Here is a 56,235-nt window from a genome sequence, read left to right as displayed (position 1 = left end):
AAGAAGCGGGCGAGCGTGGCGGCGACCATGCTTTCGGCCGCGCGCGTCGTGCCGTCCTCGCATTTTAGGGCGATGGCGATGCCCTTTTCCGGGATCGCCGCGCAGAAGACGCCCTCCGCGCCCGTCTTGGCGAAGATGCGGCCGGGCGCCATCTTCATCAGCCGCGTGCAGGCGCGTTTTGTTCCGGCGACGAAGAAGGGCTCGGCCATGCAGGCCTCCATCAGCCGGCGGGAGGCCCGGGCGCGCCCGGGCGCAAGGCTTGTACCGGTCGCCATCTTCGCGAAACCGTGCGCAAGGCTCTTCAGCGGCACGGCATAGGTGGGGATGGAGCAGCCGTCGTTGCCGCAGTTGTCGGTGCCGAGCGCCGCGCCCGTCAGGTCCTCCATGACGCCGCGGATTTCCGCCTGCACGGGATGCTCGTAGCGCACATAGCCCTTCAGCGCCGTGCCGCCGTGGCAGGCGGCGCAGACGAAGCCGGCATGCTTTCCCGAGCAATTGTTGTGAAGGGCGCTCGGCCGGTCGAGGCTGCGCACCTGGTCGATCAGCACCGGCTGGTCGAAGGACCAGTGCGCGCCGCATTCCAGAACGCTCTCGTCGAGGCCGGCGGCGGCGAGCATGCCTGCGGCAAGGCGCACATGCTCCGGCTCGCCGCTGTGCGAGGAGCAGGCAAGCGCCAGTTCCTTCGCGCCGAAGCCGTAGGCGTCGGCCGCGCCGCTTTCGATCAGCGGCAGGCCCTGCATGGCCTTGCAGGCCGAGCGCGGGAAGACGGCCGCGTCGATATCGCCTTGCGAGAAGACGACCTTGCCGTCGCCGTCCACCGCCACGACCATGCCGCGATGGCGGCTTTCCACCAGATTGCCGCGCGTGACCTCGACAAGAACCGGGTTGGCCATGCTCATCCTCCTCGAACGTGTGATTGGGCGCGGTCTTAGCCGAAATCCGCGCCCCTGCCCACTCGGTTTCACAGATATTCCACCTCGAAGGCGGCAAGGCGCGCCGGATCGGCGATCGATTCGATGGCGACGATCCGCTCGCCTTCCACCGTGACGCGCACGACGACCCGAAGCGCCCCGCCGAGGACGACGGCAAGGCCGAGGTTGCCATCGACAAGGGCGAGCCGGGCGGCGGTCGCCTTGCCGTCGAAGAACGTCGCCACGGCCGCCGCGCCGCGCAGGTCGGCAAGCGAGGCGAGCCGGGCCGCATCGGCATCCGCATGGAAGACGACATCGGGATCGAGCACGGCGAGAAGGCCGGCGAAATCGCCGTCGCGCGAGGCGGCGAGGAAGGCGGCGACCACGCCCTTGCGCCGCTCGTAATCGGCGGACGGCGCATCCGGCAGGCCCTGCACGCGGCGGCGGGCGCGGCTTGCAAGCTGGCGGGCGGCGACGGGCGAGCGCTCGACGATGCGGCCGATCTCCTCGAAGGGCACGCCGAACATGTCGTGCAGCACGAAGGCGAGGCGCTCGGCCGGCGTCAGCCGCTCCAGCACGACGAGGAGCGCAAGGCCGACGGAATCGGCAAGCGCCGCCTGTTCGTCCGCGCCGGCGGCGGGATCGGCATGCTGAACCTCGCCCGCCTCGCCGTCGATCGGGTCCTCGCGGCGGCGAAGGCGCGCGCGCAGCATGTCGAGGCAGATGCGGCCGACCACCGTGGTGAGCCAGCCGGCGGGATTGTCGATGCCGCCCTCGCCGGCGCGCTCCAGCCGAAGCCAGGCCTCCTGCACCGCATCCTCGGCCTCGGCGTACGAGCCCAGCATGCGATAGGCCACGGCATGAAGCCGCCCGCGCTCCGCCTCGAAACGGCCTGCTCCAAAAAATTTCTCGCCCATCGGTCACACTCCCTCTGCTGGTGGCGTCATAGCCATGACGAACCAAGCCGCGCCGATGTGACGGCTTGCCGGCGTCGAAGCGCAAATCATTGCAAGGAGCCAGAAAATGCAATCCCGCATGACCAATATAGTCACCGTCCTGCCCGCCGTCATGACCGCCATGGGCGCCCTCCAGAAGGCCGCGCAGGAAACCGGCCTGCCGGAAAAGACCGCCCAGCTCGTCCATCTGCGCGCCAGCCAGATCAACGGCTGCAGCTTCTGCGTCGACCTCCACCCGCGCATGATGAAGAAGGCCGGCGAGACGGACCGGCGCATCCTCTCGGTCGCCGCCTGGCGGGAGGCGCCGTTCTATACGGATGCCGAGCGCGCCGCCCTCGCCCTCACCGAGGCGCTGACCCGCATCGCCGACCGGGAGGAGCCGGTGCCGGATACGATCTGGAACGAGGCCGCCCGCCACTACGACGAAACGGCGCTCGCCGCCCTCGTCGTGGAGATCGCCACGATCAACGTGTGGAACCGCTTCAACGTGGCGACCCGGCAGGTCGCGGGCGAGTGGGCGCCGTAAGGCGGCGGCATCCGTGCGGGTGGCATTGCCTGCTGGTGCTACGTGCCGTTGTAGCATGCCGGCGCTCCCCTCTCCACTTCCGTCATCCTCGGGCTTGACCCGAGGATCCAGTCCCACGGACGACCCTCGCTTGTAGCGTGGATGCTCGGGTCAAGCCCGAGCATGACGGAGGAGAGGCAGGAGGAAAGGTATCGACGTGCGTGCCGTTGCCGAGTGCCCCCCGGATACCTTTCCCGCTCGCAAGGATACCCTCCCCTCGTCCCCCACCCAGTGAAAAGTCGCGGCTTGAACTCGTGGTTGCGCCGTGGCACCTCTCCGGAAGCTCTTTTGCAAAAGGCCTTTCCATGTCGGACGATACCGCCCCGAAGGAAGCCGCGCCGCGGCTTTCCAGTCTGTTCTCCCGCGCCTATCTGTTCGGCACGCTGATGCTGGGCGGCGGGATCATGCTGCATGCGGTGGAGACCTATATCACCGCCACGCTGATGCCCTCCATCGTGCGCGATATCGGCGGGCTCTCGCTGTTCGCCTGGGCGACGACGGCCTATGTCGCGGCCTCCGTGCTCGGCTCCACCTTCGTCGCCGTGCGGCCGGAAGGCGTCACGCTCAACCGCTGCTATGTCTTCGGGGCGATCCTCTTCGGCCTCGGCAGCCTCGCCTGCGCGCTTTCGCCGAGCATGGAAACGGTGCTCGTCGGCCGGGCGGTGCAGGGACTGGGCGCGGGCTTCCTCGTCGCGCTCGGCTATGCCTTCGTGCGCTTCGTCTATCCCGAGCCGCTGTGGAGCACGGCGTCCACGCTCTATGCCGCCGCCTGGGGCATCGCCACCTTCCTCGGCCCGACCATCGGCGGCATCTTCGCCGCCGGCAGCGCCTGGCGCGAGGCCTTCGCGCTGCTCGTGCCGCTCTCCGCACTGATGGCCGCCGCCGCGCCGAAACTGCTGCCGAAGGGCGACGGCGAGCGGGTGACGACGAAGACGCCCTTCCCGCAGATCGTCCTTCTCGTTTCCGCCGTCGTCATGCTCTCCTTCGCCAGCTCCGCGGAAGCGCCGGCCCTTCGCGCCCTGCTCTCCGCCGCAGCCGTCGCCGGCGTCCTTGCGGCCATCGCCATCGAGCGGGGCGCGAAGGCGCGGCTGCTGCCGGCCGGCACGATCCGCCTTTCCTCCCCGCTCGCCCGCGTCTACCTCCTCATGCTGATGCTGCTGGTGACGATCTGCTCGGATGTCTACATCCCCTATTTCCTGCAGGTCCTGCATGGCGTGAGCCCGCTCGTCTCGGGCTATCTCGTGGCGCTGCTCGCGCTCGGCTGGACGGCCGCGGCCTTCCTCACCGCCGGCCTCAGGGACGGGCGCGCCAACCGGGTGATCGTCATCGGCGCGGCCATCGAGGCGCTGGCGACCGCTCTCCTCGTCCTCGCGCTCGCGCGGCACAATCCGGCGGGCAGCATCGCCGTGCTGGCGCTCGCCACGCTCCTCATCTTCCTCATGGGCTTCGGCATCGGCATGGGCTGGGCGCATCTCGTCACCCATGTGCTGCATCTCGCCCCCGCCGGGGAGACGGACAAGGCGTCGGCCGCGATCACCACCATGCAGTCGCTGGGCGCTGCCTTCGGGGCGGCGCTCGCCGGCATCATCGTCAACTCGGCGGGGCTGGTGGAGCCCGGCGGCGTCGACGGCGCGCTCGTCGCCGCGCGCTGGCTCTATGCGCTGCTCGCCCTGCCGGCGGCGCTGGCGATCTTCCTTGCCATCGGCCTGCCGCGCGAGCGGGCGGCGGGCTGACGGCTCACTCGAAGGTCAGCACGATCTTGCCGATATGGTCGCCGCGCTCCATCATGCGATGGCCGGCGCCGACCTCGTCGAAGGGAAGGACCGCATCGACCACCGGGGCGATGCGCCCCTCCTCCAGGAGCGGCCAGACCCGCGCCAGAAGCTCGTCGCGGATCTCCTCCTTTTCCGCCGCCGTGCGCGGGCGCATGGTCGAGCCCATGACGTTGAGCCGCCGCAGCATGATCGGCGCGAGGTTCACCCTGTCGGCGACCACGCCGCCGAGGAAGGCGATGATCGCGAGCCGCCCGTCGCGGGCGAGCGACTTCAGGTTGCGCTCGAAATAGGCCGCGCCGATCATGTCCAGCACGACGTCGACGCCGACCTTGCCGGTCTCCTCCGCGATGACGGCGGCGAAATCCTCCTCGCGGTAGTTGATCGCCCGGGCGGCGCCCAACGAAAGGCAGGCCCTGCACTTCTCCGCTGTTCCGGCCGTGGTGAAGACGCGGCAGCCGAAGGCGACGGCAAGCTGGATCGCCGTCGTGCCGATGCCGCTCGTGCCGCCGTGGACGAGCACGCTTTCGCCCGGCCTCAGGCCCGCCATCATGAAGAGGTTCGCCCAGACGGTGAAGAAGGTCTCCGGCAGGGCCGCGGCCTTCACCGCGTCATAGCCTTTTGGAAAAGGCAGCGCCTGGCCGGCCGGCACGGTGCAGTAATGCGCATAGCCGCCCCCGTTCGCCAGCGCTGAGACCCTGTCGCCGACCTTCCAGCCGGTGACGCCCTCGCCGAGCGCAGCGATCTCGCCCGCCACCTCCAGGCCGAGGATGGGGCTTGCATCCGGCGGCGGCGGATAATCGCCCTTGCGCTGGAGGATATCCGGCCGGTTGATGCCCGCCGCCTCGACGCGCACGAGGATCTCGCCGGGGCGGGGCTGCGGGACCGGCCCCTCCATCACCGTCAGGTTTTCCGGCCCGCCGTGCTCGGCAAGCCCGATATAGGACATGGTCGATGGAAGTGACATGGTTCCGCCTCCCCGGCGCTTTCTCGATGGAGGGCAATTCTAGCGGAAAGCGGCGGTCATTTGAAACGGCTTGAAGACCCTCTCTGCCTGCCGGCATCTCCCTCACAAGGGGGGAGAAAGGCTGGCGGCGCTCTTTTCCCTCAATTTTTGGACGCCGGACGTGCCGCAAATTAAGTCCCTCCCCCTTGTGGGGAGGGATTTAGGGAGGGGTCTTCATACCACGGCCGAAGACAGCACCAGCCCGCCGTCGCTTTCCTTCGCCTCGCTCTTCAGGGCAGCGATGCGGGTGCTGATCTGCCCGGCCTCGCCGATCACCTCGCCTTCCGGCACGACCAGCACCACGGCCGAGCAGCGCATCAGGGGAAAGCGGGTCTCCCGGCCGGCGCGGTCGCGTCCGCGAATCTCGCCCGCCAGCCGGTCCTCCGGCGAATAGAGCGCGCGCACCTCGCGGGAAAAATCCGCAAGCAGCCGCTCCAGCACGCCCCGCACCTCGCCGGCCGGGCGGCCGCTGACGCCGGCGAAGAAATCGTCGCCGCCGACATGGCCGACGAACACGTCCTCGCCGACGAAATCGCGCCTGAGCAGCGAGGCGAAGAGCGAGAGCGCAAGGTCGTCCTTGTGGAAGCCATAGCGATCGTTGAACGGCTTGAAATTGTCGAAGTCGAAATAGCAAAGGCACCGCGTCTGGTCGCCGTCGTGCGCCTCGTCCTGCAGGTAGTCGCGGATCGCCCGGTTGCCGGGAAGGCCGGTCAGCGGGTTCTGGTCCTCCGCCGTCTTCAGCCGCTTCTCGTTGATGATCTTGATGAGCGAGGAGGCCGACAGGATGCCGGCATAGCGCAGGTTCTCCGTCAGGATCACGCATTCGTTGCCGCCCATGCCGGTGAAGATGTCGAGAAGCTGTTCGGCGGGCGTGTCGAGGTCGGCGATGGGCGCGGCGGTCACGAAATGCGCCAGGCCCTTCTGGTAGAGCCTGTTCTTGATGAGGTCGCGGCCGAAGGGGTGATAGCTCAGTTCCTTGACGTGGTATTCCTGCAGGATGCCGCGCGGCTCGTCATTGGCGTTGAGCACGGGGAAGAAGGTGCGCTTGGGATCGCGCCGGAAGAACTCGAACACCGTTTCCAGGCTCTCGCTCTCGCGCAGCACCGCGACCTGCTCGATCTCGCGGCGGATGAGGATGCTGTCGAGCGTGCTGGAGGCGCGGCGCGTGCCGCCGGCGCGGGCGACCTGCGCATAGACCGGGCCGAGCGCGGAAAAATCCGTGACGGGGCGCGAGACGAACCAGCCCTGCACGAGGTCGCAGCCCGCCTCGCGGCAGGCGACGAACTCCGCCTCGGTCTCCACGCCCTCGGCGATCACCCGCGTGCCGAGCACATGGGCGGCGTTGACCGTGTTGCGCACGAGGTGGCGCTTGCGGGCATCGGCCTCCATGCCCGAGACGAAGTGGCGGTCGATCTTCAGATAATCCACCGGATGGTCGCAGAGCAGCTTGAGCCCGTTATGGCCGACGCCGAAATCGTCGATGGCGAGCTTGAAGCCGGCAAGGCGGAGCTTGCGCACCAGCGCGGAGAACTCCGGCAGCGTATCGTTGTCGAAGCGCTCGGATATCTCGAAGCAGATGGAGGAAGCCGGAATGCCGGCGCGCGTCAGGTGTCCGACGAGGCGCTCGACGAGATCGGCGCCTTGCGGCACGAGGCGGGAATCGAGGTTGACGAAGAGCGTGCGCGAGCGGAAATCCGGCAGCGCCGCGAAGGCGGCGATGGCGCGGCTGTTGATCATATGCTCCAGCGCGAGGAGCTGGCCGGCCTCGTGCGCCCGGTCGAGGAGATCGAGCGGGGAGCGGAAGCCGAGGCGGTCGAAGCCGCGCATCAGCGACTCGTAGCCGAACACCGCGCCGGTCGCGGCCTCGACGATCGGCTGGAAGGCCGTTTCGATCACGAGCTTTGCGAGCGTGACGATCTCGCCATCGCCGAAGCGGCGAAGGGCGAGCAATTCGGCGGCGGACATGCGGATGCTCCGGAGCGTGAATGGTGAGAGGAAGTCTCCGCACCAGTCCTGAACAAACCGTTTCTTTAGTATGACAATTTAGTGAAAGCGCAACTGCGACAGGCAGTTGGGCAAAAATTCCTTCATACCGGCAGCGCCAGCAGCAGGGCGCCGCCGCCGATCATCACGACCGCCGCCCAATGGGCGGGGGAAAGCTGCTCGCCGAGGAAAAGCGCGGCGAAGAGCGCGACGAGCACCACGCTCAGCTTGTCGACGGGCGCGACCTCGGACGCCTTGCCGAGTTGCAGGGCGCGGAAATAGCACAGCCACGAGGCGCCCGTCGCAAGGCCCGAGAGAACGAGGAAGATCCAGCTTCTCGCCGGCACGGCGCCGGGCGCCTGCCAGCCGCCGGCAAGCGTCAGCATGAGGGCGATGGCGGCGAGGATGACGAGCGTGCGCACGAAGGTCGCGAAATCCGGATTGACCCCGGCGACGCCGACCTTGGCGAAGATCGCCGTCAGCGCGGCGAAGGCGGCCGAGCCGAGCGCCCAGGCCTGCCAGGAGCCCGAAAGCCCGCTCATACCGCGCCGCCGGACAGCACCGTGCGCGTCAGCGCGAGGCCGGCCGCAACGCCCGCCAGCGACAGGAGAAGCGATGCGCCGACATAGAGCGCCGCCAGACCCGTCTCGCCGCGCTCCCACAGCAGCGCCGCGTCGAGCGAGAAGGTGGAGAAGGTGGTGAAGCCGCCGAGAATGCCGGTCGTCAGGAACAGCCGCATTTCCTGCGGCAGGTGCCCGCGGAAGGCGAAGGTGCCGGCGATCAGCCCCATCAGCAGGCAGCCGAGCGCGTTGACGACGAGGGTGCCGGTGGGAAAGCCCGTGCCGACGAGCCGGGCGGAAAGCACGTTCACCCCGTGGCGCGCCGCACCGCCGACGCCGGCACCGAGAAAGACGATCAGATAGTTCATGTCCGTTGCCTCAAAGGTCTGCGATCAAGATATCCGGGCAACGAAAAACCGCCCACGGGCGGTCGCAAGGCACGCTCCCGCCGTCGACGGCCATCGCTGGCCGGCCTGGCAGGCGCTATCAGCCGATGAACGGCAGTTCTCGGGGAGCACCATCCCCATCCCACGAGGAAATATCTAGGCGCAGCCCGGCCGGCTGTCAAACGGGTGGGCTCAGTGCCGCCGTTCGAGGATGGAGACGTAGTTGGCGACGGCGGCGCCGCCCATGTTGAAGAGCGCGCCGAGGGTGGCGCCGGGGACCTGGATGCCGCCCGCCTCGCCGGCAAGCTGCATGGCCGCCAGCACATGCATGGAGACGCCCGTCGCGCCGATCGGGTGGCCCTTGGCCTTGAGGCCGCCGGAGGGATTGACCGGCAGGCGGCCGCCCTTCGCCGTCTCGCCGGAAAGCGCCAGCCGGCCGCCCTCGCCGGGCTTTGCAAGGCCCATCGCCTCGTATTCGATGAGCTCGGCGATGGTGAAGCAGTCGTGCGTCTCGACGAAGGAGAGGTCGTCGAGCGTTGCGCCCGCTTCGGCCAAAGCCTGCCGCCATGCTTCCGTGCAGCCTTCGAAGCGGAGGATGTCGCGCTTCGACATGGGCAGGAAATCCTGCACATGGGCGGCGGCGCGAAAGCCGATGGCGCGCGGGGCGCTTGCGACGGCATCCGCGGAGGCGAGCACGAGGGCGGCGGCGCCGTCGGACACGAGCGAGCAATCCGTGCGCTTCAGGGGGCCGGCGACGAAGGGGTTCTTCTCGCTCTCGGTGCGGCAGAAAGTAAAGCCGAGGTCCTTCTGCATCTGGGCATAGGGGTTGGAGGCGCCGTTATGGTGGTTCTTGGCGGCGATGGCGGCGAGCGCGTCGGACTGGTCGCCGTGGCGCTGGAAATAGGCGGCGGCGATCCGGCCGAAGACGCCGGCAAAACCGGCGGGCGTGTCGCCGTCCTCCGGCAGGTAGGAGGCCTTCAGGAGATTGGCGCCGATCCCGGCCGGCGGCGTTGTCGTCATCTGCTCGACGCCGACGACCAGCACATGGCGGGCCGCCCCGGCGCGGATGGCGCGGATGCCCTGGTGGACGGCGGCGGAACCCGTGGCGCAGGCGTTCTCCACCCGCGTCGCCGGCTTGAAGCGCAGCGCGTCGTCGGCCTGGAGCACGAGGCTCGCCGTGAAATCCTGCGGCGAGAAGCCGGCGTTGAAATGGCCGAGCACGATCTCGTCGATATCGGCGGCGGCAAGGCCCGCATGGGCGATGGCCTCGCGCGCGACGGTGACGATCAGGCTCTCGACCGTCTCGCCCTCCAGCCTGCCGAAGCGCGTATGCGCCCAGCCGATAATGGAAACGTCCATGCGAATTCCTCCTGCCGCCATGATGGGCCGGCGGCGGCGGGAGGTAAAGGGCGGAGCGGCGCGTGGGGTTTGCCCCTCATCCGCCTGCCGGCACCTTCTCCCCGCAAGCGGGGCGAAGGGGGTATGCCGTGGTGTCTTCCCCAACCAAGACCCATTCGCCGGGCACGTCCCCTCTCCCCGCTTGCGGGGAGAGGGTTAGGGTGAGGGGCAGACGGCCCGGGACGCCTACCTCTTCAGCGCAAGGCCGAAGGCGATGAGGGACCAGCCCTGCATGGCGAGGTCGAAGGCGAGGAAGAGGCCGAGCAGCCACAGGCTGTTGACCGGCCAGCCGAGGATGAAGACGACGCCGGCAAGCGCCGTGACGATGCCGCCCGCCATGAGCCATCCCCAGCCGCTCTCCGGCCGCACGCGCCAGGCGGCGAAGATGCGGAACACGCCGGCGACCAGCAGCGCGCAGGCCATCAGCAGCGTCAGCACCGCCGAGGTCAGCACCGGGTTGACGAAGGCGAGCACGCCGGCGGCGAGATAGAGCAGCGCGCTCAGCGCCCAGGCGATCGTCTCCCGCCAGGCCTTGACCTGGAAGGCATGGGCGAGATGGACGGCGCCGCCGACGATCATCAGCATGCCGACATAATAAACCGAGGCGACCGTCGCCAAAAACAGGTTGGCCGCGGCGATGCCGCCGAACAGAAGCAGGACGACGCCGAGGGCGACGAACCAGCCCCATTTGGCGCGGACTTCCGAGAGGGGGTTCATTCCAGGGGAGAGGACCATGATTCACCTCGAAAAGACGAACGGAAACAAGGGCAGGCTAGCACGAAACACGGGCCGGACGCGACAGTCCGTTTCGGCACCCTTCCGCACCGAAGATTTTTATTGATTGATCGCTCAATTAAAAATACGCTTGCCCAAAATCAGGGGAACCACATGCCGAAGGTTGGAATGGAGCCGGTGCGCCGCAAGGCGCTGGTGGACGCGACGCTGAGGGCGGTCGGCGACCACGGCTCGCTGACCGTGACCATGTCGGAGATCGCCCGCCATGCGGGCGTCTCCCCTGCCCTGGCGCACCACTATTTCGGCTCCAAGGAACAGCTCGTCATCGAGACGATCCGCAGCCTCCTGCGCACGCTGCGCGAGGATGCGGTGGCGGCGCTGAACGAAGCTGCAACCCCGCGCGAAAAACTTTCGGCGCTCATCCGCGTCAATTTCCAGGCGCACCAGTTCGCGCCGGAGACGGTGGCGGCGTGGCTCGCCTTCTATACGGAGGCGCAGCGCTCGGAGGCGGTGCGGCGCCTGCTCGTCGTCTATGCGCGGCGGCTCAATTCCAATCTCCTGTCGAACCTCAAGCGGCTCTGCCCGGCGCAAAAGGCTTCCGCCATCGCGGACGGCGCGGCGGCGATGATCGACGGGCTCTACCTGCGGCAGGGCCTGCGCTCGGCGCCCGTCAGCATCGAATCCTCCATCGCGCTGACGGAAAGCTATGTGGACGCGCAGCTTCGGGCCTGCGGGGTGGAGGTGGGATGATCTTTTCCTGCGACGACACCCCCCTCTGCCCTGCCGGGCATCTCCCCCACAAGGGGGGAGATTGGCTAGAGGCAAAGCAGTGCCACGATTCGATCTCCCCCCTTGTGGGGGAGATGGCCGGCAGGCCAGAGGGGGGTAGCGCCCCAAATACCGACACCGCCATTTCGAGGATTTTCCCGTGACCGCCGAAAAGCCGAACATCCTGATCATCATGGTCGACCAGCTCAACGGAACGTTCTTCCCGGACGGGCCGGCGGACTTCCTGCATGCGCCGCACATGAAGGCGCTGGCGGCGCGCTCGGCGCGGTTCCGCAACAACTACACCTCCTCGCCGCTGTGCGCCCCCGCCCGCGCCTCCTTCATGGCCGGGCAGTTGCCGAGCCGCACGCAGGTCTATGACAACGCGGCCGAATACGTCTCCTCCATCCCGACCTTCGCGCATCACCTGCGCCGCGCCGGCTATTACACGGCGCTGTCTGGCAAGATGCATTTCGTCGGGCCGGACCAGCTGCACGGCTTCGAGGAACGGCTGACGACGGACATCTACCCGGCCGATTTCGGCTGGACGCCGGATTACAGGAAGCCCGGCGAGCGCATCGACTGGTGGTATCACAACATGGGCTCGGTGACGGGTGCAGGCGTCGCCGAGATCACCAACCAGATGGAATATGACGACGAGGTCGCCTTCCTCGCGAACCAGAAGCTCTACCAGCTCTCGCGTGAGAACGACGACGCGGCCCGCCGCCCCTGGTGCGTCACCGTCTCCTTCACCCATCCGCACGACCCCTATGTGGCGCGGAAGAAATTCTGGGACCTCTACGAGGACTGCGCGCACCTGATGCCCGAAGTCGGCATGCTGGAGGAGCAGGACCCGCACTCCGCCCGGATCCTGCATTCCTGCGACTATGCCGCCTTCGCCATCACCGAGGAAAACGTGCGCCGCTCGCGCCAGGCCTATTTCGCCAACATCTCCTATCTCGACGAGAAGGTGGGCGAGCTCGTCGACACGCTGACGCGCACGCGCATGCTGGACGACACGCTCATCTTCTTCTGCTCGGACCATGGCGACATGCTCGGCGAGCGGGGCCTGTGGTTCAAGATGAACTTCTTCGAGGGCTCGGCCCGCGTGCCGCTGATGATCGCCGGCCCGGGCGTTGCGCCCGGCCTGCGCCTTGCGCCCACCTCCAACCTCGACGTGACGCCGACGCTCTGCGACCTTGCCGGCATCTCCATGGGCGAGGTGATGCCCTGGACGGACGGCGAAAGCCTCGTGCCGGTCATCAACGGGCAGGAGCGCACGACGCCCGTGCTAATGGAATATGCCGCGGAAGCCTCCTATGCGCCGCTCGTCGGCATCCGCGAGGGCAAGTGGAAATATGTCCATTGCGAGCTCGACCCGGAGCAGCTTTACGACCTCGAAGCCGATCCGCTGGAACTCGTCAACCTTGCGACATCCGAAAGCCCCGTCGTCAAGGCGACGCTCGACGCCTTCCGGCAGATGCGCGAGGCGCGCTGGGACATGGCGGCCTTCGACGCGGCCGTGCGCGAGAGCCAGGCGCGGCGCTGGGTGGTCTACGAGGCGCTGAGGAACGGCGCCTATTATCCCTGGGACCACCAGCCGCTGCAGAAGGCCTCCGAACGCTACATGCGCAACCACATGAACCTCGACAATCTCGAGGAATCCAAACGCTACCCGCGGGGAGAATGAGATGAGAGCCCAACCGAAAGCCTCGCACTTCATCGACGGCGAATACGTCGAGGACACCGCCGGCACGCCATTCGACAGCGTCTATCCCGCCACCGGCGAGGTGATCGCGCGCCTTCATGCCGCAACGCCCGCCATCGTGGAAAAGGCCGTCGCCTCGGCAAAACGCGCGCAGAAGGAATGGGCGGCGATGAGCCCCACCGCACGGGGCCGCGTCCTCAAGCGCGCCGCCGAGATCATGCGCGAGAGGAACCGCGAGCTTTCCGAGCTGGAGACGCTCGACACGGGAAAACCGATCCAGGAAACCATCGTCGCCGACCCGACCTCCGGGGCGGACGCCTTCGAATTCTTCGGCGGTATCGCGGCAGCGGGGCTCAACGGCGACTATATTCCGCTCGGGGCAGACTTCGCCTTTACCAAGCGCGTGCCGCTCGGGGTCTGCGTCGGCATCGGCGCGTGGAACTATCCGCAGCAGATCGCCTGCTGGAAGGGCGCGCCGGCGCTCGTCTGCGGCAATGCCATGGTCTTCAAGCCCTCGGAAAACACCCCGCTCGGCGCATTGAAGATTGCGGAAATCCTCGTGGAGGCCGGACTGCCGAAGGGGCTCTACAACGTCATCCAGGGCGACCGCGCGACCGGGCCGCTGCTCGTCAACCATCCCGACGTCACCAAGGTCTCGCTCACCGGCTCCGTGCCGACCGGCCGGAAGGTGGCGGGGGCCGCCGCGTCCGAGTTGAAGCATGTCACCATGGAACTCGGCGGCAAGTCGCCGCTCATCGTCTTCGACGACGCCGACCTTGAAAGCGCCATCGGCGGGGCGATGCTCGGCAATTTCTATTCGACGGGGCAGGTCTGCTCCAACGGCACGCGCGTCTTCGTGCAGAAGGGCATCAGGGAGAAGTTCCTGTCGCGCCTGAAAGAGCGGACGGAAAAAATCCTGATCGGCGATCCGATGGACGAGGCGACGCAGCTCGGGCCGATGGTCTCGAAAGCCCAGCGCGACAAGGTCCTCGACTATATCGAGAAGGGCAAGGCGGAGGGCGCCACGCTGCTGACGGGCGGCGGCATTCCCAACGCCGTCTCGGGCGAAGGCTATTACATCCAGCCGACCGTCTTTGCCGACGTCACGGACGGCATGACCATCGCGCGGGAAGAGATCTTCGGGCCGGTCATGTGCGTGCTCGACTTCGATGACGAGGAGGAAGTCATCGAACGCGGCAACGCCACGGAATTCGGCCTTTCCGGCGGCGTCTTCACGTCCGACCTCACCCGGGCGCACCGCGTCGTCGACCGGCTGGAGGCCGGCACGCTGTGGATCAACACCTACAATCTCGCCCCCGTGGAAATCCCCTTCGGCGGCTCCAAGCAATCGGGCTTCGGGCGGGAAAATTCGCTCGCCGCGCTGGAGCACTATTCGGAGCTGAAGACGGTCTACGTGTCGATGGGCAAGGTCGAGGCGCCGTATTGAGATGATCGGAGCTGCCCCTCATCCCGCTGCCGCGACCTTCTCCCCGCAAGCGGGGAGAAGGAGGCAGGAGGCGTCGTTTTCGGCCCATGAGGACGGTTCAGGTTGGAATGAATGCTCGCCACGCTCCCTTCTCCCCGCCTGCGGGGAGAAGGTGCCGGCAGGCGGATGAGGGGCAAACCCCACCCAGGGAAAGAAACGGTCATGCAGAACGCAGACTACATCATCGTCGGCTCCGGCTCGGCCGGCTCGGCCATCGCCTACCGGCTTTCGGAAGGCGGCAAGCATACCGTCATGGTGCTGGAATATGGCGGGTCGGATATCGGGCCGTTCATCCAGATGCCGGCGGCGCTCGCCTGGCCGATGAGCATGAAGCGCTACAACTGGGGCTATCTCTCCGAGCCCGAGCCGAACCTCAACAACCGGCGCATCACCGCCCCGCGCGGCAAGGTGATCGGCGGCTCCTCCTCCATCAACGGGCTCGTCTATGTGCGCGGCCACGCGGAGGACTTCAACCGCTGGGAAGAGCTCGGCGCGCAGGGCTGGGCCTATGCGGACGTGCTGCCCTATTACAAGCGCATGGAGACCTCGCATGGCGGGGAAGCCGGCTGGCGCGGCACGGACGGGCCGCTGCACGTCCAGCGCGGCCCCGTGACGAACCCGCTCTTCCACGCCTTCATCCAGGCGGGCAGCCAGGCCGGTTTCGAGCTGACGGACGACTATAACGGCTCCAAGCAGGAGGGCTTCGGCCTGATGGAGCAGACGATCCACGACGGCCGGCGCTGGTCGGCGGCGAACGCGTATCTGCGCCCCGCCATGAAGCGGCCGAACGTCTCCCTCGTCCGCTGCTTCGCGCGGAAAATCGTTATCGAGAACGGCCGGGCGGTCGGCGTGGAGATCGAGCGGAACGGGGTTGTCGAGGTGGTGCGGGCGAACCGCGAGGTGATCGTCTCGGCCTCCTCCTTCAACTCGCCGAAGCTGCTGATGCTCTCCGGCATCGGCCCGGGCCAGCATTTGCAGGATATGGGCATCGAGGTGAAGGTCGACCGGCCGGGCGTCGGCGCGAACCTGCAGGACCATATGGAATTCTACTTCCAGCAGATCTCGACCAAGCCGGTCTCGCTCTATTCCTGGCTGCCGTGGTTCTGGCAGGGGGTCGCGGGCGCGCAGTGGCTGCTCTCCAAGGGCGGGCTCGGCGCCTCCAACCAGTTCGAGGCCTGCGCGTTCCTGCGCTCGGCTGCCGGCTTGAAGCAGCCGGACATCCAGTACCATTTCCTGCCCGTCGCCATCTCCTACGACGGCAAGGCGGCAGCGAAGAGCCACGGCTTCCAGGTGCATGTCGGCTACAACCTGTCGAAGTCGCGCGGCAACGTGACGCTCCGCTCGGCCGATCCGATGGCCGATCCGGTGATCCGCTTCAACTACATGAGCCATGAGGAAGACTGGGTGAAGTTCCGCCATTGCGTGCGCCTCACCCGCGAGATCTTCGGGCAGAAGGCCTTCGACGAATTCCGCGGCCCGGAAATCCAGCCCGGCGAAAAGGTGCAGAGCGACGATGAGATCGACGCCTTCCTGCGCGAGCATCTGGAAAGCGCCTACCACCCCTGCGGCACCTGCCGCATGGGCGCGGCAAGCGACCCGATGGCCGTGGTCGATCCCGAAACCCGCGTGATCGGCGTCGAGGCCCTGCGCGTCGCGGATTCTTCGATCTTCCCCCACGTCACCTACGGCAACCTCAACGCCCCGTCGATCATGACCGGCGAGAAGGCTGCGGACCATATCCTCGGCAGGCAGCCCCTCCCCCGCTCCAACCAGGAGCCATGGGTCAACCCGCGGGCGATGGTGAGCGACCGGTAGGTTGACGTTGGAAATAATGTAACTACATTAAATCATGAAGATCGTCTGGGACGAACCGAAGCGGCAGGCCAACCTGCAAAAGCACCGCCTCGATTTCACGGATATCGGCGAATTCGACTGGGCGAATGCCGTCGTCGAGGATGCCAGGCCGGATGCTTCCGGTCGGCGGCGCCTGAAGGCTCTCGGCTATTTCCGGGACGGCACGGCCGCCGTGATCTTCATGACTCTCGGTCGGGAAGCCGTTTCGATCATCAGCTTCCGCCCGGCGAGCGACAGGGAAAGAAGGAGGCTCCCATGGCCAAGACCACAAAGCTGACGCCATTCCAGCCCGGTGAGGGATATACGCAGGAAGACTGGGGCGCCGTCGATTTTCCCGAGATGAGCGACGCTGAACTGGCGGCCCTGCGCCCGGCGAAAGAGGTCCTTCCCCCGGAATTCTTCAAGGCTATGGAGGATCACCGCAAGTCGCGCGGCCGTCCGTCGCTGGCACATCCGAAAAAGCAGGTCACCCTCCGGCTCGACGAAGACGTCATCGCCCGTTTCCGGGCAAGCGGAAAGGGCTGGCAGAGCCGCATGAACGAGGCGTTGCGCAAGGCCGCCGGCCTGTAGGTACCCTATTTTCTACTATTTTTATAGAGTAATTTCAAAGCCTTCTTTCGCGGCAGGATTTCTGCCGGGGGGCCGAGATGGAGAGATATTTGCTCTCCGGCCCGAGGCTTTGGAAATCCGTTTTGCTGTCTCGCGGGGGCGCGGGCTGCGATAATCCGGGCACTTCTCGCAAAGGCTTGGAAACGGAATGACTGTTCTTACCGGAAACGGGACCGCCGAGGCCCTGAACGACAAACTCGCCGGCCTCGATCTTGCCGGGCGCCTTGCGCTCGTGGCCGGGCTTGGCGGGCGCGCCGTCTTCACCACCAGCCTCGGCATCGAGGACCAGGTCATCACCGCCGCCATCGGCACCGAGCGCCTGCCCGTCGACGTCGTGACGCTGGAGACCGGCCGGCTCTTCAAGGAAACCGTCGACCTCATCGACGAGACGGAAGGCCAGTACGGCATCGCCATTACCCGCTACCACCCCGTTCAGGACGATATCGACGCCTATGCGGAGAAATACGGCCTCAACGGCTTCTACGAGAGCGTCGAGGCGCGCCATGCCTGTTGCAGCGTGCGCAAGCTCAAGCCGCTTGCCCGCGCGCTGGAAGGCGCCTCCTTCTGGATCACCGGCCTTCGCCGCGGCCAGTCCGGCAACCGCGCCGAGACGCCCTTTGCCGAATACGACGCCGAGCGCAACCTCATCAAGGTCAACCCGCTCGCCGATTGGGACATCGAGCGCATCAAGGCTTACGTCGCCGACAATGCCGTTCCCGTGAACCCGATGCATGCGCGCGGCTATCCGTCCATCGGCTGCGAGCCCTGCACGCGCGCCATCAAGCCGGGCGAGCCCGAGCGCGCCGGCCGCTGGTGGTGGGAGAACGACGAGAAGCGCGAATGCGGCCTGCACGTTCCCGAGGCCGCCGCCTCCCCCCTTCCCGCCCCGAGCGCGGCCTGACCGACACCCTGCCCCTCCCAAGGCGCCCCATCCGGAGTAGAAATCCCATGTCCGATATCCGCAACGAGGCGGAAGCCAAGCCCAACGCGACGCAGAAAGCCCCGCTCGATCCGCATCTGAAGGCGCTGGAAAACGAGGCGATCCACATCTTCCGCGAGGTCGCGGCCGAATTCGAGCGGCCCGTGATGCTCTATTCCGTCGGCAAGGACTCCTCGGTCCTGCTGCATCTTGCGCGCAAGGCCTTCTATCCGGGCCGCGTGCCCTTCCCGCTGCTGCACGTCAACACGGGCTGGAAGTTCGCCGAGATGATCGCCTTCCGCGACGCCATCGTGAAGGAATACGATCTCGACCTCATCGAGCACGTCAACCCGCGCGGAGCGGCGGAAAACGTCACCCCCTTCACGCACGGGTCCTCGCGCTACACCGACATCATGAAGACCGAGGCGCTGCGTCAGGCGCTCGACGCCGGCAAATACGACGCGGCCTTCGGCGGCGCGCGCCGCGACGAGGAGGCTTCCCGCGCCAAGGAGCGCATCTACTCCTTCCGCACGCCGGACCACCGCTGGGACCCGCGCAACCAGCGCCCGGAACTGTGGAACCTCTACAACGGCATGATCCGCCAGGGCGAGAGCGTGCGCGCCTTCCCGCTCTCCAACTGGACCGAGGTCGACATCTGGCGCTACATCCAGGCCGAGGATATCCCGATCGTGCCGCTCTATTTCGCCAAGAAGCGCCCCTATGTGGAACGCGACGGCATGATGATCATGGCCGAGGACCCGCGCCTCGAACTGCTGCCCGGCGAGGTGAAGCAGGAAGGCGTCATCCGCTTCCGCACGCTCGGCTGCTTCCCGCTGACCGGCGCCATCCGCTCCAATGCGACGACGCTCGACGACATCATCGCCGAGCTGGAGACGGCGACCGTCTCCGAACGCCAGGGCCGCGCCATCGACCGCGACCAGTCCGGCTCCATGGAAAAGAAGAAACGCGAAGGGTATTTCTGAGATGACCGTTTCCGCAACCGCGACCGCCCTGCCGGTCGAACAGGCCGCCGTCGAACAGGCACGCGCGATCCGCGATTCCCGCCCCCTTCGCCTCATCACCTGCGGCTCGGTGGACGACGGCAAGTCGACGCTGATCGGCCGCCTGCTGTGGGACACCAAGGCCGTCAAGGAAGACCAGGCCGCAACGCTCCACCGCGACAGCGGCAAGCAGAACGACCTCGGCCTGCCGGACTTCGCCCTTCTCCTCGACGGCCTGCAGGCCGAGCGCGAACAGGGCATTACCATCGACGTCGCCTACCGCTATTTCTCGACGGACCGGCGCTCCTTCATCGTCGCCGACACGCCCGGCCACGAGCAGTATACCCGCAACATGGCGACCGGCGCCTCCACGGCGGACCTTGCCGTGCTGCTCGTCGATGCGCGCGCCGGCATCCTGGAGCAGACGCGCCGCCACGCCACCATCGCCACGCTGATGGGCATCCGCCAGTTCGTGCTCGCCGTCAACAAGATCGACCTGACGGGCTACGACCGCGCCCGGTTCGACCAGATCGCCCACGAGTTCCGCGAATTCGCCCTCACCCTCGGCGTCAAGCAGATCACCGCCATCCCGATGTCGGCGCTGAAGGGCGAGAACGTCGTCTACGACGGCAGCAAGGCCATGCCCTGGTACGACGGCCCGACGCTGGTGGAAACCCTGGAGAAGGCGACGACCCGCGCCGGCCAGACGGTCGGCTTCCGCCTGCCGGTGCAGCGCGTCTCGCGCCCCGGCGAAAGCTTCCGCGGCTATCAGGGCACCGTCGCCGGCGGCTCGGTGAAGCCGGGCGATTCCGTCGTGGTGCTGCCGTCGGGCATGGTGGCGAACGTCACCAAGATCGTCACCTTCGACCTCGTGCGCAACGCGGCCGTTTCGGGCGACGCCATCACGCTGGTGCTCGACCGGCAGGTGGACGTCTCGCGCGGCGACATGATCGTCGCCATCGACAGCCAGCCGATGACCGGGCGAGGCTTCGACGCCCAGCTCGTCGCCCTCCAGGCGGACGGAATCGAGCCCGGCAAACGCTACTGGCTGAAGAGCGGCTCGCGCCGCCAGCGCGTGCTGGTGGAACCCGTCAGCCAGCTCGATCTTGCGACCTCCAAGTGGAATGCGGCCGAGCGGCTGGCCATGAACGCCATCGGCAAGGTGCATCTCACCTTCGACGAGCAGGCGATCTTCGATCCCTACGAGCAGAACCGCACGACAGGCGCCTTCATCCTGATCGATCCCGACACCAACAACACGGTGGCCGGCGGCATGATCACCGGACGCCGCTCGGAGATCGGCGGCATCCACAAGGACGACCGGCGCGTGCTCCTGTCGCTTCCCGCCGACCTTGCGGACAAGATCATGGCGAGCGAGGCCTTCGCCAGCCGCCGCCAGGACGTCGACGTGCGCCACACCAGCGCCGGCCGCGCGGCCGAGCTGCTGGCCGATCTCGACGAATAGCCGGGGCGCATCCGGACACGAAAAAGGGGCCGAAAGGCCCCTTTTGCATTTGCCGTTCCTGACGGTCTCAGAAGAAGAAATACCAGATCAGGATCACCAGAAAGAGCGGTACGCCCATCAACCAGAGAATCAAAGCCCGAGCCATGTAAGTTTCCTTTCCTCATTGGTCGGGCGGAAAATGCGCGGGCAGGAAAATTGTTCCATCGGGCGCCGGAAACGGCATTGCCGCACCAAGGACCTGCCGCGCCGTTTCACCCCGCCGGACGCGCCCGGCCACGGCATTTCCGGCCTTGCGGAAAAAATCCCGCGGCATCCGGCGCTTTCCCCAACATTGCGAATTTTTTTGATATTTTGCGCTTGTCGAAACCGAAAGCCTGTTCTATACGAACCCCCGCTGGTCACGGAGTGTAGCGCAGTCTGGTAGCGCACCACGTTCGGGACGTGGGGGTCGAGTGTTCGAATCACTCCACTCCGACCAGCGAAAATCCTCTTAAGGATTTATAGCCATCCCGAAGGCTCACGAAAACCTCCCGATACGAAAACTGACAGCCCCCTCGCCAGCCCGTTGCGGTTGTTTACCCCGCAAGTTCATGTGGCAGCCGGGGTGATCCGGGGCGACGGCGAGGGCCTCAGGTGCCAGCGCTGCGCCGGCGGCACCATCCAAGCCTCCGGCCTCGACGACATCATCCCGCGCCCCGCCTGGCTGACCGGCGAGACGAGGTGGGCTATGAGACCACCGGCCGCGACGAGCCCTTCATTGTCGGTTCCGCCGCGTCGATGAGGAAGGAGGGCGAGGCGAAGCGCTCCAACGTCGCGCGGTCGCAAAGCTCGATGCGATTGCCGTCCGACACCACCCCATAGTCGGCGAGCACCGCAAAGCCGCGCGACAGGTTCTCCGGCGTCATGCCGAGATAGGAGGCGAGCACCCTCTTTTCGAAAAGAAGCCTAATCGCGCCGGAACCGCCCTGGTTGTCGTCCTCGCGCAAAAGCCAGTTGGCGAGCCTCTGCGTGCCGTGCCTGAGCTTCTGCCTCTTCAGTTCCTTGACCGTGCGACGATATGCGCGGGCCAGCTCGAATACGACGGAACGCATGAAATCGGAATCCTCGACCATGAGATCTCGGATCAGCGAGGCCGGGATCATCAGGATCCTCGCAGGCGTCAGCGTCCTGGCGGATTGAAGACTGACGTCGTTGTTGAGGACGGCCGCCAGGATGAACAGGCTTGTCGGACCGAGAATTTCAATCACCGTCTCGTTTTTCATGGAGGAAGCAGACATCTCCACCAATCCTTCAAGGGTTATGTAAAGGAAATCCGCCGGACTGTTTTCTTCGAGCAACACGGTCCCTGCCGGAAAAGACTGCAGGAAGCTCGGAACGATAATCTTCTCGAAGGTGCTTTGCTTGACGCCCTCGAGGATATTCAGATGCTTGAGTTTTTCGACATCATCGGATCGCATCGGTGCAGCCTTGCCTCATAGTTGATAGCATCAGTCAACAAAACAAAAAATATCAATTGAAGAGCATAAATAAGAAGACTTCAGTATATATAAAAATCATCTAAGCGCCAAAAAGAGTTGTCCTTGTCTTAAAATGTATACCTCTGAAGAGGATTGACCCAGATCAACAACAAACCCCGGCACATATCTCCTAATCGCCAGGAGAATTCGGTCAAATTCGAACCGGGGTAGAACTATGACTAGCGCGACAACCGCCAGTCCCCAAGGTCAGAAGACAGCCTTGGCGATGAGTACCATCGCCTTCACTGCCTGTTTCGCCGTGTGGACGATCTTTGCAATCATCGGCATCCAGATCCGCCAGGATCTGGGTCTTTCCGAAACACAGTTCGGCCTTCTGGTCGGCACGCCCATCCTGACCGGTTCGCTGATCCGCGTGGTGCTGGGCATCTGGGCAGACCGCTACGGCGGCCGTGTGGTCTTCGTCTGCACGATGCTCGCCGCCGCCGTGGCGACGTTCCTGCTCACTTACGCCACGACCTATCCGCAGATGCTGCTCGCCGCGCTCGGCGTCGGCATCTCGGGCGGCTCCTTCGCCGTCGGCGTCGCCTATGTGTCGCGCTGGTATCCGGCCGAAAAGCAGGGCACCGCGCTCGGCATCTTCGGCGCGGGCAATGTCGGCGCGGCGGTTACGAAGTTCTTCGCCCCCCTCGTGCTCGTCGCCTCCGGCTGGCACACCGTCGCCGAAATCTGGGCCGCCACCCTCGTCGTCATGGCGGTCGTCTTCTGGTTCACCACCAGGGACGATCCGGTTCTCACCGAGCGCCGCCGCTCCGGCGAGCAGCCCAAAAGCACCTGGATGGAACTGGAGCCCCTGAAGAACATCCAGGTCTGGCGCTTCTCGCTCTACTATTTCTTCGTCTTCGGCGCCTTCGTCGCCCTGGCGCTGTGGCTGCCGCAATATCTCATCAAGGTCTACGGCGTCGACATCCGCCTCGCCGGCATTATCGCCGCCTGCTTCTCGGTTCCCGCGAGCCTCTTCCGCGCCTATGGCGGCCACCTCTCGGACGTCTACGGCGCCCGGCGCGTCATGTACTGGACCTTCCTCGTGTCGGTCGCCGCAACCTTCGTCCTTTCCTATCCGCCGACCGACTATGTCGTGCGCGGCGTCAATGGCCCGATCGCCTTCCATGCCGAGCTCGGCGTCGTCGGCTTCACCGTCACCATCTTCATCCTCGGCTTCTTCATGGCGCTCGGCAAGGCCGCCGTCTTCAAGCACATCCCGGTCTACTATCCGAAGAACGTCGGCTCCGTCGGCGGCCTCGTCGGCATGATCGGCGGCCTCGGCGGCTTCATCCTGCCGATCGTCTTCGGCCTGCTTCTCGATCTGACCGGCCTATGGACGAGCTGCTTCATGCTGCTTTTCCTGATTGCCGCCGGCTCGCTCGCCTGGATGCACCTCGCCGTCCGCCAGATGGAGCGGGAGGCCTCGCAGGAGAGCATCAAGGCGCTGCCGCCCTTCCCGGAAATGCAGGGGATGGCGACGCCCGTTCGCAAGCCTGTCAAGGAAAGCGCGGCCGTACTCACCGACTGGCGCCCGGAAGACAGGACCTTCTGGCAGGAGAAAGGCCGCAAGATCGCCAGCCGCAATCTCTGGCTGTCGATCCCGGCCCTGCTTCTGTCCTTCGCGATCTGGCAGGTCTGGTCGGTCGTCGTCGCCAAGCTGCCGCTCGTCGGCTTCACCTTCACCACCGACCAGCTCTTCTGGCTGGCGGCGCTGCCGGGCCTGTCGGGCGCGACGCTGCGCATCTTCTATTCCTTCATGGTTCCGATCCTCGGCGGACGGCTGTGGACGACGCTGACCACCTGGTCGCTGATCATCCCGGCGCTCGGCATCGGCTATGCGGTGCAGAACCCCGACACGCCCTATATCGTCCTCCTGATCCTCGCACTGCTGTGCGGCTTCGGCGGCGGCAACTTCGCCTCCTCGATGGCCAACATCTCCTTCTTCTACCCGAAGTCGGAAAAGGGCAACGCGCTCGCTCTCAATGCCGGCCTCGGCAATCTCGGCGTCTCCGTCGTGCAGTTCGTCGTGCCGCTCGTCATCACCACCGGCATCTTCGGCGGCCTCGGCGGCGATCCGGCGATGGTCCCCGCGACCGCAGCCACCGGCGAGACGCCGTTGTGGCTGCAGAATGCCGGCTTCTTCTTCATTCCCTTCATTGTTATCGCCGCCTTCGCCAACTGGTTCGGCATGAACGACATCGCCTCTGCCAAGGCCTCCTTCACCGAGCAGGCGGTCATCTTCCAGCGCAAGCACAACTGGATCATGTGCTGGCTCTACACCGGCACCTTCGGTTCCTTCATCGGCTACTCCGCAGGCTTCCCGCTTCTGTCGAAGACGCTGTTTCCCGACGTCAACGCCTTGCAGTTCGCCTTCCTCGGCCCGCTGGTCGGCGCGCTGTCGCGCTCGGCCACCGGCTGGCTCGCCGACAAGTACGGCGGCGCCCGCGTCACGTTCTGGGTCTTCGTGCTGATGATGGCGGGGGTTTGCGGCGTGCTCTACTTCATCGGCATCAAGGACCAGCCGCATGCCTTCTGGGGCTTCTTCGCTTCGTTCCTGGTGCTGTTCTTCGCAGCCGGCGTCGGCAATGCCTCCACCTTCCAGATGATCCCGGCGATCATGGGCAAGGAAATGGGCCGGCTGATGCCGCAGGCGACGCCGGAAGCCCGCCGGTTGCAGGCCGAGAAGGAATCGGCCGCCATCACCGGTTTCACCTCGGCGATCGCCGCCTTCGGCGCCTTCTTCATCCCGAAGGGCTACGGCTCCTCGATCACGCTGACCGGCGGGCCGGAGGCGGCTCTCTGGGCCTTCCTGATCTTCTACGTCACCTGCGTGCTGATCACCTGGGCCGTCTACGCCCGCAAGGGCGGACTGCTCCACGACATCGAGCGCGGCCGGGCTCGCCCGGCCTCCGCGAACGCCTGAACCTGGAGGATAGACCATGAGCCACCTACTCGATCGCCTGAACTTCCTCGCGCGCAAGAACGCCGGCACGTTCTCCGACGGTCACGGCGTCACGACCACGGAAAGCCGCGACTGGGAGGACGCCTACCGCAAGCGCTGGCAGCACGACAAGATCGTGCGCTCCACCCACGGCGCCAACTGCACGGGCTCCTGCTCGTGGAAGATCTACGTCAAGGGCGGGATCGTCACCTGGGAGACCCAGCAGACCGACTATCCGCGCACGCGGCCGGACCTGCCCAATCACGAGCCGCGCGGCTGTTCGCGCGGCGCGAGCTATAGCTGGTACATGTATTCGGCCAACCGCGTGAAATATCCGCTGGTCCGCTCGCGCCTCCTCAAGCTGTGGCGCAGGGAGCGGACCGTCAAGACGCCGATCGGCGCCTGGGCGGCAATCCAGGAGAGCCCCGAGAAGCGGGCGGAATATGTCAGGATGCGCGGTCTCGGCGGCTTCGTGCGCGCCACCTGGGACGAGGTCAACGAGATCATCGCGGCGGCCAACGCCTATACGGTGAAGACCTGGGGGCCGGACCGCGTCATCGGTTTCTCGCCGATCCCGGCCATGTCGATGGTTTCCTACGCCGCGGGCTCGCGCTACCTGTCGCTGCTCGGCGGCGTCTGCATGTCGTTCTACGACTGGTACTGCGACCTGCCGCCCGCCTCGCCGATGACCTGGGGCGAGCAGACCGACGTGCCGGAATCGGCCGACTGGTACAATTCCGGCTTCCTCATCCTCTGGGGCTCGAACGTGCCGCAGACTCGCACCCCCGACGCGCATTTCTACACCGAAGTGCGCTACAAAGGGGCCAAGTCCGTCGTCGTCTCGCCGGACTATTCGGAAGCCGCCAAATTCTCCGACCTCTGGCTGCATCCCAAGCAAGGAACGGATGCGGCTCTCGCCATGGCGCTCGGCCACGTCATCCTGCGCGAGTTCCACATCGACCGCCAGGCCGAGTATTTCGAGGACTACTGTCGCCGCTACACCGACATGCCGATGCTGGTGAAGCTTGCCCGAAAGGACGGCTATCTCGTCCCCGATCGCTTCGTGCGCGCCTCCGACTTCGTCGGCGGCCTCGACGAGGCGAACAACCCGGAATGGAAGACCGTGGCGGTCGACGCCGAGACCGGCCAGTTCGTCTCGCCGAACGGCTCCATCGGCTATCGCTGGGGCGAACAGGGCAAGTGGAACCTCGAGGCCAAGGACGGCAAGGGCAACGAGGTCGAGCTTGCCATGAGCTTCATCCTCGAGGGCGAGCACGACACGATCGCCGATGTCGGCTTTCCGTATTTCGGCAACCGCGAGCACGACTACTTCGAGGGCACCGAGCATGACAGCGTGCTGGTGCGCAAGGTGCCGGCCCGCAAGATCAGGCTTGCCGACGGCGAGACCCTGGTGGCGACCGTCTTCGATCTCTTCGTCGCCAACTACGGCGTCGACCGCGGCCTCGGCGATCCGAACTCGGCGAAATCCTACGAGGAGAACCTTCCCTATACGCCCGCCTGGGCCGAGCGCATCACCGGCGTCCCGCGCGACCAGATCGTCGCGGTCGCCCGTGAATTCGCCAGCAATGCCGAAAAGACCGGAGGCCGCTCGATGGTCATCCTCGGCGCCGGCCTGAACCACTGGTACCACATGGACATGAACTACCGCGGCATCATCAACATGCTGGTGATGTGCGGCTGCATCGGCCAGTCGGGCGGCGGCTGGAGCCATTATGTCGGCCAGGAAAAGCTCCGGCCGCAGACCGGCTGGACGGCGCTTGCCTTCGCGCTCGACTGGAGCCGCCCTCCCCGCCACATGAACTCGACCTCGTTCTTCTACGCCCATACCGACCAGTGGCGCTACGAGACGCTGAAGGTCGAGGAGATCCTGTCGCCGACGGCGCCGGACGGCCCGTGGGACGCGGCGCTGATCGACTACAACATCCGCGCCGAGCGCATGGGCTGGCTGCCCTCCGCCCCGCAGCTCAAGGCCAATCCGCTCTCGGTCTCGAAGGACGCCGCCGCCTCCGGCAAGGCGGCGAAGGACTACGTCGCCGAGCAGCTGAAGGCCGGCACGCTGTCGATGTCCTGCGAGGATCCCGACGATCCGTCGAACTGGCCGCGCAACCTCTTCGTCTGGCGTTCGAACCTGCTCGGCTCGTCGGGCAAGGGCCATGAATATTTCCTGAAGCACCTGCTCGGCACCAAGCACGGCGTGCTCGGCAAGGACCTCGGCGAGGAGGGCCGGCACGCGGCGAAGGAAGCGGTCTGGCACGACGAGGCGCCGGAGGGAAAGCTCGACCTCCTCGTCACCCTCGACTTCCGCATGTCGACGACCTGCGTCTATTCCGACATCGTGCTGCCGACGGCGACCTGGTACGAGAAGAACGACCTCAACACCTCCGACATGCATCCCTTCATCCATCCGTTGTCGAGCGCCGCCGACCCGGCCTGGGACGCACGGAGCGACTGGGAGATCTTCAAGGGCATCGCCCGCAAGTTCTCCGAGATAGCCCCGGAGGTTCTCGGCGTCGAGAAGGACGTCGTGCTCGTGCCGACGCTGCACGACACGGCCGGCGAGCTTGCCCAGCCGTTCGACGTCAAGGACTGGAAGAAGGGCGAGATCGACCCGATCCCCGGCAAAACCATGCCGACGGTCGCCGTCGTCGAGCGCGACTATCCGAACCTTTACAAGAAGTTCACCTCCGTCGGCACCCTGCTCGACACGCTCGGCAACGGCGGCAAGGGCATTTCCTGGAATACCGGGCACGAGGTCGACCTGCTCGCCCGGCTGAACGGCGTGGTGGAGGAGGAAGGCGTCGCCAAGGGCCGTCCGAAGATCGAAAGCGACATCGACGCGACCGAGGTCATCCTGTCGCTCGCGCCGGAGACCAACGGCGAGGTCGCGGTGAAGGCCTGGGAGGCGCTGTCGAAATATACCGGCCGCGACCACACCCATCTCGCCATCCCCAAGGAGGACGAGAAGATCCGCTTCCGCGACGTGGTCGCCCAGCCGCGCAAGATCATCTCCTCGCCGACCTGGTCGGGCCTGGAATCGGAGAAGGTCTGCTACAATGCCGGCTATACCAACGTCCACGAGCTGATCCCGTGGCGCACCCTCACCGGCCGCCAGCAGCTCTACCAGGATCACCTGTGGATGCGCGCCTTCGGCGAGGGCTTCTGCGTCTACCGGCCGCCGATCGACACCAAGACCGTCAACCCGGCGATCAGGGCGAGGAGCGACGGCAAGCCGCATCTGGTGCTGAACTTCATCACGCCGCACCAGAAATGGGGCATCCATTCGACCTACAGCGACAACCTGATGATGCTGACGCTCAACCGCGGCGGCCCGGTCGTGTGGATTTCCGAGCCGGACGCCAAGCGCGCGGGCATTGCCGACAACGACTGGGTCGAGGTCTACAACGCCAATGGCGCCATCGTCGCCCGCGCCGTCGTCTCGCAGCGCATGAAGGACGGCACGATCTACATGTACCACGCCCAGGAGAAGATCGTGAACACGCCCGGCTCGCCGACCACCGGCCAGCGCGGCGGCATCCACAATTCCGTGACCCGCATCATCACGAAGCCGACGCACATGATCGGCGGCTACGCCCAGCAGGCCTACGGCTTCAACTACTACGGCACGGTCGGCTCCAACCGCGACGAGTTCGTCGTGGTGCGCAAGCTCGATACGGTGGACTGGCTGGAGGGCCCGCCCGCCGAAGGCGTCACTCACAACAAGGAGGCGGCAGAATGAAAATCCGCGCGCAAATCGGCATGGTCCTCAATCTCGACAAGTGCATCGGGTGCCATACCTGCTCCGTCACCTGCAAGAACGTCTGGACCAACCGCGAAGGCGTCGAATACGCCTGGTTCAACAATGTCGAGACCAAGCCCGGCGTCGGCTTTCCCAAGGATTGGGAAAACCAGAAGAAATGGAACGGCGGCTGGGTCCGCAAGCCGAACGGCAAGATCGAGCCGAAGATGGGTGCGAAATGGCGCATCCTCGCCAAGATCTTCGCCAATCCGGACCTGCCGGAGATCGACGACTACTACGAGCCCTTCGATTTCGACTACGGCCACCTGCAGACGGCCGGCGAAAGCCGCGCTACGCCGACCGCCCGTCCACGCTCGATGATCACCGGCGAGCGGATGGAGAAGATCGAATGGGGGCCGAACTGGGAGGAGATTCTCGGCGGGGAATTCGAGAAGCGCTCGAAGGACTATAATTTCGAGGGGGTGCAGAAGGAGATCTACGGCCAGTTCGAGAATACCTTCATGATGTACCTGCCGAGGCTGTGCGAGCACTGTCTCAACCCGACCTGCGCGGCGGCCTGTCCTTCGGGGGCGATCTACAAGCGCGAGGACGACGGCATCGTGCTGATCGACCAGGAAAAATGCCGCGGCTGGCGCATGTGCGTCTCCGGCTGCCCCTACAAGAAGATCTACTACAACTGGAACTCGGGCAAATCGGAAAAGTGCATCTTCTGCTATCCGCGCATCGAGGCCGGCCATCCGACCGTCTGCTCGGAGACCTGCGTCGGCCGCATCCGCTATCTCGGCGTCATCCTCTACGATGCCGACCGGATCTCGCAGGCCGCCTCCACGGCGAACGAACAGGACCTCTACGAGGAGCAGCTGAAGATCTTCCTTAACCCGAACGACCCGGCGGTGATCGCTCAGGCCCGCAAGGACGGCGTTCCTGACGCCTGGCTGGAGGCCGCCAAACGCTCGCCGGTCTACAAGATGGCGATGGACTGGAAGATCGCCTTCCCGCTCCACCCGGAATACCGCACGCTGCCGATGGTCTGGTACATTCCGCCGCTCTCGCCGCTGCAGTCGGCGGCCCAGGCCGGCAAGCTCGGCATGGACGGGCCGCTGCCGGACGTCCGCTCGCTGCGCATTCCGGTGCGCTACCTCGCCAATCTCCTCACCGCCGGCAAGGAGGCCCCTGTCGTCTCGGCGCTCGAACGCATGCTCGCCATGCGCGCCTATATGCGCGCCAAGACGATCGACGGCGTGATCGACCCGTCGATCGCCGCCAGGGTCGGCATGAGCGGCCAGATGATCGAGGAGATGTACCACATCATGGCAATCGCCAACTACGAAGACCGCTTCGTCATTCCGACGACGCACCGCGAGGTGAGCGAGGACGCCTACGACGTGCGCGGCTCCTGCGGCTTCTCCTTCGGCAACGGCTGCTCCGGCGGCACGTCGGAGGGCGACCTGTTCGGCGCCAAGCGCCGCAAGGTCGTCAACACCCCGACCGACCTCTTCAAGGAGCTCGTCTGATGCACACCGCCCTCAAGATCCTGTCGCTCCTGCTCAGCTATCCGGGCGAGGAGCTCATCAACGGCGCCGGCGAGCTGAAGGCGGCGCTTCAGGCGGACGACACGGTCGGCGCGGACGTCGGGCGGCATCTCGTCCGCCTGATCGACGACCTCGCCGGCCAGGACCTCTACGAGGCTCAGGAGCGCTACGTCCATCTGTTCGACCGCAGCCGCTCGCTGTCGCTGCACCTGTTCGAGCACGTGCACGGCGAAAGCCGCGACCGCGGCCAGGCCATGGTCGACCTGATGGCGATGTACGAGGAAAACGGCTTCGTCATCGACAGCAAGGAACTGCCGGACTACCTGCCGCTCTTCCTCGAATTCCTCTCGACGCGCAGCGCCGAGGAGATCGACGACCTCCTGTCCCAGACCGGGCACATCACGGCGGCGATCGGCGAGCGGCTGAGGAAGCGCGAGTCGGTCTATGCCTTCGCCTTCGCCGCGTTGCGGCTCCTGTCGAAGGCAAAGCCGGACGAAAAGCGCGTGAACGCGCTTCTGGAAGGCGCCGAGGACAATCCCGACGACCTTGCCGCGCTCGACCGCATCTGGTGGGACGAGGCCGTCACCTTCGGCGGCAATGCCGGCGAAAACGCCTGCGGCCCGGACAGGCTGCGCACGCAGATGAGGGCGGCGGCGCGCAAGCCGAACGAGCCCGCAAACACCATACCGGTCTAGGAGGCGGAACATGTCTGGCTATCTCAACTCGCTCGTGTTCGGAATCTATCCCTATGTGGCGCTGGCCGTCCTGGTCCTCGGCTCGATCATCCGCTACGATCGCGAGCCCTATACCTGGCGTTCCGGATCGAGCCAGCTCCTGCGCCGCAAGCAGCTCATCTGGGGCTCGGTGCTCTTCCATGTCGGCGTTCTCGTCATCTTCGCCGGCCATCTGGTCGGGCTCCTGACGCCGATCCGGGTGTTCGACGCGCTCGGCGTCAGCCATGGCGCCAAGCAGTTGCTCGCGATCATCGCCGGCGGCATCGCCGGCCTCATGGCGATCGCCGGCGCGACGCTCCTCGTCCACCGCCGCCTGTTCGACGCGCGCGTGCGCGCCGCCTCGAGCACCACGGATACGCTGATCATCATCCTGCTGTGGATCCAGCTCTTCCTCGGCCTCTCGACCATCCCCGCATCGCTTTCCCATCTCGACGGCCACGAGATGGTGAAGTTCATGAACTGGGCGCAGGGCATCTTCACCTTCAACTCCGAGGCGGCCTCCTACGTCGCCGACACGGCGGCGGTGTTCAAGCTGCACCTGTTCCTCGGCCTCACCATCCTCCTCCTCTTCCCGTTCACGCGGCTCGTGCACATGCTGAGCGTGCCGGTGCGCTATATGTGGCGTCCGGGCTATCAGGTCGTGCGCCAGCGCCGCCGCCGCGCGGCCGGCAGCCGGATTGCGGCGGAGTAAGGCCATGGTCACGCTTTTCGACAAGACGCAAAGCGCAAGCGCCGCCGGGAACGGCGGGCCGCAGGACAGCTATTCCGGCTACCGCGAACCGGATACGAAGGTGCCGCCGAAGGCGCGGCCCGTCCTCGACGCCGTCTCGGTCAACGGCGTCGCCATCGCCGAAGGCGACATCCTCGCCGAGGCGCAGAACCATCCGGCCGACAATCCCGGCGCGGCCCTTGCCGCCGCGGCAAGAGCGCTGGTGGTCCGTCAACTGCTCCTGCAAAGGGCCCGCGAACTCGACATCCTCGCCGCGCCGCAGGCCGACGGGGACGGGCGCCTGGAAACCGCAGAGGACGCCGCCATCCGCCTCGTGATCGAGCGCGAGGTCTCCGCCCCCTCGGCGAGCGAGGAGGAATGCCGCCGCTTCTACGACAACAATCGCGAGAAATTCCGCAGCGCGCCGATCTTCGAGGCGAGCCATATCCTACTACCCGCCGACCCGGCCGACGAGGGCGCGCGCGCTTCCCGCCGCCTCGAGGCCGAACGGCTCGCCACCGTCATCGCCGGGCATCCGGGTGAGTTCGCGACCATGGCCCGCACCCATTCGGCCTGCCCGTCTGCCGCAAGCGGCGGCAATCTCGGGCAACTGACGCGCGGCAGCACGGTCGCCGCGTTCGAGCAGGCCCTGCAGCGCATGGAGGAAGGCGAGATCACCCGGGCCCCGGTCGAAACCCGCTTCGGCTTCCACATCATCCGCCTCGACCGGCGGGTCGATGGCGAGCAATTGCCCTTCGATCTCGTCTTCCGGCGCATTGCCGGCTGGCTCGAAGCCTCCGCCTGGTCGAAGGCCGTGTCGCAGTTCATCGCCGTCCTTGCCACGGACGCCACGATCACCGGCATCGACGTGACGGGCGCGGACGGTCCGCTGTTGCAGTGAGCGCGGGAACGGCACCGCCACCGGCCGCCATCGAGGCTGGCCGGACGGAAAGGTTCACCATGCCTGAGCAGACAAAAGACGGATTTCAAAGAAGCGCCCCATGGCCAACATCATATTTCCCCTTCAAGCCGCCCTTCTCGTCGGGAGGGACCGCGCGGTGGACGATATCCTCGACGCCGTTGCCCGAACGATGCGCAGCGAGGGCCGAAACGCCATCGGCTTCCTGCAGCGGCAAAACATGCAGGAAGGCGAGTGTTGCGGCCAGATCGAGCTGGAGGATATCGCCACCGGCACCCGCCACGTCATCTCGCAGGCGCTCGGCTCCGGCGCGCGCGGCTGCCGGCTCGACCCGCAGGCGCTGGCCGGTATCGCCGGCCCGCTGCTGACCCGTGTCGAGGCCGGACCGGATCTCCTGATCCTCAACCGCTTCGGCAAGGGCGAAGCGGAAGGCGGCGGCTTTCGCGCCGTGATCGAGGCGGCGTGCATGCGCGGCATTCCGACGCTGACGGCGGTGCGGGAGGACTATGTCGAGGCCTGGCGCGCATTTTCCGGCAACCTCGGAGTCCTCATCGCCCCCGACCGCGGTGCGGCGATCGGCTGGGCGCGCCGGGCGATTTCCGGTTCTCCAGAAATCGATATCCTCGCGATCGGGGAAGGCGGCGACCAGATCATCCTTCGTGCCGAAATGGCGGTAGAGACTGGTCTTTGCGACACCCGATCTCTCCACGACGAGATCGACGCCGACGGGGTGTAAAAGCACCGGCGGCGATTTTCGATGCCGGGAGCTTCCGGCAGGCCTTCACCTCTCGGTCGAAACCCCGGAATTCGAATCCAGATAGGCCGTCGCCGATCCCGGCTTCCCGTCTTATCGATCATTCCTGTTCGGCACCCGCAGCGCGTTGACGAGCGCAGCAAGTGCTGCGGGCTGATGGCGCCGGCTGGGATAGTACATGGAGAAGCCGGGAATGGGGGGTGTCCAGTCTTCCAGCACGCGCAGAAGGCGCCCTTTCGCAATATGTTCCGCGACCTGTTCTTCATAGGCCACCCCTATCCCGACCCCGGAAAGGGCCGCCTGGATCGCGAGGTGCGTTTCGTCGATGATCAGGGGACCGTCCGGGGCTATCGTTACGGACTTTCCTTCCTTTTCGAACTCCCAGCGGTATGGCCCTCCTGTATGCCTGAGGGTGATGCACCGATGGTCATGGAGATCCTTCGGGGTCTGCGGAACGGACCTTGAAGCAAAGTAGGCGGGCGATCCGACGACGGCCAACCGCAACTCGGGCGTGACGCGGACGGCGATCATGTCCTTCTGGATATACTCGCCCAGCTGGATTCCTGCGTCGAACTCGCCAGCCACGAGGTCGGCGGGCCCCGTGCCGGTGACAACGTCCAGCACGACCTTCGGATAGGCCTCCGCGAATGCCGCGAGCCGCGGGAGCAGCACCATCGCCGCGGCCGAACGGGACATGAAAATCCGAAGCCGTCCCGCCGGTTCGTGGCGATCGCTTCGCGCCCGGTTGACGGCGAGATCGATTTGCTCGAGCGCGGGCGTCAGGTCCCGCAGGAGCGCCGCGCCGGCGGCCGTCGGCGCGACACTTTTCGTCGTCCGGGCAAGCAGCTGCAATCCGAGTCTCTGTTCAAGCCGCCGGATCGTATGGCTCAGCGCGGATTGCGACACACCCAGTTTCGCGGCGGCCCGCGTAAAACTTCGCTCCGCAGCTACCTTCGCGAACATGGCCAGTTCGTTCAGTTCATTTGTCATCACTCATGACTATCAGTCATGAAGCTGATAAATGCAACGCGCCTACTATCATGATCAGCTATCCCATATGTTCAGCCAACGAGCGCGGGGCAATTCCGGCAAGTGCCGATCCCGCTCGGGAAAATACCGATCGACAGGAGATGACATGCCGACCTTGCAGGAAGAAGACGTACGCGCTCTGCGCTCGCTGGCTCAGACATACTTTGATGCAGCGTATGAGATGGATGCAGAGAAATTTTCCTCCATCTTGCATCCGTCCAGTTCCGTGACGAAGATCGCCGAGCATGGCGACGTGGTTGTGACGCCGATCGCGACGTGGCTGGAGGCGGTGCGCGGCCTCACGGCTCCGAAGGCGCAGAATTTCGAGCGCGAGGACCAGCTCCTCTCGATAGACGTTGAAGGCGATCTCGCGCTGATCAGGCTGAAGCTTCGCGTGCCGCCTCGGTCCTTCACGGATCTTCTCTCATGCCTGAAGGTCGATGGAGGCTGGAAGGTCGTCCAGAAGGTCATGACTTCGAATGCCTGAGCGCATTTGACAAGCCAAAGGCCGGGCCGCCCCCGCGGCCCGGCAGGTGTATCGGGAGCAGCGAGCGATGAAGCGGCGACCTGCCCGCGGCGTCTCGAAATGCAAGTATTACGGTATCCGATGATTTCGACATCGCACAGTTCCGACGTCCTTGAGTGCAGATCGGGAAATTTCCGCGTCTGGTCGCTCTGCGACGGCTATCTCGACATGCCGGCAGGGCTTTTGCGGGACCTGGAGAATAGTCCCGTACCAAGCGCTGCCGCAGCAGCAAGGTTTCGCCTGTCCGTCAACTGCTTTGCGCTGGAGGGGCCGGGGGTCGATGGCGTTCTGATCGACTGCGGAGGAGGAAGCTGGGCGCCCACACTGGGTCGACTGGCGCAATCCCTGAAGGCGGCGGGACTCAGTCCTTCAGCGATCAGGGTCCTGGCGCTTACGCATGCGCACCAGGACCACACCCACGGCCTGTTGACACCCGACGGACAAGCCGCACTACCAAACCTGTCCGCGATCATGCTTCCCGCGGAAGCGGTCGAAAGCTTCCGCTCCGAACGGAGGCTTGCACCGTTTCATCATCTTGTCAGGCCTTTGCAAAACGGGGACCGGCTGGCGAAGCACTTGAGAACGGTGGCGTTGCCGGGTCATGCGAATGGACATTGCGGCTACGCGCTAGACACGGAAGAGGATCTGTTCTTGTTTTTCGGGGACATCGTTCACGTACCAGCCTTGCAGTTCGCCAACCCGACGCTGAGCTGGGGTTATGACGAGAACCAGGCGACGGCGCGTGCGACCCGCTTCGGAATTTTCGATGAGGCCGCCCGTAACGGCATGTGGATCGCCGGCGCGCACCTGGACCGGCCGGGGATCGGCCGCGTGATATCCAGGGGCGAAGGGTTTCACTTTGAACCGGCAGGCGGATGATTGCGCGCAACGCCTGCCGATCGTCCCGGGCCGGCCCCGACAAATCGGCGAGTTCGGCCAGCCCTTTCGAGGAGAAGCCGGGTTATACCCGGTTGCCGACGCCGCGAGGCCTTGCCATCGACACACATCCGGCAAAAACCGGGGACAGGCCCTGTAGCAAGACCGGCGGCCCGACCGCCGGACCCGGCCATGAGGTCAAAGGCTGCACGTCTTGCAGCACAGGGCCTGTCTTATTGAGCTTACTTCTGTAGATCCGTCCAAATCCGCGTGTAAATCTTCATGACTTCCGGCGAGCAGGTTTCGATGGGGAAGCCGGCCTTTGCCAGTTCCGGCGGGATGTTGACTTCCGGCGCGGTCTTCATGTCTTCCGGCATGTACTTGTCGGAGCCGACGATGCCGTTGCCGTAGCGGGCATAGGCGGAGATCATCGCGGCGTTTTCCGGGTCCATGATGAAGTTCAGGAAGAGCCTGGCGTTGTCGACGTTCGCGGCATCGGCGAGAATGGCGGCATTGTCCATGAAGATGGGGAAGCCTTCCTGCGGGAAGCCGAATTCGAGCTGCGGGTTGATCAGGCGGCTGCGGAAGGACGAGCCGTTCCAGTTCATACCGGCGGCAATATCGCCCTGGGCGAGCTGCTCGACCGTACCGTAGTCCATCGACACCCAGTTCGGCTTGGCGGCCACGAGCAGGTCGCGCACCTTCTTCAGGACCGTCATGTCGTTGGTGCAGGTCTCGCCGCCGACATAGTGGACCGCGAGCGCCATGAGGTCGTTCATTTCCGGAACGACGTTGATCTTGCCCTTCAGCTCGTCCGGCGGGTTGAACAGGATGGACGAGGTGTTGATATCACCCTTGTAGACATTGCGGTTGACCGAGACCCCTACCGTGCCCCACTGCCACGGCACGGTGTAGTGGCGGCCGGGATCGAAGGTCGGGTTTGCCCATTTCGGGTCGACGTTCTTGAAGTTTTCCATCTGGTCGGGGCGGGCTTCCAGCAGCAAGCCCTTTTCGATCCAGATCGGCACGTAGATGCCGGCCGGGACCACGATATCGAAACCATGGCCGCCGGCCTCCACCTTGGCGAGCGCGGTATCGTTGCTGTCGTAGTCGGTGACGGTGACCTTGACGTTATACTTTTCCTCGAACTTCCTGATCATGTCCGGGGGCGTGTAGTTGCCCCAGTTGTAGATGTTGAGGTTGCCTTCCGCGAAGGCAGGCCCGGCCAACAGGCAGGCAGCGGCAATGGATGCGATGAGTTGTTTCATGGGTTTCCTCTTCCCTTGGTTTTCGAATGCTTGGTTTTTGTCCTGGTCGTCAGGCTCTAAAGCTGCGCCTTGGCGTGTTTTTCCCGGCTGACGAAGAAGAACGCGACCACCAGCACCACCGAGAACACCAGAAGTACGGTGGCGATGGCGTTGGTTTCCGGCGTCAGGTTGCGGCGCATCTGGCCGAGCATGTAGGTCGGCAGCGTGTCCTGCCCGGCGCTCTTGACGAACTCGGTGATGACGACATCGTCGAGCGAGGTGACGAAGGCGAGCATCGCGCCTGCCAGCACTCCCGGCCACAACAACGGGAAGGTGACGCGGCGGAAAACCTGCCAGGCGGAGGCATAGAGATCGGCGGCGGCCTGTTCCAGCGTCTGGTCCATGCCCTGCAGGCGCGCCCGGACCGGCATGAACGCGAAAGGAATGCAGAAGGCCGAATGGGCGAGAATGAGGTAGCCGAGGCCGGAATAGCCGATGGTTGTCTTCACCCAGGCAAAGACGACCAGCAGCGAGACTGCGGTGACGATTTCCGGCACCATCAGCGGCTGGTTGATCAGCGCGAACATGGCGCTGCGGCCGCGGAAGGACTTGCCGCGCCCCATCGCGAGGGCGGCGAGAACCGCGACCAGCGTCGACACGACGGTCGCGACCGCGGCGATGATCACCGAGCGGATCGTCGCGGCCTGCACGACTTCGTTGTGCCAGGCGGTCACGTACCAGACGAGCGAAAAGCCTTCCCACCGCGTCAGCGCGAGGCCCCCGTTGAAGGAGAAGATCGCCATCAGCACAATCGGCAGATAGAGCATGACGAAGCAGAAGGCGGCGATGGCGGTGAAGCCGGCCTGCCGGCGCGTGTCGAAGGTCTTGCGCTTGGCCATCTCAGTCTCCTTCGTTCGCGGAGGCGCGGACATAGACGATAAGGGCGACGGTCACCATGACGAGCAGGGTCAGCGAAAGGGCTGCCCCGAGCGGCCAGTTGCGGGCCTGGCCGAATTGCAGCTCGATCAGGTTGCCGAGCATCAGCTGCGTGCCGCCGCCGAGGATTCTCGGGATGACGTAGGCGCCGAGCGAGGGCACGAACACGAGGATGGAGCCGGCGACGACGCCGGGCTTGACCGCCGGGACAATGACCCGCCGCAGCACCCGGAACGGCGTGGCATAGAGATCGTAGGCCGCATCGATCAGCGAAAAGTTCAAGCGCTCCATCGAGGCGTAGAGCGGCAGCACCATCAGCGGCAGGTAGACATAGACCATGCCGAGCAGGATGGCGAAATCGGTGAACATCATCTGGATCGGCTGGTCGATGATGCCGAGCCATTCGAGGAGCCCGTTGGCGAGGCCTTCGTTGCGGATGAGACCCATGATCGCGAAGGTCCGGATCAGGAGGTTGGTCCAGAACGGAATGGTGATCAGAAGCATCCAGCCGTCGCGCTGCGTGACGGGGCGCGTGGCGATGAAATAAGCCGTGGGAAAGCCGAGGATCAGGCAGAACAGCGTCGTCAGGAACGAAAGTTTCACCGACCGCCAGAGGATCGAAATATGGGCGTTTGCAAGGCTCAGCGTGCCATCGAACGGATCGCTCGTGGTGAAGACGCCGAGCCAGCCATCCCAGGAGAAATGCCAGACAACGCCGCCGTAGTCGCCGGCGGTGAGGAAGGAATAGATGACGACGACGATCAGCGGACCGACGGCGGCCGCAAGCAGGATGACGATCGACGGCAGCAGCAGCAGCCAACGATTGCGGGTTTCGCGCCGGTTGGCGATCACGAGATCGGTGTTGGGTTGCGTGGCAGCCATGGCATCAGCCCTCAAGAACCTGAACGGCCTGCGGCTCGAAACCGATGCCGAGGCGCTGGCCCTTCTCGAAGGTCACCGGACGGGCCGGGTTGTTCTGGCGGCGGACGACGAAGCGGGCACCATCGGCAAGCATCAGGTGGTAGTGGGTATCCGTGCCGCAATAGACGACGTTTTCCAGCACACCCGAAAGCGGCGCCTTCTCGGGCATCTGTTCGAGCACCGTCTGTTCGGGGCGGATGACCAGCGTAACGGGGCGGGCGGCGACGGCCGCATTCTCCTGCAGGCCGGCGCGGATGCGGGCGCCACCCGGCAGCTCCACGGTGCCGTCGGCCGAAAGGTTCGCCTGCACGAAATTGGTATCGCCGATAAAGTCGGCCACGAAGCGCTCGCGGGGGTGATCGTAGATTTCGCGCGGGGTTCCGATCTGGCGGATCGTGCCGGCGCTCATGACCGCGATGCGGTCGCTCATGGTCAGGGCTTCCTCCTGATCGTGGGTAACGAAGATGAAGGTAATGCCGGTTTCGGATTGCAGGCGCTTCAGCTCGATCTGCATTTCCTTGCGCAGCTTCAGGTCGAGCGCGGAGAGCGATTCATCGAGCAACAGCACCTTGGGTTTGGGCGCAAGCGCGCGGGCAAGCGCCACGCGCTGCTGCTGGCCGCCGGAAAGCTCCGACGGACGGCGGCCAGCCATCGGCGTCATCTTCACCAGTGCCAGCATCTCCTCGACGGTGGCGGCGATCTCGGCACGCGGGCGACCGAGCATTTCGAGGCCGAAACCGACATTCTCGGCAACCGTCATATGCGGGAAGAGGGCGTAGTTCTGGAAGACGGTATTGACCGGGCGTTTGAACGGCGGCAGCGACAGGATGTTCTGGCCGGCAAGACGGATCGCACCGCCGCTGGGGTGAATGAAACCGGCGATCGAGCGCAACAGCGTCGTTTTTCCGCAGCCGGAGGGGCCGAGCAGCGTGAAGAACTCGCTTTCGCTGATCGTCACGCTGACGTCGTTGAGAGCGATGAAGGCGCCGGGTCCCTCGCCGAACCGGACATGAATGCGGTCTACTTCGATCACTGGCTTACTTCCTGTTCTTGGCGGCCGCCTCGGCGACGCGTGGCAGGGCGCAGAGCATCTCGTAGAGGAAATTCGCTGCGATCACCGCGGTGTTGCCGGCGGGGTCATAGGGCGGCGACACTTCGACGAGATCACAGCCGACGAGGTTCAGCCCGGCACAGCCGCGGATGATCTCCAGTCCCTGATGGGTCGTCAGGCCACCGACCTCGACGGTGCCGGTACCGGGCGCAAAGGCTGGGTCGAGGCTGTCGATGTCATAGGTCAGATAGACCGGCGCGTTGCCGATCCTGCTGCGGATATCGGCCATCAGCGGCGTCAGCGATTTCCACCAGCATTCCTCGGCCTGGATGCAGGTCCAGCCCTGCTTGCGGCCCCAGTCGAAATCCTCAGGGCTGTAGCCGGTGCCGCGGATGCCGATCTGGAAGACCTTGTCGTTCTGCAGGCAGCCGTCTTCCCAGGCGCGGCGGAAGGGGCAGCCATGGGCGACGGCCTCGCCGAACATGTGCTCGTTCGTATCCGAGTGGGCGTCGACATGGATAAGGGCGACCGGGCCGTGGCGCTCTCTAACGGCGCGCAGGATCGGCCATGTCAGGGTGTGGTCACCGCCGAGCGTCAGCGGAATGGCGCCATGGGCGAGCACGCCGCGATAATATTCGGTAATGATGGCGACCGACTTCTTGAGATCGAAGGTATTGATCGGGACATCGCCGATGTCGGCGACCTGCAGCACGTCGAAGGGAGCAGCACCCGTCGCCATGTTGTAAGGCCGGATCATGCGGCTTTCGTCACGGATCTGGCGTGGCCCAAGCCGGGTACCCGACCGGTTCGACGTGCCGATATCCATGGGGATACCGATGAAACAGGCATCCAGATTTGCGGCCGACGAAGCGCCGGGCAACCGCATCATCGTGGCGGGGCCCCCAAAGCGCGGCATCTCGTTGCCGCCTAAAGGCTGGTTGAAAGACATGCGACCTCCCCAAAATGGTATTCCACCAAGTGTGGGAGGAGCCGGGCACCGCTAACATTCCATTGTGCGGAAACTTGCGTTGACAAAACCCAATGTATCGGCGGGCAAGCCTTGCCCGCCCGCGGATGGAAGCCGTCTGGAGAGGCGCGGCAGGCGTCAGGTTCGGGCGACTGCGCCACCGCGCCCCGATGTGCGGGAGCGGTAGAGGCCGACGAGTGTCTCGCGGAAAATCTGGAAGGTCTTCGGGTGGGGTCCGCTACGATGGACGAGCTGCATCATGCAGTCGAAATTGTCCTCATGCGGCGGCAGTTTCCGGAGCCTGCCGGAGACGACATAGGCGTCGGCCGCGTGATCCGGCAGCAGGCCGATGTAGTCGCCGCTCAACACGAACAGCAGTTGCGCCTCGATCTGGTCGACGATGCGGTCGGCCTCGATAACCTGCTGGCTCTTCTTGCGCTCGCGGCTCCAGTAGCCGCGATGCACCCAGACGCATCGGTCCATGTCCTGCTGGGTGATGTCGCCATCCGGCGTCGAAAACAGCGGATGAGCCCTGCCGCAATAGAGCGAATGGCTCTCCTCGTAGAGGTTGGCGTAGGACAGGCCTTTTATCTTGTTGTCGAAACTTCCGATGCCGGCATGGATATCGCCTTCGGCGAGCCGGCGCAGGATGCCGCCCTGCTTCTCCACCTCGATCTCGATGCGAATACCCGGCGCCTCGTCGTTCAGCCTGTGAACCGCCTCGGTCAGCTTGAGGGCGGGATCGGAGGCGACGCAATCGACGACGGCGATCTTCAGCTGGCCGACGAGGCTGCCCTTCAGCGCGGTCAGCGAGATCGAGTGCTGGTCGATCCGCCGCAGCAGGTCGACGGCGATTTCATGCACCTGCCGGCCCTTGTCGGTAAGCTGGAACCCGCGCCGGCCGCGTTGGCACAGGATGACGCCGAGCCGCGTTTCGAGCGCGGTGATGTGATTGGAAATGGTCGGCTGGCTGAGGCCAAGCTCGGCCTGGGCCGCCGAAAAACCACCGTTGCGGACCACGGAATCGAACACGGAGAGAAGATGCAGATCGGCGCCTGAGATTTTCATGCATTCATTGAAAGCGGCAAATCCAACGCGATGTAAAGCGTGATTTTTAGGACCGAGGCGGCCCCCTATCATCCTGTCGACCGGCGAGCATGTCGCCACACTCTTCAGACAGGAGAACTACAATGAGCGCAGTCATCCGCCTTTCCCGCGAGGGCCTCGGCAACGGGCCGATGGAAGCCTGCTCGGTCGTTCCGCCGGAGGCCGTGCTGAGCGGCTCGCCGAGCGAAACCGGCGCGATGCACTATGAGGCGGGCAAGGGCAAGTTCCTCGTCGGCACCTGGGAATGCACGCCTTACGCCGAAACGCTCGCCTATCCCGAATCCAGCGAATTCTGCGTGGTGATCTCGGGCCGCGTGGCGCTGACGAACCCAAACGGCAGCATCGAGGAATTCGGCGCCGGCGATTGCTACATCGTGCCGAAAGGCTTCGAGGGCCGCTTCGAGGTGCTGGAGACCCTGCGCAAGATCTACGTGCTTTTCAACGACTGATCCCGGTTTCGAGGAGCGGCCGTAACGGCCGCCCTCGCCTTCCAATATGATGTGAGACTGTCATGCTTGCCGATCGCGCCCTGGCGAACGTCACCTTCTATCCCTTCTGGCTCGACCGGCCGGATGCTCCCGCTCCGCAAGCCCCGCTCGTCGGCCGCACGGAAGCGGACCTCCTGATCGTCGGCGGCGGTTTCACCGGGCTCTGGGCGGCAATCCTGGCCAAGGAGGCGGAGCCGTCGAGGGACGTGGTGCTGATCGAGGCGGAGAATATCGCCTGCGGCGCATCCGGGCGCCCCGGCGCCATCGTCTCGACGTCCGTCATGCACGGCCTGCACAACGCCGTCAGGGTGTTTCCCGAGGATATCGCCATGCTCGAGGCGCTGGGCCAGGCGAATATCGCCGGCTTCCTCGACACGCTGGACCGGCATGCGATCGACTGCGATGCGGAGTGGAACGGCGAGCTGACGGTCGCCGTCGGCAAGGAGAACCTGCCGACGCTGAACGAGGAATACGAACTGCACGCGCGCCATGGCCATGACGTGGTGCTGATGAATGCCGAGGAGACTCGCGGGCAACTGGCCTCGCCTCTGTTCGAGGGCAGCCTCTGGGCGAAGAAGAACAGCGGCACCCTGCATCCGGCGCGATTGGCCTGGGGGCTGAAACGGGCCGCGCTGTCGCTCGGCGTGCGCATTCACGAACACACGCCGCTGCGCGATATCAGCGATGAAGGCGGCACCGTCGTCGCCGCGACCCGTGACGGCAAGGTCAGGGCGCGCAAGGTGCTGCTTGCGACCAACGCCTTTGCCGCCGGGCACGATCACATCAAGAGGCGCGTGGCGATGGTGCGCGACCGTATCCTGATGACGGAGCCGCTCACGCCCGAGCAGATGGACCGCATCGGCTGGCGCAACCGGCAGGGCGTCTACGACACCCGCACCCAGCTCAACTACATGCGGCTGACGAAGGACAACCGCATCCTGTTCGGCGGACGGCTCGGCTATTTCTACGGCGGGCCGCGCGACCCGCGCCTCGACCGCACGCCGGCACCTTACAAGCGGCTGGCGGAAGCCTTCTTCCGCACCTTTCCGCAACTCGACGATATCGGTTTCACCCATGCCTGGAGCGGGCCGATCGCGCTGACGACACGCATGGCGGTGCATTTCCAGACCTATCACCGCGGCAAGGTGGTCTATGCCGGCGGCTATTCCGGCTTCGGGGTTTCCGCCAGCCGCTTCGGAGCCGATATCGGGCTTGCCAAACTGAACGGAGCCACGCGCCCCGAACTCGAATGCGATTTTGCCCGCACCATGCCGGGCATCATCCCGCCCGAACCGTTCCGCTATATCGGCGCCCGGACGACGATGTATGCGCTCGACACCGCAGACAGCAAAGGCGGCTGGCGCAACCTGTGGCTCAAATTCGTGGGCAAGCTCGGCTTCCCTCTCTCCTGACGCAGTGAGCAAGACCATGACGAACTACGATCGCGACCACACCACGTTCATCGACGGCGTCTGGGAGACCGGGCTGGGCGGCACGGTCCTGGAGGTCGCCGACCCCTCGACCGGCGCTGTTTTTGCCAGGGCGAGAACGACGAGCGATCGGCAGGTCGAGTGTGCGGCAGCCGCCGCGGCAAGGGCATTCGGCCCCTGGGCGCGGCTCTCCGCCGGGGACCGCGCCGGTTATCTGCGTGGCTTTGCCCGCGGGTTGGAAAGCCGGGCAGCGGAGCTCGAAGCGCTTCAGATGGTCAACAGCGGCAAGCCCCGGATCGAAGCCTCGATCGACCTTGGCGATGCAATCGCGACCTTCGATTATTACGCCGACCTCATCGAGGAGCGCGCCCGCAGCCCGCATGCCGATACGAGCCTTGGCGGCGGCAGCCACAGGGGCCGCGTGCGCCATGAGCCGATCGGGCCAGTGGGGCTGATCGTTCCATGGAATTTTCCGCTGGTCACCAGCGCCTGGAAGATTGCGCCCGCGCTCGCGGCCGGCTGCACGGCTGTCCTGAAGCCCTCCGAGGCGACGCCGCTGGCCGAATTGTGCTACGGCGACATTGCCCGCGAGATCGGGTTGCCGGCCGGTGTGCTGAACATCGTGACCGGCGCTGCTCCTGTCGGCAAGGCGCTGACGGAGGCCAGGGCCCTGCGGAAAATCTCCTTCACCGGCTCGAATGCGGCCGGGGCGAAGGTCATGGCGGCCGCCGCCACGCGCGGCCTTCCGGTTTCGCTCGAACTCGGTGGCAAGTCGGCGATCATCGTGACCGAAGACGCGGATCTCGATCTGGCGGTGGAATGCGTGGCGGCCGGCATCTTCTTCAATGCCGGGCAGGTCTGCTCGGCGACCTCGCGGCTTCTCGTACACGAGGCGGTCGAGGCGAAGCTGCTGGAGGCGCTGGTGGAGCGGGTGCGCGGCATGGCGGTCGGCTCGCCCTTCGCCGGGCGATGCGACATGGGGCCGCTCACGACGCTGGCGCAGCTTGACAAGGTGAACCGCTATTTCGCAGCCGCTGACGCCGGGGGCTGCGATTGCCTGGCCGGCGGACACAGGCTCGACGGTCCCGGCTATTTCGCCGCCCCGACGATCTATCGCGACGTCGATGTCTCAAGCCCCATCTGGACTGAAGAAATCTTCGGGCCGGTGCTGGCGAGCCGCCGCTTCAGGAACGACGACGAGGCGATCGCACTGGCGAATGCCTCCGAATTCGGGCTGGCGGGCAGCGTCGTCGCCGGCGATCCGGCGCGAGCAGACCGGCTGGCCGCACGGATGGAAGCCGGCCATATCTGGATCAACACGCCGCAGATCGTCTATCCGCAGAGCGCCTGGGGCGGCTTCAAGTCGAGCGGCATCGGCCGCGAGCTTGGCCCCTGGGGGCTCGCCAGCTATCAGGGCGTCAAGCACATCACGGCTGCCGCCTGAACTCCATCGAACGACCAGGGACACAACCGGGAGGAACCCATGACCGTCACCGCCGACCTCATCATCCGCAACGGCGCCATTCGCACCATGGACGAAGCCCGACCGGCCGCGCAGAGCATCGCCGTGCTCGGCAACCGCATCGTCCGGGTCGGCTCGGATGCGGAATGCGCTCCGCTGGAAGGGCCCGAAACCCGCGTGATCGATGCCGGGGGCAACACCGTGCTGCCCGGCTTCAACGAAGCGCACCTGCATATCTTCGGCGGCAGCATCTCGCTGCAGCAGCTCTCCGTCGCCACCGTCAAGGGCGTCGAGGACCTGGCAGCGCGCATTGCCGACTGGCGGGCACAGCATCCGGGCCTTCGCTTCATCGTTGGGCATTCGGCGCTCTACAATTTCATTTCCGACGAACGCATGCCGACACGCGAGGACCTCGATGCGGCCTGCCCGGACCTGCCGGTGTTCATCTCCTCGGCCGACCATCACACCGCATGGGCAAACACGGCGGCCCTGAGGCTTGCCGGCATCGAGCGGGGCGCGGAACTCCGCCCCGGGACCGAGGTCGTCGTCGGGGCGGATGGGCTTGCGACGGGCGAGCTGCGGGAAGCCCCGGCCATGAACCTTGTCTACAAGCTTTCCCCCTCCGGCGGGCGGGATATCCTTGGCGCCGTCACCAGCGCGGAAGAGAGCGGCATCACGGCGGAAGAGCGCGCCGGGGACATGGCGGTGCTGCGCAAGGGCCTTGCCTATTGCGCCGCGAACGGCATCACCTCCATCCAGAACATGGACGGCAATTATTACCAGCTCGATATGCTCCGGGAGCTTGACGCCAATGGCGAACTGCCGGTGCGCGTGCGGGTGCCTTATCTGTTCAAGCCCGGCACGGCCCTCGAGGACATCCGCAGCGCCGCCGACTGGCGCGAGGAATTCCAGAGCGATTTCCTGACCTGCGACTTCGTCAAGGTCTTTGCCGACGGCGTGGTGGAATCGGGAACCGCCGTACTCGTCGACGGCTATTCCGATGCGCCGGATCACAACGGCACGCCGCTTTTCCCCGGCAACGAACTCAGCGAAGCGATCGTTCTTGCCGATGCTCTCGGGTTGCAGGTTGCCGTGCATGCCATCGGCGACGGCGCCGTCCGGCAGGTGCTGGATGCCTATGAGGATGCACGCGGGAAGAACGGCAAACGCGATTCCCGCCACCGTATCGAGCATATCGAACTGCTGCAGGAGAGCGATTTCCCGCGCTTCGGCGAACTCGACGTCGTTGCTTCGATGCAGCCGGCCCACCCGCCGGGTGCGATGGATTTCCCGACGGAAACCTATCTGCCACGCATCGGCATCGAGCGCGAAGCCATCGCCTTCCGCACCCGCGAGCTGCTGGAAGCCGCCGTGCCGCTGGTGTTTTCATCCGATTGGCCCATCGCGCCTCTTGCACCGCTGGCGAACATCCAGGCGGCCGTCACGCGGCAGCCCTGGAGGGAAGGCGGCAAAGACCAATCGGTTACCGTCGACCAGGCGTTGCATGCCTACACACGGGCCGGCGCCTGGGTGGAATTCAGGGAAAGCCAGAAAGGCAAGCTCGCACCGGGCTTCCTGGCCGACATCGTCATCCTCGACAGCGATCTTGCACAAGTTCCGCAGACCGATCTCGCGCGCGTCTCGATATCGATGACGATTTGCAATGCGTGCATCACCTATTCCAGGGATGGGAATACCGACGGCATGTTCCGCGGCTGGGTCACGGACACGGGAGAGTTCCGCGTCGCCTCTCATGACGAAGTCATCTCCTATCCGTGACGATGTCGTCCGGCCGATATCCGGAAGCCTGCCGCGCGTCAGCCCGGCTACCCGCGGGCAGCCCCGCCGCCGAAATGGCGCTCGAATGTGAAAAGCGAGGTCGGCAGTTCCGAACCGCCCTCGAGCGCGAGATCGCTCAGGATTTCGCCGACCACGCTGGTGAACTTGAACCCGTGGCCGGAGCAGGCAGACGATACCACGACGTTGCGATGCCGGGGGCTGAAGTCGATCAGGAAATCCTCGCTCGGCAGCATCGTGTAGCGGCAGGTCGTGGCGCGCAGGCGCGCCGAGGCCGCCTTCGGCAGGCGCTTGCGGGCGAAGGCATCCAGCAGGTCCGTGTCGGCCTTATTGACCGGCGGATTGGGCTTGGCCGGATCGACAGGCTCGCGGAAATGCGCATGGCGGCCGATCTTGACGCCGTCGAACCCGATTGCCGGAAAACCGAAATAGGAGCCGCCGTCACCCTCGTCACGCAGGAAGCAGGGCATCCGGTCGGGCCGGGCGACGAAACCGTCTTCCGGCTGATACCAGGCGACGACCTGCCGGATCGGCACGGCATGGGCGGCAAGCTCCGGGACGAGTTCGGCGATCCACGCACCCGTCGCGACGATCACTTTCCGCGCCCGGTATCGTCCGGTTGTCGTGAGGATGTCGACACCCGCCTCGTCCGGTTCGATCGCCGTCACCCGCTCGCCGAAATGCAGTTCCGCCCCGTCTTCGGCCGCGAGCTTCAGATAGCCCATGATGGCCGCCTCCGGCCGGATATAGCCGCCCTGGGGATCGAGCAGCCCGATCTCGCCGTCCTCCAGCGCGAAGGCCGGGTAGCGCCGCGCCATCTCGGCCTTGTCAAGGATTTCATGTGCCAGGCCGTGCAGGTCGCAGGATGCCTTCGTGCCGCTGACGATCTTGCTGTCGGGCCGGCCGATCTGGAGCACGCCGGTGACGGTGAGGATCTCCGCCCGCAACCGCGCCTCCAACGCCCGCCAGTTCCCGTAGGCGCGCCGCAGCAGCGGAACATAGGACGGGTCCTCGAAATAACCGAGCCGGATCAGCCGGCTGTCGCCATGCGAGGAACTGAGGGCATGGGCGGGAAAATGCGCTTCGATGCCAAGAACGCGCGCACCGCGCGCGGCGGCGAACGAAGCCGCGGCGCTTCCCATGGCGCCGAGGCCGATGACGGCAAGATCGAATTCCGCAGGCATGACGTCTTCTCCGTCTACGTTGCCGGTTTTTCTTCGGCGATCAGCGTCCGCAGCGTTTCGATATCCGCGCCGAGCGGCCGCTCGTCCTCGTAGTGCGCGACGCTCTCGCGGACCATGGAATAGAGGGCCTGCGTGCCGGCGGCACGTTTCCCTCTGCCTGCCAGGAAATCGTGCGCCTGTGCCGCCGCCATCAGTTCGATGGCGAGGATGTGTTCGGCATTGTCGATGATATCGTGCAGCTTGCTGGCCGCCGCCGTCGGATGCGCGAGGAAGTCTTCCTGCAGGCCGGAGGTGATGCCCCCGTCGGTCGAGGCGGGTGCCGCAAGGCGGCGGTTCTCCGCACTGAGCGCGGTTGCGGTATATTGCGCGATCATGAAGCCCGAATGGCTGCCGGCGTCGCTGGCAAGGAAGGGCGGCAGGCCGCTGACCAGCGGATTGACCAGACGGTCCATGCGCCGCTCGCTCATCGCCGCGATCTGGGCAATCGCGATCGCCAGGCCATCGGCCGCCTGCCCCAGAGCCGGCGCGACGGCATGGGCCTGCGAGGAGACGACCGGATGGTCCGGCGTGCCGGAAACGGCCGGATTGTCGGTGACCGAAGCAAGCTCGCGATTGACGACCGCGCCGGCCTGCTCGAACACATCCCAGGCCGCGCCATGCGCATGGGGGACGGCACGCAGGCTGAGGGCATCCTGCGTGCGCTGGCCGTGCGCCGCGGCGATCAACCCGCTGCCGGCAAGCCGCTTGCGCAGCGTCGCGCCGACCTTGGCAATCCCCGTGGACGGGCGAAGCGCCAGAACGGCCTCGTCGAAGGCCGCCATCTGGCATCCCGCCGCCTCGAGCGTCAGCGCTGCGATCGCGTCGGCCCATTCGAGCAGGTGTTCGGCGCGCGAAAGCGCGAGCGCGGAAAGACCCGTCGCGCAGGCCGTGCCGTTGACAAGGCTCAAGCCTTCCTTGGCCTCCAGCACCAGCGGCGCAAGGCCGATGGCGGCGAGCGCCTCGCGCCCGGTCATCCGCTCGCCGCGCACGACGGCATGCCCCTCGCCGATCAGGACGAGGGCGGTATGCGCATTGTGGGTGAGATATCCCGCCGACCCCTTGGACGGCACCTCGGGAATGCAGTCCTGCGCGAGGAAGGCTGCAAGATGATTGACGACCGCCGGGCGCACGCCCGAATGGCCGTGGCTGAAATTGGCGATCTGCGCGGCGATGATCGACCGCACCGCGCGCGGCGGCAGGAGCGGGCCGACGCCGCAGGCATGGCTGAGCACGATATTGCGCGACAGCCGGCTCTGCGAGGCCACGTCGACGACCGTATCGGAAAGGGCGCCGACCCCCGTATTGACGCCATAGGCGCGAATGCCGGCCGCCACGATGGCATCGACGATCTTGCGCGCATGGGCGACGCGGGCGACGGCTCGTTCGGAAAGAGCAAGCGTTTCCCCCTCCCCGATCCGCGCGACCTCCCGCCAGGACAGTCCGCCGTCGAGAACGACGCTCATTGCTCGCCGCCGAAATGGCCGATGAACTGGCGGAAAGCCGGCGACGCGCCGCTGCCGAACATGTCGTCCGGCGTGCCGCTGCTGTCGACAAGGCCCTGGCGCATGAAGACGACGCGGTTGGAGACGTTGCGCGCAAAACTCATCTCGTGCGTGACGACGAGCATCGTCATGCCCTCTTCGGCCAGCGCGCGCATGACGCGCAGCACCTCGCCGACCAGTTCGGGATCGAGCGCCGACGTCGGCTCGTCGAACAGCATGACCTTGGGCTTCATGGCGAGCGCGCGGGCGATGGCCGCGCGCTGCTGCTGGCCGCCCGACAGATGGGCGGGATAGGCATGGCGCTTGTCGGCGATGCCGACCTTCTCGAGCAGCGCTTCCGCCTCGGCGATGCATTCGGCCTTCGGGCGCTTCAGCACATGGACGGGGCCTTCGATAACGTTCTGCAGGATCGTCATATGGGACCAGAGGTTGAAGCTCTGGAACACCATGCCGAGCTCGGAGCGGATATGATCCACCTGCTTCTGGCTCTCCGGCCGGCTCTGGCCGTTCTTCCTCACCATGCGAATCTGCTCGCCGTCGACGAAGATCTCGCCGTCCGTCGCTGTCTCCAGGAGGTTGATGCACCGCAGGAAGGTCGATTTGCCGGAGCCGGAGGCGCCGAGCAGCGAGATCACGTCGCCGTCTTCGGCGTCGAGCGAAATGCCCTTCAGCACTTCGTGACTGCCGAAACTCTTGCGGATATTGCGGACGGAAAGGCGGGTCACGCCGGGCATCGGGATCTCCCTCAGGCTTTGACGGCCGACGGCGGGGCCGCGCGGCGATGTTTGGAGAGCGAATGTTCGAGCAGCGCCATGCCCTGCAAGATCAGGAAGTTCAGCACGAGATAGATGACGGCCGCGCAGAGGAAGACCTCCATCGTCCGGTAGGTCTGCGAGATCAGCCGCTGGGCGACGCCGGTCACTTCCCAGACGGTGACGAGGCTGGCGAGCGCGGTCGACTTCATCATCAGCACGATTTCCGTCGAATAGGCCGGAAGCGCATGGCGGAAGGCGATGGGCGCGATGATGCGGCGGACCAGCAGGAAGCCCGACATGCCGATCGCGCGCGCCGCCTCGATCTCCTTCGGCGAGACGGCACGGATGCCGCTCCGGAAGATTTCCGCCGAATAGCCGGCCGTGCAGAGCGCCAGCGACAGGACGGCGCAGACGACGGGCTCGCGCAGGAACGGCCACAGGAACGAATAGCGGATGACGCCGAACTGGCCGAGGCCGTAGAAGACGAGGAACATCTGGATCAAGAGCGGCGAGCCGCGGAAGACGAAGATGTAGCCCTTGGCGAAACCGGAGAGGATCCGGTTGCCGGAAACCCGCATCGTGACGATCACCAGCGCCAGAAGGCCGCCGAAGAACACCGAGAGCGAGAACAGGAGAAGCGTCATGGGCACGGCCTTGAGGAGCGTGACCATCGCGGAGGAAAGGAAGGCGATATCCATCAGGCCTGCCCCATGGCTGCGGCCGGCATGCTGCGGTTCGCGCGCCGCTCGGCGCGGTTGAACACCCGGTCCGAAAAACTGGTGAGCAGCAGATAGAGAACACCGCCGACGATGTAGAAGAGGAAATATTGCCGGGTCGAGCCCGCCGCCACCTGGCTGGTGCGCATGAGCTCGGCAAGGCCGGTGACCGAGATCAGCGCCGAATCCTTCAGCGTGAGCTGCCAGACATTGCCGAGGCCGGGAATGGCGTAGCGCAGCACCTGGGGCATGACGACACGGCGCAGGCGCAGCATGCGGTTCATGCCGATGGCCGAGGCCGCCTCGAGCTCGCCCTTGGCGATGGCAAGATACGCTCCGCGATAGACTTCGGCCTGGTAGGAGCCGGAAATGATGCCGACCGCAAGCGCGCCGGCCGCAAAGGACGGCAGGCCGAGGAAGCCTTCATAGCCGAGCCACTGGCCGACGGCGGTGACCGCCGACGAGCCGCCGAAATAGATGAGATAGATGATCAGCAGCTCCGGCACGCCGCGAAACACGGTCGTGTAGACATTGCCGAGGCCGACCAAAAGCACGTTGCCCGAGAGTTTGGCGGTCGCGACCAGGGTGCCGAGCACGGCCCCGATCAAAAGCGCCGTCGCCGTCACCGCGAGCGTCATCAGCGTGGCGACCAGAAGCAGCGCGCCCCACCCGTTCTGGCCGAAGCCCAGCAGTTCCAAGGTTGCCATGTCCGTTTTCCGTCGATTGCGGCATCAAGACAAATGCGACGCGGACCCCCGGCAGCGTTGCCGGAGGCCTCGATCGCGAAGACGTATCGCGCGGCTTACTCCGCCGGGCTGACGTCGACCTTGAACCACTTCATCGACAGGTCCTTCACGGTTCCGTCAGCAAGCGCCGACTTGATGGCCTCGTTGAACTTGTCGCGCAGGTCCGTATCCGCCTTGCGAATGCCGAGACCTTCGCCCTCGCCCCAGATCGGACCGACGATTTCCGGGCCGGTAAAGGCGAGCGCGCCGTTGGCGGCAGCAAAGGCATTGCCGAAATAGACGGCGTCGTCGAAGCCGAGGTCGATGCGGCCGTTCTGGAGGTCCAGGTCGCGTTCGGCGCCCGTCTTGTATTCACGGATCTCGGAGCTCGCGCCGAAATTGTCGTAGATGAATTTCGCATAGACGGTCGCGGCCTGGATGCCGATCGTCTTGCCGGCGAAGGCCTCCTTCAGCGCGTCGATTTCCTTCACGCCGGTCTCGCCGGGCGTCATCTTGACGGTCGCGCCGGTTCCGGCCGCGTTGGCCAGCGGGCTGTCGGCCGCCGTCGCGAAGGCTGCCGGGGTGGCGGCATAGGGAATGGTGAAATCGATGATCTGCTTGCGCTCCTCGGTGATCGACAGCGCGTCCATGATCACGTCGAACTTGCCGGCATTCAGCGCCGGGATCATGCCGTCCCAGTCGGAAGCGACCAGCGTGCATTCGATCTTGGCGCGCTCGCACAGCACCTTGGCAAGCTCCGGCTCGAAACCGCCGAGCGTGCCGTCGGCATTGGTGAGGTTCCAGGGCGCATAGGCGCCTTCGAGCGTGATCGTCGCCGTCTTCCAGTCCTTGGCGAAGGCCGGGGCAGAGAGCACGGCCAAGGCAGCCGCGCCCGCAAGAATAAGTTTCTGCAGTTTCATTTGAAAATCCCTCTGAAGTTCGTTGACTACCGTTGCCTGCCGATCTTCGCCGGCTTGCCGCCATCGCAAATGCTCTGGGGAGGTTGTATATGGTACCATAGGATAAAACTTATGTTATGCAAGATAGATATTCGGTTTTTTGATGGTCGGGCGCGATGCCGGGGATTCGACGATGAAACGTATCAATGAAATGCGGACCGAACTGGCGGCGAACGATACGACCCCCCTCTATGTCGGCGTCAAGCAGATCATTCTCGACAGGATCCATAGCGGGGAATGGCCGCCGAAGCATCGCGTCCCCTCGGAGAACGAGTTGGTGGCCGAGCTCGGCGTCAGCAAGATGACGGCCAATCGCGCGCTGCGCGAACTTGCAAACGAAGGCGAACTCGTTCGAATCCAGGGCATCGGCTCCTTCGTGGCCGAGCGCAAGGGCGTATCGACCCTGTTCGAGGTCCGCAACATCGCGGAGGAGATCGCGGAGCGGGGCCACACCCACGAAGCGAGGGTGGTCACGCTGGCGGAAGCCTCCGCGCCCCCGGATGTCGCGGATGCCCTGGGGCTGGAAATCGGCGCTCCCGTTTTCCACTCCCTCATCGTCCACAGCGAGGAAGGGGTGCCGGTGCAGATAGAGGACCGCTACGTGCATCCCGGCGTTGCGCCCGACTATCTCAGCCAGGACTTTTCGGCCACGACGCCGAATGCGTACCTGTCGGCCATCGCCCCGCTGAGAGGCTCCGAGCATGTCGTCGAGGCAACGATCCCACAGCCTTGGGAATGCAAGCTCCTGATGATCCTGAAAACCGAGCCCTGCCTGATGATCCGGCGCCTGACCTGGTCGGATCGCAATATCGTCTCCACCACCCGGATCATCTATCCGGGACAACGATACCGCCTCGAAAGCCGCAGCGGCACCAGGCCCACACCTTAGTTGTATATGGGACACGTCCTGGGGACTCGCACCAACCGGCAGAAGCCCGCTGCGGCCTGTCTTGCGACCGCTTACCCGCGTTTCGCAGGTCCCCGTCGCCTTGCCCCACGCCCATGTCGCCGAGATAGCGCTCGAGCTTTGCGGTTCGTTCTTCGTCAAGGCTCAGGATCGCGCCGACATAACCGTCCGGCCGGATCAGCACGCACTCGCCCGGTGCCAGTTCGTAGGCATCGCGGAGATGTCCCCAGGCGTCGACGATATCGCCTTGCGGGCCGATATGGTGGATATGCAGCCCCGGGCGAGAGGCGACCGCCCCGAGCCCGGCGTCATGGACGAGCAGCGTCCAATGCTGCCCCCGGAACAGCTGGAAGAGCCGGGACGGCTGGCCCGCTGCACCCCGGATCGGGGCATCCGGCGCGCGATCCCCGGCGCGCAAGCTTCCGTCGCGTTCGGACAGTTGCAGGGAAAGCGGCGAACCCGGATAGCCGATATCGAGCTGGCGCACCTCGCGGCCGCGCCGCATCCCGCCCTGCTTTTGCGCATCGAGCAGGCGGACCGAAAGCCCGAGCACCGATGCCGCGACCGGGCGCCGTTCCGCCTCGTAGGTGTCCAGCAGTTGACCGTCCGCGCCCCGAAGCACGGCGGCCAGTTTCCAGCCCAGGTTATAGGCATCCTGCACGCTGGTGTTGAGGCCCTGGCCGCCCGTCGGCGGATGGATATGGGCGGCATCGCCGACGAGGAACACCCGGCCGACGCGGTAGCGATCGACAAGCCGGGCGTTCATGGCGTAGGCCGAGGCCCAGGCGACCGAATGCACCTGGATATCATGGCGGCCTGTCCGCTCGCCGACCATCAGCCCAAGGCCCTCGGCCGAGAGATCGACCGCGCGGTCCGGCGGGACGGGGGCCTGGATCTGGAAGAGATCGGTTCCTGCAAGCGGGCAGATTGCCACCATCCGCTCCGTGTCACCGTCGTTGAACTGGTGCCATGCATCGCGCTCCAGCCCGGACAGATCGACATCCGCCACGATCGCATGCACGCCCAGCGTCTTGCCCGGGAACGCGACCCCGAGGGCATGTCGCACGAAGCTCCGTCCGCCGTCCGCGCCGACGAGATAGCGCGCATGGACGGTCTCTTCGCCATCCGGCCCGGCAAGGCGCGCCTCGACGCCGTTCCCGCCCTGTTCGAAGCCGACCAGCTCGCATCCGAACTCGACCTCATGGCCCAGCTCGGCCAATCGCTCCCGCATGATCCGCTCGGTGAGGAACTGCGGGATCATCAGTGCCAGATGATACGGCTCCGAAGGCGTCGGATCCTGGCGCTCGAGGTTGTCCTTCTCGGTCCAGCCGCCATCGTCACGATAGACACGCAATGGCGGATAGGTGCCGCCCGTGGCGGCGACCTTGTCGAGAATGCCAAGGTCCTCGAAAATCTCCTGGGTCCGCGGCTGAATGCCCTTGCCGCGCGAGCCGTGGAAGGGCTCCTCGCGCTTTTCGACCAGCCGGAAGGATATCCCGTGCCGCGCAAGCTCGATCGCCAGCGTCAGGCCAGCCGCTCCCGCGCCGCAGATGAGCACATCTGCCGCAAAATCGTTTGTCATGTCCGTCTCCATGTGTGTATTATGCACATAATAGGAGGGCGAGATGCCGTCAAGAAAAAATGTGAAAAATACACATATCGAGAGTCGCCTGCTTCGGCAGCTCCACGGCGCGCTGATGGACATCGTCAGCGTCATGAACCGGCCGCAGCGCGACGAGCAGATGGTGCGGGAGGCCGGGATCGCGCTGGATCGCGCCCTGTTTCCCCTGCTGGTCGGGATCGAGCGGGTCGGGCCGATCGGGATCGTGGAACTCGCCGACCGGGCCGGCCGCGACTACACCACCGTCAGCCGCCAGGTGGCGAAGCTGGAAAGCCTCGGCCTTGCCGAGCGCCGGCAGAGCGCCACCGACCGCCGCGTCAACGAGGCCGTGATCACGCCGAAGGGCAAGGCGATGACCGACAGGATCGACGCGGCGCGCGAACGCTACGCCCGCGCCATCTTCGAGACATGGGACACCCACGACGTCGACGAACTCGTGCGGCTCATGCGCAAGTTCGCCGATGCCGTGAGAGAGGAGCCGACAATTCCGCCACGCGGCACGGAGATGACGTAGCCGTTCAACGCGCCGACGAGCCGCCCCTCCGTTCCAGGGAAGCGGCATGGTCTTGCGGCCTTCAGCCATCCTGGCGTCGCTTGAAGGATAAACGGCAATGCGGCCGGAAGCGGCCGTTCGGGCATATCCCAGGGAATTTATGTGATGCTGCGCTTCGCGCGATCGAATTGAAGGGGGCGCGGCGCGCCCCCTTCCCTGCCGTCCTACTTCTTGCCGCCCCAGCGCTCCGGGTAGCCCGGCAGCTCCTGGCAGCCGCAGAGGCTGTAGTGCAGCGGCGGCATGCGCTCGTCGACATAGTCGGCGAGCACGTCCTCGGTGATCGCGGGCTGCGGCAGGACCCATTCGGGGCCCGGCACCTGCTTGCCGTCCAGGACGTCGAGCGCGGCGATGACGGCCGTGCGCCACTGGTAGGTCGGGTAGGACGGGCCGATCGCCGTCAGCTTGTCCGCCTGCCACTTGCGCAGGAAGTCCTGCTGGTCCTCGCCGCTGATGACGGGATAGGGCAGG

General features: G+C 65.6%; 49 protein-coding genes, 1 tRNA gene, 2 pseudogenes and 1 riboswitch (2 of these 53 only partly in view). Of the genes and pseudogenes, 27 read left to right on the top strand and 25 right to left on the bottom strand.

The window, feature by feature from the left end; translation table 11 throughout:
* Both ACZ5TO_RS03925 and ACZ5TO_RS03920 read right to left on the bottom strand, forming a co-directional pair.
* Nucleotides 1-893, bottom strand: the 5' portion of a protein-coding gene (locus tag ACZ5TO_RS03925; protein WP_464799619.1) for an asparaginase. The gene continues 115 nt to the left of window position 1, outside the view; only the first 893 of its 1,008 coding nucleotides appear in the window; the start codon lies at nucleotides 891-893; the stop codon falls past the left edge of the window.
* Nucleotides 894-961: 68 nt separating this feature from the next.
* Nucleotides 962-1,828: a sigma-70 family RNA polymerase sigma factor gene (locus ACZ5TO_RS03920; protein WP_464799618.1), complete on the bottom strand. Its 867-nt coding sequence runs from the start codon at nucleotides 1,826-1,828 to the stop codon at nucleotides 962-964.
* A gap of 106 nt (nucleotides 1,829-1,934) precedes the next feature.
* Here ACZ5TO_RS03920 and ACZ5TO_RS03915 point away from each other — a divergent pair, with 106 nt between their 5' ends.
* Both ACZ5TO_RS03915 and ACZ5TO_RS03910 read left to right on the top strand, forming a co-directional pair.
* Entirely contained in the window at nucleotides 1,935-2,393 is a 459-nt protein-coding gene (locus ACZ5TO_RS03915) for a carboxymuconolactone decarboxylase family protein (RefSeq protein ID WP_464799617.1), read from the top strand.
* 344 nt (nucleotides 2,394-2,737) lie between these two features.
* A complete protein-coding gene (locus ACZ5TO_RS03910) occupies nucleotides 2,738-4,165 on the top strand; it encodes an MFS transporter (protein WP_464799616.1) in 1,428 nt (475 codons plus the stop codon).
* A gap of 4 nt (nucleotides 4,166-4,169) precedes the next feature.
* Here the strand turns inward: ACZ5TO_RS03910 and ACZ5TO_RS03905 are convergent, their stop codons facing one another.
* The 6 genes from ACZ5TO_RS03905 to ACZ5TO_RS03880 form a co-directional block, all read right to left on the bottom strand.
* A complete protein-coding gene (locus ACZ5TO_RS03905) occupies nucleotides 4,170-5,171 on the bottom strand; it encodes an NAD(P)H-quinone oxidoreductase (protein WP_464799615.1) in 1,002 nt (333 codons plus the stop codon).
* 213 nt (nucleotides 5,172-5,384) lie between these two features.
* On the bottom strand, nucleotides 5,385-7,175 hold the full coding sequence (locus tag ACZ5TO_RS03900) for an EAL domain-containing protein (protein WP_464799614.1): 1,791 nt from the start codon (nucleotides 7,173-7,175) through the stop codon (nucleotides 5,385-5,387).
* A 122-nt stretch (nucleotides 7,176-7,297) separates the two neighbouring features.
* Nucleotides 7,298-7,735 (bottom strand): EamA family transporter, encoded by a 438-nt coding sequence (locus tag ACZ5TO_RS03895; protein ID WP_464799613.1) that lies wholly within the window; start codon nucleotides 7,733-7,735, stop codon nucleotides 7,298-7,300.
* Nucleotides 7,732-8,121, bottom strand: coding sequence for a fluoride efflux transporter CrcB (crcB, locus tag ACZ5TO_RS03890; protein ID WP_464799612.1), 390 nt, complete (start codon nucleotides 8,119-8,121; stop codon nucleotides 7,732-7,734). Before crcB ends, ACZ5TO_RS03895 begins: the two co-directional genes overlap by 4 nt.
* Nucleotides 8,122-8,223: 102 nt before the next feature.
* Nucleotides 8,224-8,287, bottom strand: a riboswitch (Fluoride riboswitch).
* A gap of 44 nt (nucleotides 8,288-8,331) precedes the next feature.
* Nucleotides 8,332-9,498: an acetyl-CoA acetyltransferase gene (locus tag ACZ5TO_RS03885; protein ID WP_464799611.1), complete on the bottom strand. Its 1,167-nt coding sequence runs from the start codon at nucleotides 9,496-9,498 to the stop codon at nucleotides 8,332-8,334.
* Between the two features lie 225 nt (nucleotides 9,499-9,723).
* Nucleotides 9,724-10,272: an HdeD family acid-resistance protein gene (locus tag ACZ5TO_RS03880; RefSeq protein WP_464799610.1), complete on the bottom strand. Its 549-nt coding sequence runs from the start codon at nucleotides 10,270-10,272 to the stop codon at nucleotides 9,724-9,726.
* 153 nt (nucleotides 10,273-10,425) lie between these two features.
* Here ACZ5TO_RS03880 and betI point away from each other — a divergent pair, with 153 nt between their 5' ends.
* From betI to ACZ5TO_RS03830, 10 genes are all read left to right on the top strand, one after another.
* The gene (betI, locus tag ACZ5TO_RS03875) at nucleotides 10,426-11,022 is read left to right on the top strand and encodes a transcriptional regulator BetI (protein ID WP_464799609.1); all 597 of its coding nucleotides are present in this window, start codon (nucleotides 10,426-10,428) and stop codon (nucleotides 11,020-11,022) included.
* A 178-nt stretch (nucleotides 11,023-11,200) separates the two neighbouring features.
* On the top strand, nucleotides 11,201-12,730 hold the full coding sequence (gene betC / locus ACZ5TO_RS03870; RefSeq protein ID WP_464799608.1) for a choline-sulfatase: 1,530 nt from the start codon (nucleotides 11,201-11,203) through the stop codon (nucleotides 12,728-12,730).
* A 1-nt stretch (nucleotide 12,731) separates the two neighbouring features.
* Entirely contained in the window at nucleotides 12,732-14,195 is a 1,464-nt protein-coding gene (gene betB, locus ACZ5TO_RS03865; protein ID WP_464799607.1) for a betaine-aldehyde dehydrogenase, read from the top strand.
* A gap of 201 nt (nucleotides 14,196-14,396) precedes the next feature.
* Nucleotides 14,397-16,049 carry a choline dehydrogenase gene (gene betA, locus ACZ5TO_RS03860; protein WP_464799606.1) on the top strand — a complete coding sequence of 551 codons (1,653 nt, stop codon included), beginning with the start codon at nucleotides 14,397-14,399 and terminating at the stop codon, nucleotides 16,047-16,049.
* A gap of 34 nt (nucleotides 16,050-16,083) precedes the next feature.
* Nucleotides 16,084-16,365: a BrnT family toxin gene (locus ACZ5TO_RS03855; RefSeq protein WP_464799605.1), complete on the top strand. Its 282-nt coding sequence runs from the start codon at nucleotides 16,084-16,086 to the stop codon at nucleotides 16,363-16,365.
* Nucleotides 16,344-16,658 (top strand): BrnA antitoxin family protein, encoded by a 315-nt coding sequence (locus tag ACZ5TO_RS03850; protein ID WP_464799604.1) that lies wholly within the window; start codon nucleotides 16,344-16,346, stop codon nucleotides 16,656-16,658. Before ACZ5TO_RS03855 ends, ACZ5TO_RS03850 begins: the two co-directional genes overlap by 22 nt.
* A 187-nt stretch (nucleotides 16,659-16,845) precedes the next feature.
* Nucleotides 16,846-17,598 carry a phosphoadenylyl-sulfate reductase gene (locus ACZ5TO_RS03845; protein WP_464799603.1) on the top strand — a complete coding sequence of 251 codons (753 nt, stop codon included), beginning with the start codon at nucleotides 16,846-16,848 and terminating at the stop codon, nucleotides 17,596-17,598.
* 47 nt (nucleotides 17,599-17,645) lie between these two features.
* Nucleotides 17,646-18,599 (top strand): sulfate adenylyltransferase subunit CysD, encoded by a 954-nt coding sequence (gene cysD / locus ACZ5TO_RS03840; protein ID WP_464799602.1) that lies wholly within the window; start codon nucleotides 17,646-17,648, stop codon nucleotides 18,597-18,599.
* Between the two features lies 1 nt (nucleotide 18,600).
* Nucleotides 18,601-20,082, top strand: coding sequence for a sulfate adenylyltransferase subunit CysN (gene cysN / locus ACZ5TO_RS03835; RefSeq protein WP_464799601.1), 1,482 nt, complete (start codon nucleotides 18,601-18,603; stop codon nucleotides 20,080-20,082).
* Nucleotides 20,083-20,483: 401 nt separating this feature from the next.
* Nucleotides 20,484-20,560 (top strand) — tRNA-Pro (locus tag ACZ5TO_RS03830).
* 247 nt (nucleotides 20,561-20,807) lie between these two features.
* Here ACZ5TO_RS03830 and ACZ5TO_RS03825 read toward each other — a convergent pair.
* Nucleotides 20,808-21,539, bottom strand: a complete 732-nt coding sequence (locus ACZ5TO_RS03825) for a helix-turn-helix domain-containing protein (RefSeq protein WP_464799600.1) — start codon at nucleotides 21,537-21,539, stop codon at nucleotides 20,808-20,810.
* Between the two features lie 235 nt (nucleotides 21,540-21,774).
* Here ACZ5TO_RS03825 and ACZ5TO_RS03820 point away from each other — a divergent pair, with 235 nt between their 5' ends.
* The 7 genes and pseudogenes from ACZ5TO_RS03820 to ACZ5TO_RS03790 form a co-directional block, all read left to right on the top strand.
* Nucleotides 21,775-24,525, top strand: a complete 2,751-nt coding sequence (locus ACZ5TO_RS03820) for a nitrate/nitrite transporter (protein ID WP_464799599.1) — start codon at nucleotides 21,775-21,777, stop codon at nucleotides 24,523-24,525.
* A 16-nt stretch (nucleotides 24,526-24,541) separates the two neighbouring features.
* The gene (locus tag ACZ5TO_RS03815) at nucleotides 24,542-28,300 is read left to right on the top strand and encodes a nitrate reductase subunit alpha (protein WP_464799598.1); all 3,759 of its coding nucleotides are present in this window, start codon (nucleotides 24,542-24,544) and stop codon (nucleotides 28,298-28,300) included.
* Entirely contained in the window at nucleotides 28,297-29,835 is a 1,539-nt protein-coding gene (narH, locus tag ACZ5TO_RS03810) for a nitrate reductase subunit beta (RefSeq protein WP_464799597.1), read from the top strand. The genes ACZ5TO_RS03815 and narH overlap by 4 nt, the downstream gene beginning before the upstream one ends.
* Nucleotides 29,835-30,548, top strand: coding sequence for a nitrate reductase molybdenum cofactor assembly chaperone (gene narJ / locus ACZ5TO_RS03805; RefSeq protein ID WP_464799596.1), 714 nt, complete (start codon nucleotides 29,835-29,837; stop codon nucleotides 30,546-30,548). Before narH ends, narJ begins: the two co-directional genes overlap by 1 nt.
* A 10-nt stretch (nucleotides 30,549-30,558) precedes the next feature.
* Entirely contained in the window at nucleotides 30,559-31,278 is a 720-nt protein-coding gene (gene narI / locus ACZ5TO_RS03800; RefSeq protein WP_464799595.1) for a respiratory nitrate reductase subunit gamma, read from the top strand.
* A 4-nt stretch (nucleotides 31,279-31,282) separates the two neighbouring features.
* Nucleotides 31,283-32,197, top strand: a complete 915-nt coding sequence (locus ACZ5TO_RS03795) for a peptidylprolyl isomerase (protein ID WP_464799594.1) — start codon at nucleotides 31,283-31,285, stop codon at nucleotides 32,195-32,197.
* A gap of 100 nt (nucleotides 32,198-32,297) precedes the next feature.
* Nucleotides 32,298-32,798, top strand: a pseudogene (locus ACZ5TO_RS03790) (DUF2478 domain-containing protein); the annotation flags it as partial.
* A gap of 9 nt (nucleotides 32,799-32,807) precedes the next feature.
* Here ACZ5TO_RS03790 and ACZ5TO_RS03785 read toward each other — a convergent pair.
* Nucleotides 32,808-32,942 (bottom strand): annotated as a pseudogene (locus ACZ5TO_RS03785) (helix-turn-helix domain-containing protein); the annotation flags it as partial.
* Nucleotides 32,943-33,062: 120 nt separating this feature from the next.
* Complete coding sequence (locus tag ACZ5TO_RS03780; RefSeq protein WP_464799593.1) at nucleotides 33,063-33,959, bottom strand: LysR family transcriptional regulator; 897 nt, start codon at nucleotides 33,957-33,959, stop codon at nucleotides 33,063-33,065.
* Between the two features lie 145 nt (nucleotides 33,960-34,104).
* On the opposite strand from ACZ5TO_RS03780, the gene ACZ5TO_RS03775 reads away from it, so the two are divergent.
* Nucleotides 34,105-34,485 carry a nuclear transport factor 2 family protein gene (locus tag ACZ5TO_RS03775; RefSeq protein ID WP_464799592.1) on the top strand — a complete coding sequence of 127 codons (381 nt, stop codon included), beginning with the start codon at nucleotides 34,105-34,107 and terminating at the stop codon, nucleotides 34,483-34,485.
* A gap of 120 nt (nucleotides 34,486-34,605) precedes the next feature.
* Nucleotides 34,606-35,403 carry an MBL fold metallo-hydrolase gene (locus tag ACZ5TO_RS03770; RefSeq protein WP_464799591.1) on the top strand — a complete coding sequence of 266 codons (798 nt, stop codon included), beginning with the start codon at nucleotides 34,606-34,608 and terminating at the stop codon, nucleotides 35,401-35,403.
* Between the two features lie 239 nt (nucleotides 35,404-35,642).
* Here ACZ5TO_RS03770 and ACZ5TO_RS03765 read toward each other — a convergent pair whose 3' ends face one another.
* The 6 genes from ACZ5TO_RS03765 to ACZ5TO_RS03740 all read right to left on the bottom strand — a co-directional run bounded on the left by ACZ5TO_RS03765 (nucleotide 35,643) and on the right by ACZ5TO_RS03740 (nucleotide 41,590).
* Nucleotides 35,643-36,668, bottom strand: coding sequence for an extracellular solute-binding protein (locus ACZ5TO_RS03765; RefSeq protein ID WP_464799590.1), 1,026 nt, complete (start codon nucleotides 36,666-36,668; stop codon nucleotides 35,643-35,645).
* 56 nt (nucleotides 36,669-36,724) lie between these two features.
* Nucleotides 36,725-37,546, bottom strand: a complete 822-nt coding sequence (locus tag ACZ5TO_RS03760; RefSeq protein WP_464799589.1) for an ABC transporter permease — start codon at nucleotides 37,544-37,546, stop codon at nucleotides 36,725-36,727.
* 1 nt (nucleotide 37,547) lies between these two features.
* Nucleotides 37,548-38,465, bottom strand: coding sequence for an ABC transporter permease (locus ACZ5TO_RS03755; protein ID WP_464799588.1), 918 nt, complete (start codon nucleotides 38,463-38,465; stop codon nucleotides 37,548-37,550).
* A gap of 4 nt (nucleotides 38,466-38,469) precedes the next feature.
* Nucleotides 38,470-39,537, bottom strand: coding sequence for an ABC transporter ATP-binding protein (locus ACZ5TO_RS03750; protein ID WP_464799587.1), 1,068 nt, complete (start codon nucleotides 39,535-39,537; stop codon nucleotides 38,470-38,472).
* A gap of 4 nt (nucleotides 39,538-39,541) precedes the next feature.
* A complete protein-coding gene (gene speB / locus ACZ5TO_RS03745) occupies nucleotides 39,542-40,471 on the bottom strand; it encodes an agmatinase (protein ID WP_464800327.1) in 930 nt (309 codons plus the stop codon).
* Nucleotides 40,472-40,660: 189 nt separating this feature from the next.
* A complete protein-coding gene (locus ACZ5TO_RS03740) occupies nucleotides 40,661-41,590 on the bottom strand; it encodes a LysR family transcriptional regulator (RefSeq protein WP_184143198.1) in 930 nt (309 codons plus the stop codon).
* A gap of 122 nt (nucleotides 41,591-41,712) precedes the next feature.
* Between ACZ5TO_RS03740 and ACZ5TO_RS03735 the strand changes: the two genes are divergently transcribed.
* From ACZ5TO_RS03735 to ACZ5TO_RS03720, 4 genes are all read left to right on the top strand, one after another.
* Nucleotides 41,713-42,078, top strand: a complete 366-nt coding sequence (locus ACZ5TO_RS03735; protein WP_184143200.1) for a cupin domain-containing protein — start codon at nucleotides 41,713-41,715, stop codon at nucleotides 42,076-42,078.
* Between the two features lie 62 nt (nucleotides 42,079-42,140).
* Complete coding sequence (locus tag ACZ5TO_RS03730) at nucleotides 42,141-43,529, top strand: NAD(P)/FAD-dependent oxidoreductase (protein WP_464799586.1); 1,389 nt, start codon at nucleotides 42,141-42,143, stop codon at nucleotides 43,527-43,529.
* A gap of 16 nt (nucleotides 43,530-43,545) precedes the next feature.
* Nucleotides 43,546-44,991 (top strand): aldehyde dehydrogenase family protein, encoded by a 1,446-nt coding sequence (locus ACZ5TO_RS03725; protein ID WP_464799585.1) that lies wholly within the window; start codon nucleotides 43,546-43,548, stop codon nucleotides 44,989-44,991.
* A gap of 39 nt (nucleotides 44,992-45,030) precedes the next feature.
* The gene (locus ACZ5TO_RS03720; RefSeq protein WP_464799584.1) at nucleotides 45,031-46,788 is read left to right on the top strand and encodes an amidohydrolase; all 1,758 of its coding nucleotides are present in this window, start codon (nucleotides 45,031-45,033) and stop codon (nucleotides 46,786-46,788) included.
* A 47-nt stretch (nucleotides 46,789-46,835) separates the two neighbouring features.
* On the opposite strand, the gene solA is transcribed toward ACZ5TO_RS03720, so the two are convergent.
* From solA to ACZ5TO_RS03690, 6 genes are all read right to left on the bottom strand, one after another.
* Nucleotides 46,836-47,990 carry an N-methyl-L-tryptophan oxidase gene (solA, locus tag ACZ5TO_RS03715; protein ID WP_464799583.1) on the bottom strand — a complete coding sequence of 385 codons (1,155 nt, stop codon included), beginning with the start codon at nucleotides 47,988-47,990 and terminating at the stop codon, nucleotides 46,836-46,838.
* Nucleotides 47,991-48,004: 14 nt separating this feature from the next.
* Nucleotides 48,005-49,492, bottom strand: a complete 1,488-nt coding sequence (locus ACZ5TO_RS03710; RefSeq protein WP_464799582.1) for an HAL/PAL/TAL family ammonia-lyase — start codon at nucleotides 49,490-49,492, stop codon at nucleotides 48,005-48,007.
* Nucleotides 49,489-50,265, bottom strand: coding sequence for an ABC transporter ATP-binding protein (locus ACZ5TO_RS03705; protein WP_464799581.1), 777 nt, complete (start codon nucleotides 50,263-50,265; stop codon nucleotides 49,489-49,491). Before ACZ5TO_RS03705 ends, ACZ5TO_RS03710 begins: the two co-directional genes overlap by 4 nt.
* An 11-nt stretch (nucleotides 50,266-50,276) precedes the next feature.
* Complete coding sequence (locus ACZ5TO_RS03700) at nucleotides 50,277-50,984, bottom strand: ABC transporter permease (RefSeq protein WP_464799580.1); 708 nt, start codon at nucleotides 50,982-50,984, stop codon at nucleotides 50,277-50,279.
* A complete protein-coding gene (locus ACZ5TO_RS03695) occupies nucleotides 50,984-51,709 on the bottom strand; it encodes an ABC transporter permease (protein ID WP_184144961.1) in 726 nt (241 codons plus the stop codon). The genes ACZ5TO_RS03700 and ACZ5TO_RS03695 overlap by 1 nt, the downstream gene beginning before the upstream one ends.
* 95 nt (nucleotides 51,710-51,804) lie before the next feature.
* A complete protein-coding gene (locus ACZ5TO_RS03690; RefSeq protein ID WP_184144960.1) occupies nucleotides 51,805-52,647 on the bottom strand; it encodes a transporter substrate-binding domain-containing protein in 843 nt (280 codons plus the stop codon).
* Between the two features lie 172 nt (nucleotides 52,648-52,819).
* Here ACZ5TO_RS03690 and hutC point away from each other — a divergent pair, with 172 nt between their 5' ends.
* Entirely contained in the window at nucleotides 52,820-53,575 is a 756-nt protein-coding gene (gene hutC, locus ACZ5TO_RS03685; protein WP_184144959.1) for a histidine utilization repressor, read from the top strand.
* Here hutC and ACZ5TO_RS03680 read toward each other — a convergent pair.
* The gene (locus ACZ5TO_RS03680; RefSeq protein WP_464799579.1) at nucleotides 53,514-55,175 is read right to left on the bottom strand and encodes an FAD-dependent oxidoreductase; all 1,662 of its coding nucleotides are present in this window, start codon (nucleotides 55,173-55,175) and stop codon (nucleotides 53,514-53,516) included. The two genes, hutC and ACZ5TO_RS03680, sit on opposite strands and share 62 nt — an antisense overlap.
* A gap of 43 nt (nucleotides 55,176-55,218) precedes the next feature.
* Between ACZ5TO_RS03680 and ACZ5TO_RS03675 the strand changes: the two genes are divergently transcribed.
* Nucleotides 55,219-55,728, top strand: coding sequence for a MarR family winged helix-turn-helix transcriptional regulator (locus ACZ5TO_RS03675; RefSeq protein WP_464799578.1), 510 nt, complete (start codon nucleotides 55,219-55,221; stop codon nucleotides 55,726-55,728).
* A 203-nt stretch (nucleotides 55,729-55,931) separates the two neighbouring features.
* Here the strand turns inward: ACZ5TO_RS03675 and ACZ5TO_RS03670 are convergent, their stop codons facing one another.
* Nucleotides 55,932-56,235 carry the 3' portion of a substrate-binding domain-containing protein gene (locus tag ACZ5TO_RS03670; RefSeq protein ID WP_464799577.1) on the bottom strand. Its footprint extends 827 nt past the window's final position, so the window shows 304 of its 1,131 coding nt (coding positions 828-1,131); its start codon lies off the right edge, out of view; the stop codon is at nucleotides 55,932-55,934.

The organism is Shinella sp. Sh6 (assembly GCF_055392685.1).
The sequence above is the reverse complement of the archived record's forward strand: the minus strand, read 5'-3'. Positions and strand labels throughout refer to the sequence as shown.

Coding starts and splice junctions, on each gene's coding strand:
- ACZ5TO_RS03920 (WP_464799618.1), bottom strand. CDS start 1,828: ATGGGCGAGAAATTTTTTGGAGCAGGCCGTTTCGAGGCGGAGCGCGGG.
- ACZ5TO_RS03915 (WP_464799617.1), top strand. CDS start 1,935: ATGCAATCCCGCATGACCAATATAGTCACCGTCCTGCCCGCCGTCATG.
- ACZ5TO_RS03910 (WP_464799616.1), top strand. CDS start 2,738: ATGTCGGACGATACCGCCCCGAAGGAAGCCGCGCCGCGGCTTTCCAGT.
- ACZ5TO_RS03905 (WP_464799615.1), bottom strand. CDS start 5,171: ATGTCACTTCCATCGACCATGTCCTATATCGGGCTTGCCGAGCACGGC.
- ACZ5TO_RS03900 (WP_464799614.1), bottom strand. CDS start 7,175: ATGTCCGCCGCCGAATTGCTCGCCCTTCGCCGCTTCGGCGATGGCGAG.
- ACZ5TO_RS03895 (WP_464799613.1), bottom strand. CDS start 7,735: ATGAGCGGGCTTTCGGGCTCCTGGCAGGCCTGGGCGCTCGGCTCGGCC.
- crcB (WP_464799612.1), bottom strand. CDS start 8,121: ATGAACTATCTGATCGTCTTTCTCGGTGCCGGCGTCGGCGGTGCGGCG.
- ACZ5TO_RS03885 (WP_464799611.1), bottom strand. CDS start 9,498: ATGGACGTTTCCATTATCGGCTGGGCGCATACGCGCTTCGGCAGGCTG.
- ACZ5TO_RS03880 (WP_464799610.1), bottom strand. CDS start 10,272: ATGGTCCTCTCCCCTGGAATGAACCCCCTCTCGGAAGTCCGCGCCAAA.
- betI (WP_464799609.1), top strand. CDS start 10,426: ATGCCGAAGGTTGGAATGGAGCCGGTGCGCCGCAAGGCGCTGGTGGAC.
- betB (WP_464799607.1), top strand. CDS start 12,732: ATGAGAGCCCAACCGAAAGCCTCGCACTTCATCGACGGCGAATACGTC.
- betA (WP_464799606.1), top strand. CDS start 14,397: ATGCAGAACGCAGACTACATCATCGTCGGCTCCGGCTCGGCCGGCTCG.
- ACZ5TO_RS03855 (WP_464799605.1), top strand. CDS start 16,084: ATGAAGATCGTCTGGGACGAACCGAAGCGGCAGGCCAACCTGCAAAAG.
- ACZ5TO_RS03850 (WP_464799604.1), top strand. CDS start 16,344: ATGGCCAAGACCACAAAGCTGACGCCATTCCAGCCCGGTGAGGGATAT.
- ACZ5TO_RS03845 (WP_464799603.1), top strand. CDS start 16,846: ATGACTGTTCTTACCGGAAACGGGACCGCCGAGGCCCTGAACGACAAA.
- cysD (WP_464799602.1), top strand. CDS start 17,646: ATGTCCGATATCCGCAACGAGGCGGAAGCCAAGCCCAACGCGACGCAG.
- cysN (WP_464799601.1), top strand. CDS start 18,601: ATGACCGTTTCCGCAACCGCGACCGCCCTGCCGGTCGAACAGGCCGCC.
- ACZ5TO_RS03825 (WP_464799600.1), bottom strand. CDS start 21,539: ATGCGATCCGATGATGTCGAAAAACTCAAGCATCTGAATATCCTCGAG.
- ACZ5TO_RS03820 (WP_464799599.1), top strand. CDS start 21,775: ATGACTAGCGCGACAACCGCCAGTCCCCAAGGTCAGAAGACAGCCTTG.
- ACZ5TO_RS03815 (WP_464799598.1), top strand. CDS start 24,542: ATGAGCCACCTACTCGATCGCCTGAACTTCCTCGCGCGCAAGAACGCC.
- narH (WP_464799597.1), top strand. CDS start 28,297: ATGAAAATCCGCGCGCAAATCGGCATGGTCCTCAATCTCGACAAGTGC.
- narJ (WP_464799596.1), top strand. CDS start 29,835: ATGCACACCGCCCTCAAGATCCTGTCGCTCCTGCTCAGCTATCCGGGC.
- narI (WP_464799595.1), top strand. CDS start 30,559: ATGTCTGGCTATCTCAACTCGCTCGTGTTCGGAATCTATCCCTATGTG.
- ACZ5TO_RS03795 (WP_464799594.1), top strand. CDS start 31,283: ATGGTCACGCTTTTCGACAAGACGCAAAGCGCAAGCGCCGCCGGGAAC.
- ACZ5TO_RS03780 (WP_464799593.1), bottom strand. CDS start 33,959: ATGACAAATGAACTGAACGAACTGGCCATGTTCGCGAAGGTAGCTGCG.
- ACZ5TO_RS03775 (WP_464799592.1), top strand. CDS start 34,105: ATGCCGACCTTGCAGGAAGAAGACGTACGCGCTCTGCGCTCGCTGGCT.
- ACZ5TO_RS03770 (WP_464799591.1), top strand. CDS start 34,606: ATGATTTCGACATCGCACAGTTCCGACGTCCTTGAGTGCAGATCGGGA.
- ACZ5TO_RS03765 (WP_464799590.1), bottom strand. CDS start 36,668: ATGAAACAACTCATCGCATCCATTGCCGCTGCCTGCCTGTTGGCCGGG.
- ACZ5TO_RS03760 (WP_464799589.1), bottom strand. CDS start 37,546: ATGGCCAAGCGCAAGACCTTCGACACGCGCCGGCAGGCCGGCTTCACC.
- ACZ5TO_RS03755 (WP_464799588.1), bottom strand. CDS start 38,465: ATGGCTGCCACGCAACCCAACACCGATCTCGTGATCGCCAACCGGCGC.
- speB (WP_464800327.1), bottom strand. CDS start 40,471: ATGCCGCGCTTTGGGGGCCCCGCCACGATGATGCGGTTGCCCGGCGCT.
- ACZ5TO_RS03740 (WP_184143198.1), bottom strand. CDS start 41,590: ATGAAAATCTCAGGCGCCGATCTGCATCTTCTCTCCGTGTTCGATTCC.
- ACZ5TO_RS03735 (WP_184143200.1), top strand. CDS start 41,713: ATGAGCGCAGTCATCCGCCTTTCCCGCGAGGGCCTCGGCAACGGGCCG.
- ACZ5TO_RS03730 (WP_464799586.1), top strand. CDS start 42,141: ATGCTTGCCGATCGCGCCCTGGCGAACGTCACCTTCTATCCCTTCTGG.
- ACZ5TO_RS03725 (WP_464799585.1), top strand. CDS start 43,546: ATGACGAACTACGATCGCGACCACACCACGTTCATCGACGGCGTCTGG.
- ACZ5TO_RS03720 (WP_464799584.1), top strand. CDS start 45,031: ATGACCGTCACCGCCGACCTCATCATCCGCAACGGCGCCATTCGCACC.
- solA (WP_464799583.1), bottom strand. CDS start 47,990: ATGCCTGCGGAATTCGATCTTGCCGTCATCGGCCTCGGCGCCATGGGA.
- ACZ5TO_RS03710 (WP_464799582.1), bottom strand. CDS start 49,492: ATGAGCGTCGTTCTCGACGGCGGACTGTCCTGGCGGGAGGTCGCGCGG.
- ACZ5TO_RS03705 (WP_464799581.1), bottom strand. CDS start 50,265: ATGCCCGGCGTGACCCGCCTTTCCGTCCGCAATATCCGCAAGAGTTTC.
- ACZ5TO_RS03700 (WP_464799580.1), bottom strand. CDS start 50,984: ATGGATATCGCCTTCCTTTCCTCCGCGATGGTCACGCTCCTCAAGGCC.
- ACZ5TO_RS03695 (WP_184144961.1), bottom strand. CDS start 51,709: ATGGCAACCTTGGAACTGCTGGGCTTCGGCCAGAACGGGTGGGGCGCG.
- ACZ5TO_RS03690 (WP_184144960.1), bottom strand. CDS start 52,647: ATGAAACTGCAGAAACTTATTCTTGCGGGCGCGGCTGCCTTGGCCGTG.
- hutC (WP_184144959.1), top strand. CDS start 52,820: ATGAAACGTATCAATGAAATGCGGACCGAACTGGCGGCGAACGATACG.
- ACZ5TO_RS03680 (WP_464799579.1), bottom strand. CDS start 55,175: ATGACAAACGATTTTGCGGCAGATGTGCTCATCTGCGGCGCGGGAGCG.
- ACZ5TO_RS03675 (WP_464799578.1), top strand. CDS start 55,219: ATGCCGTCAAGAAAAAATGTGAAAAATACACATATCGAGAGTCGCCTG.